The sequence below is a fragment of the Paenibacillus sp. EKM301P genome, from assembly GCF_011800295.1.
In the GTDB taxonomy this organism is placed as follows: Bacteria; Bacillota; Bacilli; order Paenibacillales; family Paenibacillaceae; genus Paenibacillus; species Paenibacillus polymyxa.
In genome coordinates this window covers 403,700-461,370 of sequence record NZ_JAALFM010000002.1, presented here as the reverse complement: position 1 = coordinate 461,370, position 57,671 = coordinate 403,700, and the positions used below count along the sequence as shown (strand labels likewise).

Sequence of the window (57,671 nt, the reverse complement as noted above, 5' to 3'; positions counted from 1 at the left end):
GGGTCTTGGTTATATGAAGCTGGGTCAGTCTGCAACGACATTATCTGGCGGGGAAGCCCAGCGTATTAAGCTGGTGGAGGAGCTAGGTCAGTTAAAAAAGGGGAGCAGCCAGTTATACATTCTGGATGAACCGACCACAGGCTTGCATCCTGACGACATCCAGCGTCTGCTAACCATCCTTCAACAGCTCGTAGATGAGGGTAATACCGTCCTCATCATTGAACATAATCTGCATTTGATCAAAACGGCAGATTATGTGTTAGATCTTGGTCCCGAGGGAGGGACCAGAGGTGGACAGCTGGTGGTGGCTGGAACCCCTGAGCAGGTTGCAGCCTGTGTGCATTCCCATACCGGCTCATTTTTACGTAATGTCGGAATGGATTTCAACGAGGACGAGGTGAGAGCATGAGTAACAGATTGGACCATTTACGAATTCTTCCGACAGGCCCCTTAAATTATTATTTGCAAAAGCGATACAACGATCTGCCATGGGTGCACAAGTTTGGCTTGGATCATATCAAGGTGAAAGGTGATTTTCTGCTCATTCATGCGTGGAAGCCTGGGTATGTGAAGCTAACACGGGAGCAGGCGAGTCACTTCAAAGCAGCCATTGAAAAAGGAGAGAATCCAGAGGACAAGCTTCCTAAGTTGCCGGAAGCCTGGTTAGTGGACGGGGAAGATGAGCCTGATGTAGAAGGACTCTTGGCTAAGGTTATCGTGCCCGAGTTGTTTGAACTTCTCTCCCCGGAAAATCTTAAAGAGGACGTAACCAGTCCGCAATCCATCCGGTTAAGAGCTATTTTGGAGCAGGTCGCTGAGCATGTACCTGTTTTTCCAGCCATTCAGAATCCCTATGAGCTGCGTCATTTTCTGGAGGTCGTGAAGCGCCAAAAGCCTAAAACAGTCGTTGAGATCGGGACAGCCAGCGGCGGCGTATTTTATTGCTTGAGCCAACTGGCCGATCCAGAAGCCCTGCTCGTCAGTATTGATTATCCGGGTGGACCGTATGGAGGTGGTCAGGATGACAATGAGGTGAAGCTTTACTCCAGTTTCGGCAGCGCGGAACAGCAGTTTTCTTTTATTCGCGATCGTTCATTTCACTGCTCGACCAAACAGGATTTAAAAAAGGTTCTGGGAAATCGCCAGATTGACCTTCTATTTATTGATGGAGATCATTCCTACGGTGGTGTGAGTTCGGATTTCCGCATGTATCAAGAGCTGGTGGCACCGGGCGGCATGATTGCTTTTCATGATATCAGCATGCGACCTGAGACGTGGGGAAGAGGTTACGATGTTGGCGTTTTTTGGGACGAAGTGAAACAAAGTTATCCGTCCTTTCAGGAATTTGTAGACCCAACAGGCTGTCGAGAACCGTTTATCCGTCACCCGCAAGAGGGACTATTCGCATATGGGATTGGCACTATCATTCAAATGTAAGGGGGAACAACCATGAGCCACCGTCCATTGAACAAAACACGTGTGGAGGATGTTATTGGTTTGACTCCCATGCAGGAAGGGATGCTCTACCACTATTTGCGGGACAAGGACACAGGAGCTTATTTTGAACAATACAGCTACACGCTACGTGGCCAGCTTGATCTGTCTGTCTGCTGTGAGGCGTGGAAATGGACGGTTCAACAGCATGAAGTGCTGAGAAGCGTATTCCGCTGGGAAAAGATCCAGAACCCGGTTCAGATTATCCTAAAAGGACGCGTACTATCTTTCGCTTTCCATGACCTCACAGAAATGGAGGAGATGGAGCAAGAGACGATAATACAGGAACTGCGCGCAGCGGACCGTGCTGTAGGATTTGACCTGTCCGAGGGTCCACTACTGCGGATTACAGTGTTTAGGCTGACGCACGACCGTCATATCATGATGGTCAGCAACCATCATATTGTGATGGATGGCTGGAGTAATGGCATTGTGCTGGGTGAGTTTATCCACGCATATCATACGCTGCGTGCAGGCCGAGAACCGGAACAGATAAGCAAGCCGTGTTTCCGAGAGTACGTGAAATGGCTTGGAAAGCAGGATAAGAGCGGAAGCAAGGCATTTTGGCAAGCTTATCTGGCTGGATATGAAGCTCAGCCCCTGTACCTGCTTGATACCACTTCTGCCCCAAAAATAAGCGATACGGCTTGCGAATCGTATATATTGCCGCCAGATCTGGTGAATGAGCTGGAAACTGTCGCGAAGGAAGAATCGGTAACGATAGGTACCCTTTTTACAGCGGCTTGGGGCGTTCTGCTACAAAGGGTTAGCGGTCGGCAAGACGTGCTTTTCGGCACAACAGTATCTGGCCGCTCCAGCAGCTTGCCTGGAATTGAACGAATGGTAGGTCTTCTGATGAACACGGTTCCTATGCGGTTGCAGTCTGGGAATAGCGATACGCTGCAACAAGCGCTGCTCGATGTTCAGCAAGCGAGTATAGCGAGGCAGCCTTACGAAACAACACCGCTTGTGGATATACAAACTTACGGAAATTTCAGAAGCACAGAGCCTCTATTTGATACATTGCTCGTGATTGAAAATTATCCGCTGGAGATCAATCGACAAAGTGAATTGACCTTGGAATCCTTTGCCGGGCATAGCGTAACGGATTATTCACTTCTAGTGAGTATTCATCAAATGGAGCAAACAGCCATCCAAATGTTGTATCAGCCTTCAACATATGAAACATCGACAATAGAACTCTTATGTGAACGTTATGTCGCTTTGCTCAGGCTGATGGTTACAGAAAGAGATTGTGCTATTCAGGATATTCACTCCTTGACGGAGATGGAAAAGGGACTGCAAGAGGTCTGGGCGATTGAATTTGATTATAGCCCGGATACTTTGAAAAGGGGTGTATGAAGATGAGAAAGCCGAAGGACTGGGAACAAATGGATTCCTACCAATGGATGACTACGAAGGAAACTGCCCACTATTACCGTCTCATTGCTAATTTAATGAAGGAAATTCACGCCAAAATTCCGGATGAACAGTATCATTTGGACAAAGTAGCGACAGAAACGGATATTCGTGAGGAAAACTTTCAAGGGAAAAACTACCAACGCGCAGTCATGTATTTAATGTCGAACGGATGCGAGTGGGCTCTGAAAAATGGAAACGGCTGCACCATGTGCGGTCATTTAGCCAAGCAAACGCGCAAAGACGGCCCTCTATCCGCCCATTATTATTTGGAGCAATTTCGGAAGGAGTTCAATCGGATTGATTTTACCAAATATCCTTTACTCAATCTGTATAATAACGGCTCCATTCTCAACGACAATGAAGTTCCAGCTGAAGCATTGTGGGAGATCATACGCATGGTTGGGGAAAAGCCCGAAATCAAAATGCTGGTTATTGAAACCAGACCCGAGTTTGTAACGAAGGAAAATATGGCGGAAATTAAGCGCCTTTTACCGGATAAGCATGTGGAAGTCGCCATGGGACTCGAAATGATTGATGATTTTTTGCGGTATGTATGCATAAACAAGGGCTTTTCATTAAAACAATTTGACAAGGCCGCCCGCTTGGTGACTCAGGAGCTAAATTTACGCAGCTATGTGTTGCTGAAGCCGCCTTTTATTACGGAACAAGAGGCTATCGAGCATGCCGTACAAACGATTGAACATGCTTTTGAGATCGGTACGACGACTGTTTCACTGGAAAGCTGTACCGTACAGGATTATACACTGGTGCAGTATTTAAGTGATCAAGAGGCCTATAAACCGGCATGGCTCTGGAGCATCGTTGAGGTGGTAAAACGGACGGCGCATTTGGGGAAGATCATCGTCGGATTGTTCCAATTTTATCCTTCTCCTGTCGGGGTGCCTTACAATTGCCCACAATGCAGTGATCGAGTGATGGAGGCGTTGAAGGAGTATAATCACACTCTTGATCCAAGCGTTCTGGAGCATCTGGATTGCAGCTGCAAGGCGGAATGGGAGAAAGAATTGAAGCACGTGCATCCTCCTTTTGAGGAGAGACTGAGTATTTTGAATAGTGAATTAATCAAGTAGTCCACCAATTAAAGATCATGTGGATTCGTCAGCTCATGAAGGCCGGGAACGGTTGACAGAGAGGGGAGTGTGTATGGACAAGAGTACGCATCTGAAAGACCGGATCATTGAAGAATATTGGATGAAAAAATGGTCTCAAGATCTGCCGCGGGAATTATTGCCTGTAAGCAAAAGCAAGTCTAACTATCAACCGGGAGCACGCAGAGAAACGCTAGAACGGGTTATTCCCAGGGAGACAATCCGCCAACTGGATCAAATGTCGAAAGGCTCGGAACTGGGACGTTTTATTTTGTTCTTGACGGCGCTGTCTGGGCTGCTTCATCGCTATTCGCAGTCAGAAGATATATGTATTGGCACGACGACGCTTGTACAGGCCCAATCCGAGCCAGGGAGTCTGCTTTTTCTCAAGCCTCGGGTTCAAGGAAGTCGAACGTGGCGTGAGCTAAACGAAGACATGAAGGCCGAGTTTTCCCGAACATTGAACCATCAGGCCAATTCTTTGTCCCTTCTCTATGACAAGTGGACATCTCTTCATGGGAGAGAGCTGCAAGAACTGTGGCAACTGGCATGTGTCGATGAGGGATTACAAACGGCGGTCGATGACCTGGATCGATTTGATCTGATAATCAAGCTTGTACCGAACGAAGAAGAAGGTCGGATACTGCAACTCGTTTATCGACCTGAGGTGTACTCGATGTCCTTGCTTGAATCCTTTGCTGCCAACTTGCTGTATGTTCTGGCTCAATGGCCTAAGAAATCAGCGGTTTCTCTGGAGGATGATGCGGCAAATATGCTGGCTCCACAGCAACGAGAGCTTCTAGTAAATGGCTTAAATCAGACGGCTGTAGAACTGACGGATGTGAATATGCTGCATCAGTTGTTCGAAGAACAGGTGGTACAAACGCCTGAGCAAGCTGCTGTAGTCGAAGCAGAATATTGCATTAGTTACAGAGAGCTAAATGCAAGAGCCAATCAACTTGCCCGTGCTTTACAACGTCATGGAGTGGGTCCAGATGATATTGTCGGCATCATGACTGAGCCGACGGTGGAAGTTATCGTGGTGATCCTGGCGGTACTAAAGGCAGGAGGGGCGTATTGTCCGATAGATCCGGCGTTTCCAGCAGAGCGGGTACAGCAACTTTTTACGGATAGTCGGATGGAGTTGCTGATCTCACCGCCACAGTATGTGGATGCCCATCCTTTTCAAGGAACAGTGCTTGATCTGTCCAATCCCGCCTTCTATACAGGCGAGACGTCCAATCTGCCAGTTCAAGGCAGACCTGATCATATGGCGTATGTCATATATACATCAGGCTCGACTGGAACGCCCAAAGGCGTGATGATAGAGCATCGACATATTGTTAATCAATTGGCTGGGCTGAAACACAGCTATGATTTCCATGAACAATTGAGACATATTTTGATGGCTCCATTCACATTCGATCCTTCTGTGCAGCAGATTTTTTTGCCTTTAGCTACCGGAGGGACACTGTATCTGGTTCCAAAAGAAGCCAAGACAGATCCAAGCGCCTTTTGGGGACTGGTACGGAAGGAACAGATTAATGTGTTAAATACCGTACCTTCACTAATGGAAGTGCTGTTGGAGCAGGTACCAGATATTGAGCATCCCTTTGCTTTTATCATCATGGCAGGTGAGGTTTGTAGCGGGCAGCTGGTACAGCATTTACGAGATAAGCTGAACATAGGCGAGCTGTTTAACATTTACGGTCCGACAGAAGCGGCTATTAATACGACTTTGTATGAATGCCAACCTGCAGAGCAACGGGCAACTCTACCCATAGGCAAGCCGCTATTAAATTATCAGGTGTATGTTCTAGATCCACAGCAACGCTTGCTGCCCTTTGGGGCGACTGGAGAGCTGTTCATCGCTGGAGCTGGATTGGCGCGAGGATACTTATACAATCCACGCTTGACGGACGAACGCTTTGTGCCGAACCCGTTTGGAACCCAAGCAGAGCGGATGTATAAAACAGGCGATCTGGTGAGATGGTTGCCAGACGGTAATCTGGAGTTTGTCGGCAGGTCGGATGACCAGGTTAAAATCCGAGGGATGCGTGTGGAACTGGGGGAGATTGAGACTATTCTCAGAAGTCATCCGTCCATCAAAGAGGCTGTGGTCATTCCGCATGGATCAGAGCACACCGAGGAGCTTGCAGCCTTTTATACATTGAAAAGGCTGAAGACCTCGAAAGCATCTCCGTTAGGAACCAATGACATCCAATTGTACCTGAAGCAATATGTACCGGACTATATGGTTCCGGCACATGTAGTTTGTCTGGAGTCCATGCCTGTCACGGCAAATGGCAAAGTGGATAAAAAGGCGCTGCCTTTGCATCGGATTGGAGTAGTCCATACTCGTGCATATGTGGCACCACGTAATGAGTTGGAGGAACAACTGGCGGATATCTGGAAGAAGTTGCTGTCCGTGCCTGCCGTTAGTGTGGAGGACAGTTTTTTTGAAGCAGGTGGCAACTCGTTGTCTATCGTGCGACTGCAAAGCAGAATCCACCATTTACTAAAGACTCAGCTGACCATTCCGCAGCTTTTTACACATCATACGATCGCGATGCAGGCCAAAATCATTCAGTCCGGCGGTGTGGAGAAACCTATCAAACCCCTTCGCGAAATGGATACAAGACGGCAACATATCCACAGGGCTGAGCTTGGGGCCAAGGGAAGACACGGTGATGTTGCTGTGATTGGCATGGCTTGCCGTTTTCCTATGGCGGACAGTTGCGATGCCTTCTGGGACAATCTGTGTCACGAGGTGGATGCTGTTCGCGACATTCCAACTCATCGGTTACAAGATATAATTCATGGTTCAGATAATGTAGCTGGACAGTTAGGCTCGTTGCCGCAAGGGGCATATCTGGAGCAAATTGATGGATTTGATGCATCGTTTTTCCATATAGTTCCTAATGAAGCACGAATGATGGACCCGCAGCAGCGCCTGCTGTTACAGGTTGTTTGGGAAGCAATGATGAATGCGGGATACTCGGAAAAAGAGGTGTACGGGTCGAAGACGGGAGTATTTGTAGGAACAGGTACACCGCAATATTTGGACCTGATGCCACAGATTGAGCCCTCTGCTATACCGGGGAATTTACAAGCTGTGATTGCCGGTAGGATTGCTTATGTCTTTAATTGGACAGGCCCGGCAGAGGTCATTAACACGGCCTGTTCCTCTTCACTCATGGCTGTGCATCATGCGGTACAGGAGATCACGTCTGGTGGCTGCGAAATGGCTGTGGCTGGCGGTGTCAATCTGTACCTGTCGATGGTAGATGAAAATCTCTTCAACATGGGAATCGCCGCGCCTGATGGCAAGACGAAAGCGTACGACGAATCGGCGGACGGTACAGGTGGTGGCGAAGGAGTAGGTGCTGTTGTACTCAAGTCACTGGAGCAGGCCGTGGCTGATGGTGATTATATTTACGCAGTGATCAAAGGAAGCGCAGCTAACTCGGATGGGCGATCCAACGGAATGACCGCTCCTAATGCCGCTGCGCAGGCTGATGTGATTGAGGAAGCCTGGAAGCGCGCGGGGATTGATCCAGAGACAATTTCATATATCGAGACACATGGAACAGGCACCAAGCTAGGCGATCCTATTGAAATGGAAGGCATTGCGCGGGCTTTTGGACGCTATACAAATCGTAAACAGTTCTGTGCGGTAGGATCGGTCAAGAGCAATATCGGGCATCTGGATTCAGCAGCAGGGATTGCCGGGTTTATGAAGGCAGTGCTGGCCATGACCAAACGTCAGATTCCAGCATCCCTTCATTTTAAAGTGCCTAACCCGCATATTGATTTTGTCAATTCTCCGGTTTATGTCGCTCCGTCACTTCAGGAATGGATGCCTGAATGCGGGATTCGTCGTGCAGGTGTAAGCTCATTTGGTCTGAGCGGAACGAACTGCCATGTTGTATTGGAGGAATATACGCTCCAAAGAGAAGCTCCGCCTCCGGGCGAAGAATATTTGTTCACTTTGTCTGCCCGGACCGAACAAGCGCTCTACGCTTATGCCGAGAGGTTTGCGGCTTATTTGGGAAATAACCACGAAGCTTTGGCAGATATTTGTTACTGCACCAATATCAGTCGTGGAAACGATGCTTATCGTTTGGCTACCGTCGTCAGCTCGCAGGAAGAATTACAGCGTAAACTCAAGCTGTTTGCAGAGCAGGGCGATCAAAATGCGGCTTCCATATTACTAGATCGCGAACGAATATACGTAAATACGATAGGCAAAACAGGGGGAAATCCAGCGCCGTACAGAGTCCAGCCTGCGGAATCACTGGAACGTTTGGTGGAGGCTTATATGCAGGGCAGTGAGCTGGAGTGGGATGACTATTATCGCGGACAGAACCGGGTGCGTGTCCCTCTTCCAGGCTACCCGTTTGAAGAGAAGCGCTACTGGGTTGAACCTAAAGTTCAGCAATCACCGGATGTACCAGCCAGTGCGGAATTGATCGCTGACACGCAGAAGGGAGCTCCTGATTTCTGGCAGGCTACCGAGATGGTTTTTCAATTCGGTGAACGGTTATTGGAGGAGAGCGGATTCGCGGTAGTCCAGGGATATAAAGAGGCGGTTGATGAATTTGCGGCCCAGCTTATCATCGAACTATTCAGGCAATGGGGGACGCTCACAGAACCTGGAAAAGTATACAAAGAGTCTGAAATGCTGCATACGATAGGGATCACCTCCACATATCAGCGTCTCTTCCGGTTCATGCTGCGTTTCGTAGAGAAGCAGGGCCACGTACGCTTGGACGGTGAAAATATAATGCTGACCGTTGATCAGTCAGTTCCCGATCTGTCGATGTTATGTACCCAATACATCGAGCAATATCCGGCATTTGCTGGAACCTTCAAGGTGTTGAAGTATTGTCTGGACGCCTATCCGGCTGTATTAACGGGGAAAAGATCGCCTTTGAGTGTACTGTTTCCCGATGGCACATCGCAATTTCTGGAGGGCTTTGCCAATCAGGGACGTACCCTGGGCGATCTGTGTGAGACGATGGCGCTGGACGCATTAAAGCAGCATATTTTAGCACAAGCGGGAAAACGGCTCCGCATTCTGGAAGTCGGGGCTGGCTCGGGAACGGTGGGTAAGGTGCTTTTTCCAGCCATAGCAGGTCTCCAAGTGGAGTATTACTATACCGATTTGGGACGGGGCATCATTTTGGAAGCACAAAAGCAGTTTGCAGCCTATCCGTTTGTTCAATATCAAACTTTTAATATTGAAGAAGATCCTTTGGCGCAAGGCTTTGTGCCGGAACAGTTTGATATCATTATTGGTCTGAATGTGATTCATGCCACGAGCCGTTTGCGAACCTCCTTGTCCCAGTTGAAAAAGGTACTTGCCCCTGGTGGAGCCCTGTTTATGATCGAAAAGGTGCAGAACGAGCCTGCGGAAAATCTCGTGTGGGGAATGACAGAGGGATGGTGGCTGTTCGAGGATCAGGATATACGAAAGGATTCTCCACTGGTTCCGACGGAAACATGGGAGCAGTTGTTGAAGGAAGAGCAATTCACGGAAGTACGGACCTTCCCTGTGCGTTTGCCAAACCGTACTAAGGCTGAGACCGCACTGATTATCGGTCGAATGAGTGAACAAACACAGGTGAGTACAATCGAAGATTTAATGTACCGTGTTCGCTGGACTCCAAAAGAACTGAAGAAGACAAGAGAAGGTGCACTAGCTCAGGGAAACTGGCTAATCTTTAAAGACAAGCTGGGGATTGGTGACGAGCTGGCGCTTCGCTTGACGCATTCTGACCATCAGGTGGTGACCGTAGAGACGGGGCAGATGTTTGAAAAACAGAGCCATCATCAATACACCATCCGGGCGGGTGTAGAAGCAGATTACCTTCAACTCATGAGTGAACTGAGACAACGGAATCAGCGCTTGAACGGTATCGTTCATTTCTGGACCTGCACAGATCCCCCTTCAACTCCAGTCAATATTGAAACTGTGGATGTTGCTTTGGAGTCAGGTGTTTATAGCCTTTATTTTCTGACAAAAGCATTACTGCATCAGGGCTTACATGAAACGCTCGATTTGCGAGTGGTTTCGAACTTTACACAGCGGATTTCGGATGAACAGTATATATCACCTGAAAAATCTGCGATTCACGGTTTAGTGAAGGTTATTTCTCAGGAGCATCCACAATTGCAATGTTTCGGACTGGATGTTGATACGATCCATCACACGAGGGAGCAAGTTGCGGATCTGATCATGACCGAGCTGCAAGAAAATAAAACAGACTCGTTCGTTGTCGTCCGTCAGGAACGATATATCCAAGGCATGGCCCGTCTGGAATCGGACTTGGTAAGCACCCCGGATACTCGGAATCATCCGAATATTCCAGATCGGCGTTCCGTCACCATTCGTCCGGGTGCGGTGTATATCGTGACTGGTGGTGCAGGAGGCTTGGGATTTGAGGTCTGCCGGTATTTGTCCCAGCAAGCCCCGATCCATCTGGTCATTCTGAATCGGACAGAGCTGCCGGAAAAAGAGCATTGGTCACAAATTATACATGATCCGGTGGAAAGACAAGCTGATGCTGCAACTTATCGTAAGTTGTCAGCCTTTGTAGATATGGAAAAATACGGATCGCAGGTCCATTACTACGCGGGGGATGTGTCTGATTTTAGGCAGATGAAGCTGGTTTTTGAAGATGTGCAAGCTCGTTTTGGCCCCGTTAAAGGAGTGGTTCATTGCGCAGCAGCTAGCGGCGATACCAGCCGTCCATTGGAAGTTCAGAATAGGGATGACTTTGGGAAGGTACTTTGCCCCAAAATTCATGGCACGTTAGTACTGGATAAGCTTCTTGCTGAGCAAGAGACAGATTTCTTCGTTCTCTTCTCTTCGGTAGCTTCGCTATGGGGCGGAGCTGGCGGTGGTGATTATGCGGCTGCCAACACTTTTATGGATGCCTTCAGCGCACAGCGGAACATGCGGGGGCAAACGACGTTGGCAATCAACTGGTACGCATGGGAGGGACTTACAGGACCAGGCTGTATGGATTATATGCCTGTACCGGATGCACTGGCTGCTTTCCACATGAGCTTGTCTTGTCCGCTGGATCAAGTGGCTATTGGCAAGTTTGATACACAGAAGCTCCGTGAATGGGCGCCGATGATGAAAATTCAGCTTGCACCGGATATGCTGACGGATCGACATCGAGCTGTACCGCAATCCACTAAGGAGGTAGGAGCTCCGTCATTCGTCAAGCCTAACCGTTTGGTGACAGATGTGAAGGTCAGTCTGAAAGGGAAACCGACAGAACCTTACACAGAATTGGAACAGCAGATTGCTCAAATTTGGGCCGAGGTGCTGGGATACGAGGAAATTGATGTGAGTCAACATTTTTTTGAAATTGGTGGGGATTCCCTGCTTATTTTAAAAGTGCTGAGTCTTCTGAATGAACGGGTTGATCCTGAAGTGGAGGCCGGAGACCTGTTCTCATACGGTACAGTTTCACAGCTGGCGCAATTTATAGAAGGCAGGCTTGCTGCCAGTACGAGAGAAGTGATAACCGAAGGCCCGCAATCATCGGTCAAAGCTTCTGACCTTGACCATGCGGATGAGGATTTGCGGAGTCTGATCAAGCGGGTAAAGGAGGACGCTATTTCAGTGGATGAGGCTATGAAAGGATATGAAAGCATATGAGGGATACGTTTGTTGAAGCCATTTTGCAGCTTGTAGCCAAACAGGAATTATCTGAAGAGCATGCGTATTCTCTGATCAAGCAATATCAAGTTCAGCTCAAAGCTGCGTCATCGTCTGCAGTCCACGAGGGGATAAACCGCAACAGGGATATAGCCATCATCGGCGTAGCTGGACGATTCCCGCAAGCAGATACCAAGGAGCAATATTGGAACAATCTGGTTCATGGTCTGAATGGGATACGAATGTTTCCAAGCTCACGTTTGGAGCAGATCCGACCTTTTTTGGATGAACACAATCAAGGGCCGTATATGCCAGCAGGTTATCTAGACGAAATAGATACGTTTGACGCTGCATTCTTTAATATCCTCCCAGGGGAAGCCAAATATATGGACCCGCAGCAGCGTATGTTTATGGAAACCGGTTATGAGGCCATTGAGGATGCAGGTTATGGCGGAGAACGTATCCGTGGCTCACGGGTGGGCGTATATGTCGGCTATAGTGAAGCGAGGTACAAGGAGCTGATCGAAAGTGATTCATCCACCGCTTTTGTCGGGAATTTTCCGCCCGTGATCGCAAGCCGTCTGGCTTATGCCTTGAATCTATCTGGGCCTGCACTCAGTGTAGCGACCGCCTGCTCTTCCTCTCTTGTCGCTTTGCATCTTGCATGTGAAGGATTGCTTGCTGGAGATTGCAGTATGGCTTTGGTGGGCGGAGTAGCCATTGGCGCTTTACCCACCAGATTGGAACCGGGTGGGCTTGGGATCACCTCGTCGCAAGGACAATCACGCAGCTTCGACGCTGATGCCGATGGTACGGGATGGGGTGAAGGTTGTGGCGTTGTTCTAATCAAGCCACTGGAACAAGCTGAGAAGGATCACGATTATATTTACTCGGTGATTAAAGCAAGTGCTATCAATCAGGATGGTGCTTCCAACGGATTGGCATCCCCGAATGCCCGAGCCCAGGAAGAAGTGATTGTAGAGGCTTGGAAGCGTGCAGGCATTGATCCGTCGACGATCTCTTACATTGAGGCTCATGGAACAGGGACCAAAATTGGAGATCCGATTGAAATCAAAGGGATTACAAATGCTTTTCGCAGGTATACGCAAAAAAGACAATTTTGTGGAATCGGCTCAGTCAAAAGCAATATCGGTCATCTGGATTCGGCCTCGGGCATGGCAGGGCTAATTAAAATGATTCTGGCTTTACAGCATAAAAAACTTCCGCCTACCCTGCATTTTGCGTATCCCAATCCGCTGATGAACTTGCATAGTTCTCCGGTCTATATTCATACAAAGCTAGCTGATTGGCGAAGTGAGGACGGGATTCCGCTGAGAGCGGGTATCAGTTCATGGGGATTAAGCGGTACAAATTGTCACGTGGTGCTGGAGGAGTATCAAGGCAGCAGGCCCTCACTATCATCGTCCTCCGATGTACCCTGCAGTGAGGAACGAGTATTTACGCTTTCGGCATATAGTGAGGATTCACTGCGAAGATTGACTGCTCGATATATTGATTTTTTGGAGAGTGACGATATTCCGTCTTTGGAAAATATCTGTTATGTCCTGAACACGGGCAGAGAGCATCATGCTTATCGATTGGCAATTCCAGTTTCGGATCGGATCAATCTTTGCTCAAAGCTGCGCCAGGCTTATAACGCATTGGTCTGTCAGGATGGAACAGGGCTGGAGCAACAGGGGATTTTTTGCACTATATATAGCGAGCCCCTGCCCCTGGCAGAAATGACGCTGGATACAGATGCACGAATGATTGCCCGGCGATATGTTAACGGAGAGAACAGACGCTGGTTGGAGGATTATTCGGCAGACGAGTGTGTCAAAGTTCCTTTGCCTACATACGCCTGGGACAAGCAGCGCTACTGGGTAGAGCCGCCGATCCAACGTCGAAGCCGTGGTCGTAACGAACAGTTGACAGCCTATAACGAAGTACGTGTTTCCTTTCGTGATGGGTATGTTCCGACGGAAACGGAAGACAGGCTGGCACGCATTTGGGGACGGATTTTGGGTGTTGACGAGCTCTCTATAGATGCTGATTTCTTCGAATTGGGTGGAGACTCACTGCTGGCTACGGATCTGATTACAGCCATCAGTCAGGTGTTCCACACGAGAATTACATTGGTTGATTTGTTTGGACACCCTTGTATTCGTGAGCTTGCCAAGCTTGTTTCAGGAGGAGAAACAACGGATTACCCGTCTATCGAACCAGTGTCTCCACAAGCATTTTACCCCGTATCCAACGCACAGCGGCGTCAGTTTATTCTGAAGCAGCTGGCAGAAGATAATTTGAGCTACAACATGCCTGGAGCGGCTATGATCACTGGGCGTTTGGACGTGGAGCGCTTAAAAGACGCATTTGCTGCGATCATTCATCGTCATGAATCCTTTCGGACAGTGTTTGATGTCGCAGAGGATGAAATTGTGCAAAGTGTTCTTCCGGAAGCTGAGCTTGCGATATCACTGGGAGTGGCTTCAGAAGAAGCCGATGTGCAAAAGCTGATGGAAGAATTTGTACAGCCGTTTTCCTTGGGAGAGGCGCCTTTACTTCGTGTATGCTTGCTGCGATTAACGGATCAGTGTGATGAAGAGGACAAGCATTTGCTAATGTTTGATATGCATCATATTGTTTCAGATGGTGTTTCCATGGAAATCCTCATTCGGGAATTTACCAGTCTTTATAGCGGGCAGAGCTTGCCACCGCTACGTATCCAGTATAAGGACTATGCAGTATGGCAAAATGCTTTTCTGCACAGCGAGCAGATGCTCCAACAGGAGAAATTTTGGCTGAAGACGTTAACGGAAGGGCGGGAGGCAGGACTACCGATTCTGAATCTGCCCAGTGATTATCCACGGCCGCTTGTGATGACTTTTGAAGGGGGCATGTATTCGTTCACGATTGACAAGGTGGCTGCTGACCGCTTGCGGGCCCTGGGACAAGAACATGGGGCTACACTATATATGACGCTTCTGGCTGTATACAATGTGCTGCTGTATCAATACACAGGGCAGGAGGATGTCATTGTAGGTTCTCTCATTGCTGGAAGACGTTATACGGGGGTAGAGCATACGATAGGTCTTTTTACGAACTATTTGCCTATTCGTAATACTCCGGCAGGAGAGCGCTGCTTTACAGACTTTTTAAAGGAGGTGGCTCATCGGACTATAGCTGCGTATGATCATCAGGATTATCCATTTGAAAAGATGGTGGAGCACCTGGATCAGAAACGTGATCTTTCGCGCAACCCTATTTTTGACACCATGCTTATTTTACATAATCAGGGGATGCAGAGGACCCAATTTACGATGGGAGATGTGACGCTGGACATGGTGGACTGGGCCAAACACAGCTCAACCATGGATTTGAAGCTCGACATTTTTCAAGGGATGCAGGGAGAGCTAAATTGCACCTTTGAGTATTATTCCCGGTTGTTTCACCAACAGACAATCACTACACTTGCAGGACACTTGCTCAGCCTGATCGACCAGATTCTGGACCAGCCTGAACAAGCTTTGGCGGAGTACCGGATTTTTTCACCTGAGGAAGCGGACAACATGAAGCGGAAACGACGAGCAAAGGACTCCACTTTTGCGATTCCTCCGATTTGCCCGGCACCAGAGATTGAGTGGCATCCTTTATCTTTTTACCAAAAGCAGTTATGGCGACATCGGGGATCAACTCCTCATATGATCGTTCGTGCAGCGTGGACAGGCAAGGTGGATCAGACGTTATTTGTCAGGGTGTTGGAAGAACTGCAAGCCGAACACAGTACGCTCAGAATAATCTTCAGGGAAGAGACCTCCGAGCCGACTCAGCAGGTGAAGACACATCTTCCGTTGGATTACACATTCACGGATGTCATAGAGGAGGATGCAGCTTCTTGGGCGGATTCTAGTGTGGCTGCCGAGTATCGTAACCCGTTTGAGCCACGACAAGGGCCGCTGTATCGGGTGCGCTTGGGGTGTGACAACAACGAACGGTGCCAATTGATCGTGGCTGTTCATCCATTACTAATGGAATGTCTGGACATGAAAGGTTGGCTGGAACGACTGTTTATCCGCTACTCCGCCGCTGTTACGGATTCGGTAGTGGATGCAGTCCACACATTTCAGTCAATCCCGCAGATTGACTTTACCTATTGGCAGCATCAGTTGTTGCAGGAAGGATATTTGGAGCCGCAAAAAGCGTACTGGACCGAAGCTTTACGAAATCCGCTTCCTCAAATCGGATTGCCGTTCAAACGAGGAGAAGATGCTTCTGCAACGTCTGAATGGGATTCCATTGAAGTGACTCTTGCCACAGAGGAGACTGAAGCTTTACACAGTTTTGCCTCCAGTCATGATAGTAGTGTTACGGACATTTTATTCGCATGTTATTTCTTGCTGCTGCGGCAATTGACGCAGGCGGAGGAGCTTTTGGTCCATGTCGTTCATCCCGAGGGACATCCGGTGCAGGGGAGTGGAATACCTTTACGTATCCAGCATCCTGTGCCAGTCAGAGTTTCAATGGAGGGGCTTTCGTCGTTTAACCCTTTGCTAGAAAAAGTGAAGGACAGGTATCAAGCCGCACTTCAAGCCGTTTTATATCCGTTTCATTTGCTGCTGGACCCTAATGTGTTGAAGAGCGGGGCGGAGTATTCAACCCGTTTTAACGTCATCTTTTGCGAAGAAGACTGCACGAGCTCTTTACCTGTGGTAGGGGAAGTGGGATTACGTGTATATCCCTCAGAACCAGCAGCACTGCAACTGTCTGTTGTGAGATTAACAACCGGACTGACCTGTTCCCTGAGGTGGAATACCGCTTTGCTGGAATCTTCTTATGTTCACTCTATGTTGGAGAGGTATCACAAAATAATCAAGACCATTGCTGGTAGTGTGTCTAGCCTGTCCAAAGTATCCCATTAACGTGCGTTTCATTCAAAGGAGGCAATTACAAATGGAATTGAGATCATCTATTGAATTTTACGACAATCGGTTTTTAATGTTCGTTCTGGATCAAATGGCTTATGAATTTGAGAAAAACGGCTCCAAGGAGGTCATTCGGATGACCTTGGGAAAATCCGAGCTACCTTTGCACGAGGATATTATTCAGTCGATGAAGGATGCATTAGATACCTTTGAAAAAAGCTCGCTTGTATTCCCACCGGGCTTGCCGGAATTAAAGGAAGCTTTGGCGGAGGAATACAAGAAAACCTACGATCTGGACATTAACCCTAACAATATCTTGATTAATGTGGGCACCAGTGCCTTGTTCCGGAATTTGTTTTATTTATTAGCGAAAGAAGGGGATGAGGTACTGCTGCCGCGTCCGTATTATTCCCTGTATCATTTCTGCGCTCAATTGGTGGGGGCGAACGTTCGCTACTATGATATTAATCTGGATACGTTGGCACTCGATCTGGATTCCTTCAGGGAAAACTTCACGGATAAAACCAAAATTGTGGTAATTAATTCGCCTGGCAATCCGTTAGGCAATATTTTAACGAAAGAAGAACTGTACGCCATTGATGAAATCATCGACGGACAGGCTGTAGTCATTAATGATGAGATTTATGCCAATGTTTGCTTTGATGAACGAAGCACCTCGGTACTGGAGCTGACGGATACCAAATCAGCTTTTATTACGACGAATGCTTTCTCCAAAGGATACCGGATGTACAGTCGGCGCGTTGGCTACTGTATCGTTCCTGACGAGCTGGTCACACCGCTTACGGTCATACAGCATCATACCTTGTTGACAGCTGACCCTGTCGTGCAGTTTGGCGCGCTCGAAGCATTGGCGCATCCCGAAGAGATTGAGCAACTGGTCAGCCTGTACAGAGCAAGACGGGATTATACGGTGGAGCGGTTCAATGAGGTTCCACTCGTACGTGCCATTCCTGCTCAAGGTAGCTTTTACTTCACACTTGATTGTGAGAAATACATGGACGAGCATGGTATTGAGACAAGTTTGGAGCTGGCGGAACAAATAATGAGAGCCAAACAAGTGGCGACAGTGCCGGGTTCTGATTTTGGATTACCGAAAATGCTGCGCCTGTCCTACTCTACAACGCGATACAACGAAGGCATAGACCGATTAGTGGACTTTTTCACAAATAGCTTGGTAGGTCAATCGGCTGGATCTGCTGCAATTCCGGTTCAGGAGTAGCTCCTATGGATCTTGATTTTGATGCATTTGAAATTCTATCGGCAGATGAGGAACGCGTCATTGCGGAGATGAATCAGACCAGCAAGGCTTATGAGGAACAGCTGACGATTCCTGATTTGTTTGTCCGTCAGGTCGCGAAAACCCCTCAGCATACTGCTATTGAAGAATATGGTTCTTCCATCACCTATGCCGAACTGGAGGAACAAGCGAACCGAATGGCCCGCCTACTGTACGCAGTAGGTGTACGGCCTAACCAGCGGGTAGCGGTGGTAGCGGAACGGGGAATTGAGCTTTTGGTGGCTGTTTTCGGTGTATTAAAAGCAGGGGCGGCCTATGTACCTATTGATCCGGATTATCCGAAAAAACGGATTCAATACATGCTGCGCGACAGTGCCTGCAGTGTGCTGATCACCGAGTCTGCCAAACTGCAGACGATGCTGGAAGATTTGCCGGAGAGTATGACGACCGCTGTCTGCCTCGACGAAACAAAGGTGCAAACAGATAAGCTGACTGTGTATCAACGATCGGATTGGGAGCACCAGGGAAAGGCTTCATGGCACTGTCCTGCCTGTGAAAATGATCTGGCATATCTGATTTACACCTCAGGCTCCACGGGAGATCCCAAAGGAGTCATGATGACGCATAAGGCTGTGCTGAACACGCTTTTTTGGTTGCAGGATACTTTCTGTCTGGCCGCAGCAGATGTGATTGCGCAGAAGACTTCCGCCAGCTTCACCGACTCGGTATGGGAGTTCTTCTGGCCCTTGATTTATGGAGCCAAGCTGTCCATTTTCAGTTCGGATACGGTCAAAGATCCACAAAGGCTCTATGAACAGCTGCGAGATGACAAGGTTACTATTACCCAGTTTGTTCCAGCTCAGATGAGTCTCTTTTTGGATGCGATTCCGACCGATGAGACAGACCATCCGCTGCCGGAACTAAAGTGGGTATTCAATGGAGGCGAAGCCTTGCTCGTCAATGGGGTGCGAGACTGGTACAGCACGTTCCGGGAAGCCAAGATTGCCAACATTTACGGCATGACCGAGTCGGCTATTTATGCAACCTGTTACCTGATTGACGCATCTCCGGCAAAAGGAGAGTTGAGTATTCCATTGGGCAGGCCGCTTGCGAATACGCATGTCTATATTTTGGACAAGGAGGGGCAGTTGTGCCCCTTTGAGGTCAAAGGCGAAATCTGTATCGGCGGCATTGGTCTGACGGCGGGGTACTGGAATAAGCCGGAAGCCACTGACAAGGCTTTTACCCAGCATCCCAAAACCGGCGAAAGATTATATCGTACGGGAGATCTGGGCTTGTTACGACCAGATGGCATCCTGGAGTACAGCGGACGTAAGGATGATCAGGTTCAGGTGCGAGGATATCGCGTAGAGCTGAAAGAAGTGGAACGGGCTGTATCTGTCTTTCCAGGGATTAAGGAAACGGCTGTAGTTGCCCAAACTGATGAGTTTGGTGTAACCAATCTTTTATGTTATTTTACATCGCTGGAAAAAGGGCTTGAAGTGGATGATCTGACAACTCACCTGCGTGAATTATTGCCTGAGTATATGATTCCAGGATTTTTTATGGAACTGCTGGAGATGCCGCTTACTCCTAACGGAAAGATTGATCGCAAAAATCTGCCACAGCCGGAGCGGCGAGTTCATCGTTCAACCGCATATGTGGCGCCCCGTAACGAGAGAGAACATATGCTGGCCAAAATCTGGGCCGGAATTTTAAATATAAGTCCGGAGGACGTCGGCATCCATGACAGCTTTTTTGAAATCGGCGGCAACTCCATCTCGATTGTTCGACTGCATCGTAAGATGCAACACGCGCTGGGCAGCAAGGCGACGGTCGCTGAGCTGTTCTCCTATCCTACGATTGCAGCGTATATGAATCATTTTGAAAATCAATCCAAGGATGACGAACAGCTGGATCAGGATCTCATGAGCCTGCTGGATCAAATTGAAGATGGCTCACTGGATGTAAGCCAGTCTATACGGGCGCTGGACCATCTGAAGGAGGGATAACATATGAAACGGGTTCAGAATTACTTGCTAGCTCAGGTGGCTGCAAAACATCTCTCCAAAACAGAAGCTCTGCCGATGCTAAAAGAGCTATTCGAAAATGAGGCCAAAACAGTAAAAGTCGATGATATTGCTGTTGTGGGGATGGCTTGCCGTTTTCCGGGGGCGAATGGAACGGATGAATTTTGGGATAATCTCGTAAACGGCATGGATGCCGTAAGAGAATTTCCGGAAAGTCGCAAGTCGGATGTAGATCGGCCTATTCGAGATTATTTTAAAGGCAAACGATATGCGCCTGAGATTAAGTATCGCAGAGGAGCGTATTTGGACCATATTGACCGTTTTGATGCAGAATATTTTAATATCACGCCAGCGGAAGCCCGTTGTATGGACCCTTTGCAGCGCATTTTCCTCGAAGTTACCTGGGAAGCACTGGAGGATGCTGGATACGCCGAAAAGGAATTGTATGGCTCACGTACCGGAGTGTACGTAGGGGATACGGATGCCGACTACTTGCAGCTGATTCAGAACATGGAGCCTTATGCTTTGCCCGGCAATACCATTTCAGTCGTAGCCAGTCGGGTGGCCTACCTGCTGAATCTCGCCAGCGGCAGTCATCTGATTGATACTGCTTGCTCGGCATCTTTGGCCGCTGTACATCATGCGGTTAAAGGGCTGATTACAGGAGACTGCGACATGGCTGTAGCTGGAGGACTAAACCTAACCCTGTTTCCTGTAGACGAGGGGCTGGTGGATATCGGCATTGCTTCTCCTGATTCTGTCGCTCGTACCTTCGATGCTGCAGCGAATGGAACTGTCTGGGGCGAGGGATTTGGAGTCATTGTACTGAAGACGCTGGAAAAGGCCAAGAAGGATCGGGATCATATCTACGCCGTTATTAAAGGGAGTTCCATGAATTCAGATGGAAAGTCCAACGGTATTACCGCCCCAAGTGCCTTGGCTCAGACGGAGCTGATGAAGGAAGCTTGGCGCAATGCGGGCATACCCCCTGAAACAGTAACCTACATCGAGGCTCACGGTACAGGAACTCGTCTAGGTGATCCGATTGAGATCGAAGGCATTACCAATGCCTTCCGTAGCTACACGGACAAGCGGCATTTTTGTGCTCTGGGTGCGGTAAAAACAAACATCGGTCATTTGGACACCGCAGCTGGTATTGCGGGTCTAATCAAAACGGTGCTGTTGTTGCAACAGAAGGAGATTCCGGCAACCCTACATTTTAACGAGCCGAATCCGCACATTAATTTCATCGAATCGCCTGTATATGTGAATACAGAGCTGGTTCCATGGGAGACGGAGGCAGGAGTACCACGGCGGGCGGGGGTCAGTGCTTTTGGTCTGGCAGGGACCAACTGCCATGTCATATTAGAAGAATATGAGCAGGATGAGCGGAGCCTGTCCGCCAGTGTAGAAGACGTGCCGTACGTATTTACGTTGTCTGCCAAGAGCAAAGCTTCCTTCAATGCTTTGGTTGACCGTTACCGTACATTTTTGGACCGTACAACTCATACACTGCCAGATATTTGTTTCACAAGCAATCAGGGACGCGGGCACTATGCTTATCGGCTTGCAATTGTAGCTACAAGCCTTGATGAGCTTAGGGAAGGGATAGAGCGTTTTGCAAACGCAGATGAAGCTGTGCGTCCAGCTTTGGCGGGAGAGAGAATTTATTATACCCGTCTGACAACCCGTGAAGAGAAAAGCTTTAAGGTGCAGCCCGACACCAGTCTGGAGAAGGTTGTAGATGAATATATGCAAGGTAGCGAGATCAATTGGGCTGCCCTGCATGATTTGGAGCAAAGGCGCCGTGTTCCTTTGCCTGTATATCCATTCTCAGGCAAGCGGCATTGGGTGGAGTATATTCCCGAGCATGCGCTAGAGCACGAAGTGACTTCTCCAGCCATGAAATCTGAACCGGAGAAACAGGTGGATCATTGGTTTTATGAACTGAATTGGATAGCCAGTCCTCTCCCGGCTGCTGCCCTCCCAGAACGCCCTAGTACTGGAGAGTTATGGCTTATTCTAGCGGATGAAGAAGGGATAGCTGATTCACTTGGCGAGTTCATGAAGGCCCAGGGAGAAACGCCGATCTTTGTAGAGGCTGCATCTGATTTTGCAGTCGTAGACCCGGAACATTACCGGATTCGTCCCGGCTTTGCGGAGGATTATACCAAGCTGCTTGCAGCCGTGGCAGAGTCCAAAACGCAAGGTGGAGCAGAGCTTACCGGAATCGTGCATCTGTGGACATGTACCGAAATTCGCAGTCGCATGCGGAAACTTGATGATTTGAATGAAAGTCAGGAGCAAGGAGCTTTAAGTCTTTTTTATTTAATGAAGGCAGTGCAAGCAAGTTCGATTCATCGCTCGTTGGAAATCAAAGTCGTCTCAAACTACGCACAGTTGGTCGTAGCGGAGGATACATATGTGTTCCCGGAAAAAGCGCCTCTGTGGGGATTGATGAAGGTCATTTCACAGGAATATAGCCAGCACCGTTGTAGCTGTATGGATGTAGAAACAATCGGACGGGAGAATTCCGACATCGCTCGGGAAATCATGTTGGAATTGAATCGGGATGAAGCAGATCAAGGTTCAGCATGGCGTGGCGGTCAGCGGTATACACAACAGCTGGAACGGATGCGGCTTGCAGCCCTTCCACGTCGCAAAATTACGCTGCGCGAGGGCGGTGTCTATTTGATAGCCGGGGGAGCCGGCTCGGTAGGACTGGAGACTTGCCGCTATTTTGCCCGCCAGGCCAATGTAAAGCTAGTGCTGGTCAATCGGACAGAGCTTCCAGACCGGGGAACTTGGCAGGAACGAGCTGTGGGACCGGACACTTCTGCGATTGCGAAGAAAATCCGCCGACTGTTGGAGATTGAAAGCCTTGGCTCCGAAGTTAGCTACTACGCAGCAGATATCACGAACCTGGCTTCCATGAAGAAGGTCGTTGAGGATATACATGCACGTTACGGTCCAATTCATGGGGTTATTAATGCCGCGATGCATTTGGAGGAAATTCGTCTGGAGCAGATGGATACCGCCGCATTTCAGCGAACCATGGAAGCCAAGGTGACCGGAACATGGGTGTTGAACGAGGTGACCAAGGAGCAGACGCTGGACTTTTACATTCTGTTCTCGTCAGTGGCTTCGCAACTGGGAGGCGCAGGTTTGGGCAGCTATGCTGCTGCGAATGCATTTCTGGATCAGTATGCCCACTATCAGAGCCGTCGCGGCATGGAAGTGATGGCGATCAACTGGTCGGATCTGGAGATGGGGGATACACCGAACGAACTGATGGATCAACGGATGTTATCTCAGCCGATTTCGTCCGAGGACTATGGAAAGCTGCTTGATCGGCTTTTGCAATATAAGCTGACCCAAGCGGTCATCGCCAACATTCACAGCCAGAAGCTGGCTCAAGTGCTGACGCTGCTCAAGGTTCACTTTTCCCCAGACTTAACAAAGGAAATTACAGAGCAAGCACAGGGACATAACGAGCAAGAGTCAGAAGTCTACAGCCATCTGCTGGAGTCCTATCAGGAGCTGAAGCAGTTTATTACTTCAAATGAGGCTCTGAACGATATGATTCAGCGAAATGTGAAGCTGGGTGCTAAATTTGTCTCCTTTGAGGAAGAGCTATTTCATACACTACAGCCGAACTCAAAGCTTGCCAACACTGGAGTGCATATGCGGCCTCACATCCAAGTGACCTTGATCGGTCGTGACGGAGAGGTCTATTCGGAAACGGAACGGCAGCTCGGTCAGATTTGGGGCGAGGTGCTAGGACATGAGGAAATTAGCATACACCAGGACTTTTTTGAAAATGGAGATTCCCTGATGCTGATGAGTGTCATTGCTAAAATCAAAGACCAGCTGGCCATAGATGTGCCGATTCAGGTCTTTTTTCAGGAGCCGACAGTGGCCGGGCTGGGAACTTGGATCGATGAATCCAATCGCAGCGGTTCTGAAGAGGAAGATATCATTCCGGTATTACCACGTCATTTTGCTGAGGCTGAACAATAAAACGGGTTTGTGTTGGGCTAACAGGTGAGGAGTGAAAGGAACATGTTATTCTGCGGACTGAAATTAACGCATGATGGTAGTGTAGCCTTGATTGAGGATAACAAGCTTATTTTCAGCTATGAAGTTGAAAAATTCAATAACAACAAACGCTACAGCGAAATTCCTGATTTAGATTTTGTTGAAGAAGCACTTAACCTGCATGGCTATACCTCGGCAGATGTGGATCGGTTTGTTATTGACGGCTGGGCCGGATTGAAGGAAAGCAGGGTGGATACGCGTTCTCATGGGCAGGAGTTGTCCCTTTCGGTTGCGCCTTACCGCGAAGTATCGCTTTCAGCGGACGCACTCCAAGCCTATTCGGGCAGTGGACTTGTTATTGGAGAGAAATCCTTCGATTATACCAGCTATATGCATTCAACCACACATATCGCCAGCACCTATTGTGCGAGCCCTTATGCGGTAAACAAGGAGCCGTCTTACGCGCTTGTATACGATGGAGGTATGTACCCGCGTTTTTATTACTTTGATCCAGCGAACGAAAGATTAGAAAACCTGGGCCCTCTCTTCATGTACATCGGCAACATTTATTCACTGTTTTCGCTGCACTTTGAGCCTTTCCTTCGCGGAGGACAAGGACCACGTGTGGATGATCTTTCGGTAGCGGGCAAGGTTATGGCCTATATAGCCAAGGGGCGGGTACGTTCAGAGCTGCTCGAACAGTTTGAGTTGACGTATGCGCGGCATTTTTCACCCTCCATGGAGTTTAACTGGACCTTTTCCCAGGAAATCAAGCGATATGTAGATGAGCATCATATTCCGCATGCAGACGCTTTGGCGTCTTTCCATCAGTATTTGGAGCAGCTTCTTGTAACCTCGCTGGAGGCGAGTGTGACCAAGCATGGGCGCAAAACAAAGAACTTTTGCTTTATAGGAGGCTGCTCTCTGAATATTAAATGGAACAGTGCGATTCGAGAAAGCGGGTTATTTGATGATGTGTTTGTTTCTCCATTTACGAATGACACAGGCTCGGCCATTGGAGCTGCTTGTTGTGAGATGATTCATCAGACAGGTCATCCCCATTTGAATTGGTCTGTATACAGCGGGCCGATGGTCATTCAAAATGATCCGGCAGAAGGCTGGGAATCACGTGCTTGTACGGTGGCACAGCTCGCGGAGCTGCTGCATGCGACAGATGAGCCAGTTGTCGTGCTGAATGATCGGGCGGAACTGGGACCACGTGCGCTGGGGAATCGCAGTATACTGGCAGCTGCCGTTCGACCGGATATGAAAGACCGCCTGAATGCCATTAAGCAACGGGAGGACTATCGTCCGGTCTCACCGATCTGCATAGAGGAGCATGCGCCTGCTATTTTTTCGCCAGGAACCCGCGATCCGTATATGCTGTTTGACCATATGCTGCGTGACGAATGGGTGGAACGCATTCCGGCAATCCGTCATCTGGATGGCACAGCACGCTTGCAAACAGTAAGTCGGCAGGACAATCCGCTAATTTATGATTTGCTGCATGCGTACGAGAAATTAAGCGGTATTCCAGTCCTGTGCAATACCAGTGCCAATCTGCTTGGCAGCGGCTTTTTCCCGGATGTGCGTTCTGCAACCGAGTGGAACGGAACCCGATATGTCTGGTGCAATGAAACGTTATACGAAAAGCAGTAGCCTATCCTCGAATAATGTACAAGATGGAGGTTTAGACATGGGAGAGAAGCAGACCTATGATCTGTCTCATGGGCAGAAGCGGTTCTGGGTTCAGTCTCAACTGGACGCTCAGAGCAGCGCCTTTAACCAATCGGTAGCCGTTCGGATCAGACAAGCCGTGAATACCGCGTATTTACAGCAGGCCCTCCATATCATCGTTGAAAGGCATTTTATCCTTCGTACAGTGATTACAGTGGTCGAGGGTGTGCCGAAGCAAGTGGTGCTGGAGCAAATGACCTTAAACGTGCCTGTCTCGGATGTGTCGGACAGAGGGGAAGAAACAGCGTGGGCAGAGGTGCAAAAAGAAATACAGACCATGATGGATCAGCCTTTTGATCTGGAGCAAAGTCCGTTATGGCGGGCACAGATCTATAAACTGGCGGAAGATGACTATATTTTTCATATTTGTATGCATCACATGATTGAAGACGGTTGGTCTATGGATCTGTTTTTCCAGGAACTATTCCATATTTATCAGGCGTTGGAGCAAGGAACAAGCCTCCGTTTGCCAGATTTGCCAATTCAGTATATTGATTATGCACACTGGCAAAATCAGCAGGTGCTTACCGGAAAATTAAACTCACAGGAGCAATACTGGAAATCCCGATTGAATGGCGAATTACCAAGTCTTCAATTACCACTGGATTTCCCGCGTCCAACCGTCCGGAATGCTCCGGCAGCAGTAGAAAAGGTCACTCTGGATGCGGAATTATGCGCGGGCTTGGAGCAGTTGAATCGTAGGTACGGAACCACCATGTTTATGTCGATCGTGGCCAGTCTGAATGTGTTATTGGCTCGACTAACTCAGCAGGAGGACATTATTATCGGTACTCCTGTGGCGGGGCGGAATCAAAAGCAGGTGCGCAATCTGATCGGTTTTTTTGTAAACACGCTTGTGCTTCGGAATCGACTTTCACGTGACATTTCTTTTTCCCAATTGTTACAGCAAGTCAAAGATGAATGCGCAGGAGCATATGCCCATCAGGACTATCCTTTTGATCAGCTATTGCAGGTATTGAACCGTCCGCGGCGCTTGAATCGTGCTCCGCTGTTTGACGTTCTGATTAATTTTGCAGCTGGGTCTAAAAGTGAAGAGAACTTCGGGGGAATCCCGATGGAGCGAATCAAGCTAGGGAATGGTGCGGAAGCGAATGAATTTGACTGGACTGTGATTGTCGAGTCGGTGAACGACGAAATGGTCATCTCACTCAGCTATGGAACGGATCTATTTACACCTTCAACGATGCGCAGGATTGGAGCATACTTCCGTAATATTATTGCAGGTGCCATTCAGGAGCCGGAGCAGCCCGTTTGGAAAATGGACTATATCGGGGTAGAGGAACGGACCGAAATGAACCGCATTAATGATACACAGAAGACGTATCCGGCTGGAGTCACGATTACATCCTGTATCCAGGAGCAGGTTGCTCGTGCCCCTCATGCAGTTGGTGTCGTGGACGGTAGCAAAGCGGTGACCTATGAGGAAGTGAACCTTCGTTCCAACCAATTGGGCCAATTGTTTAGCCGTTATGGAGTTCGTCCCAACTCGCTGGTTGCCATAATGGGAGATCGGGATGTACCATTGCTCACCGCTATTTTGGGGATTATGAAGGCAGGCGGGGCCTATGTGCCCATTGATCCCGATTATCCCCAATCACGAATAGAGTATATGCTCAACGACAGCTCGTGCCGCGTGCTTGTTACGGATACACGCTATTTCGGGCGGATGTTAAACCATTTGCCTGCCAGCATTGAAACCGTCATTTGTCTGGATGAAACGGTATGGGGAGAATCGGAGTGGATCGTTAGGCTGCGTGAGGTGCGAGGACATGAAGCTTCATTTATTCCTGTTAAGGTGCAAGACATCCCCGTTCATGATCTAGGTTTGGAAAACATTCCAGGCGAGGATGATCTCGCTTATATCATGTACACATCCGGCTCGACGGGACAGCCCAAAGGGGTGATGATGACCCATAAGGCTGTGCTGAATACATTATTTTGGCTGCAGGATACCTTTGCTCTGGGGGCAGACGATGTCATTGCGCAGAAGACGTCTACCAGCTTCACAGACTCGGTGTGGGAATGGTTCTGGCCGCTGATGGTGGGAGCCAAATTAACCATTGTACCCACCGATATCGTCAAGGACCCTGCACAGCTATATCCATTTATGAAGCGGGAAAAGGTAACAGTCACTCAATTTGTTCCTGCGCTTATGAGTGTTTTCTTAAGTGCTGTACGCAGTGCGGGAGAAGCTCATCCATTGCCCAATTTAAAGTGGATTTTTAACGGGGGCGAAGCGCTTCCGGTGAACGTCGTGCAGGAATGGTATTCCCTTTTTTGTACAGCTAAAATCGCCAATCTGTACGGCATGACGGAATCGGCTATCTATGCGACCCAGCATATCATTCAGCGCAAGCCAGATGAAGGTACATTACGTATTCCGCTGGGATTCCCGATTGCGAATACTCGTGTGTATGTGCTGGATCAGGACGGACAGCTTGCTGGGTACCATGTTCAGGGCGAGATTTGTATTGGCGGGACAGGACTCGCGAGCGGATATTGGGGCAAGCCGGATTTGACAGCCAGGGCTTTCACTACGCATCCGTTGACTGGAGAACGGCTCTATCGGACAGGAGACTTGGGCTGTCAGACGCCGGACGGACAATTCCAGTATTTTGGGCGTAAGGACGACCAGGTTCAGGTACGTGGATTTCGCGTCGAAATGAAAGAGGTTGAGCAGGCGCTGGTCAGTCTTCCATGTATTCGTGAGGCAGCAGTGATTGCGCATATTGAGGAAACCGGAACCGGATTGATTGGATACTACACATTGCAGTCGTCCGAAATAACGGCAGAAGAGGTGCGCGAATATCTAAAGGAACGGCTTCCAGACTATATGGTTCCCGGTTTGTTGGTCCCGCTCGAAGCTATGCCTTTGACCCCTCACGGTAAAATCGACCGTAAGCATATGCCGGAGCCTGAGGGAAGAAGTCTCGCTGGAACAGAATATGTACCCCCAAGAGACGATATGGAGCAAGAATTGTCCGCCATTTGGGGAGAAATTTTGGATATGGCGCAAGTGGGTGTGCAGGACCCCTTTTTTGCATTGGGTGGACATTCGCTCAAGATGGCAAAAATGATTTACCGGATTCAGGAGCGCTTGCAAGTGAATGTGACGTTCAAAGAACTTTTTGACCATCAAACGATTCGTGAGCTGGCAGATTTACTTCGTCAGAAGACCTCTGTTCATGCGGCTTCTATCGAACCGTTGCCTGAGCAGGAATATTACCCCGTTTCTGCCGCTCAAAGACGATTATATGTACTGCATCAGCTGGAAGGAGAAAGCTTGAGTAATCACGTGTTCACTGGCTGGCAATTGGAGGGTGTGATCCAACGAGAGCAGCTTGAGCGTATTTTTCATACATTATTACTCCGCCATGAGGTGTTTCGGACGGAGTTTACCTTGCTGGAGGGTGAGGTAGTACAACGGGTTCACTCAGACGTGGCTTGGAAAATGGAATATACCGAAGGATCGGCGGCTGATATGCCGCGAATTCAGCAATCGTTTTTGCGTCCGTTTGATTTGCAACAGCCCCCGCTTTTACGAGTAATGCTCGTTCGACTAGCGGAGCAGAGCCACGTGCTGCTGCTGGATGTACATCATATTATTTTTGATGGTATATCTGCGACAGTGCTTATTGATGAGTTCATCTCCCTAATGGAAGGAAGCCATCTGGAGGTACCGCGCATTCAGTATAAAGATTTTACTGCATGGCAGCATACACAGCTCAGCGGGGAACATCTGAAAGAACAGGAAGCATACTGGGTGGGATTGTTCGATGAGCAGCACACTGGACAGGAAGTCCCGCTTCTGAATCTGCCAGGAGATTATCCAAGACCAAAACAGCGGAGCTTTGCTGGAGGCTCGTTAGAATTTAGCCTTCCTTCAGCAAGTGCAACAAGCTTGCGAGAGCTGGCCATGGAGAGTGGCGCCACGTTATTTATGGTTTTGCTTGCAGCATACAATGTATTTTTGTCCCGCTACAGTGGACAGAAGGACATCGTGGTGGGTACGCCAGTAGCCGGGAGATCACATGTTCAGCTGGAACGGATGCTCGGTATGTTTGTGAATACACTTGCGTTACGAAATGCTCCCGTACAGGAGAAGACCTTCCGGCAGTTTTTGAACGAGGTTAAAGACAATGCATTGAATGCGTTTGAACATCAGGACTATCCCTTTGATATGCTTGTCAATCGCTTGCATCTTCAGCGGGATTTAAGCAGAAATCCGCTGTTTGACACCATGTTTCGGCTGCAAAACTTTATGGATGTCAGCAGGGAGATACCAGGGCTACAAGTAAAGCCTTATCCGCTGGAAAGCTCTTTTGCTTCATTTGATTTGATGCTGACCGTCGTGGAGCCAATCGCCCAGAATGAAGGCAATGATGGACAGGCTGGTCTACATTGTACCTTTGAATACAGCTCGGAACTGTTCAGCGAGCAGACTGTTCGCCAGATGGCGCAGCATTTCATTGAATTGGCGGCTCAACTGGCTTCACAGCCAGACCGTCCTCTATATGCTGCCAGCCTGCTGACTTCTGCGGAGCAATCGCATATTCTTGTCGCTCGCAATGCGACTGAGTTTGCGCTTCCGGCTGACAAGCTGATGCATCATCTGTTTGAAGAGCAGGCTGCACGGATACCGGATGCCATAGCGGTAGAATGTGGGGACCGCCGTATAACCTATGGTGAGCTCGATATGCTGTCCAATCAGATGGCGAGAACCTTGCGTAGCAAAGGAGCGGGCGTGAATACGGTGGTTGCCTTGCTGCTAGAACGATCAGTAGATTTGCTGATAGGGATGCTCGGGATCTTAAAGGCAGGAGCTGCCTATTTGCCGATCGACCCCGATTATCCTGCGGCCCGCATTGCCTACATGCTGGAAGAGAGCGGAGCGAAATGGCTTATAAGTCGGGACACGTTACTGAAAGGACTTGATTTTAGAGGCGAAGTCATTTCATTGAATGATGAGAATATATATCGACAGGATGGAAAAAGGCTGGAGATTACACAACCGGGACCCAATGACTTGGCGTATATGATTTTCACCTCAGGCTCGACTGGAAACCCGAAAGGCGTGATGATCCGTCAGGAAGCTATCGTTAACTTGATCTATGGGATTACCGAGCGTATTCCGTTTGCTGAAGGACAGACCTTCTTTTCGGTAACGACAGCCGCGTTTGATATTTTTGTATTGGAAACGTTGCTGCCTTTGGCGAAGGGGCTACGGGTGGTGTTATCTACGGGAGAAGAGCAGGCTAATGCTGAACTGCTCCTGGAAGCTATTCGCCGAACAGGCCCGCATTTGCTGCAAATGACACCTTCGCGGCTCCAGCTTTTGCTTATGCACCCGGCAGCCCAAGAGGGTCTGCACACATTGCAGATCATGATGGTGGGAGGCGAGGCTTTACCACAGTCGCTGCTACGTCAGGCACAGGATATGACGACTGCACGCATATTTAACATGTACGGCCCAACTGAAACTACAGTCTGGTCAACTGTGCAGGAGCTTACCCAGCAGGAGCGAGTGACCGTGGGTACGCCGATAACGAACACACAAGTATATATCCTGGATGGTCAGCTTCAGCCTGTACCTGATCTTGTAGCGGGTGATCTCTGGATTGGAGGCAAAGGGCTGTCAGCCGGTTATGACAAGCGTCCTGAACTGACAGCGGAGAAGTTCAAAGCTAATCCGTTCCGATTCGGTGAGCGAATGTTTAAGACTGGAGATCTGGCGCGATGGCTGCATCACGGCGAGCTTGAAGTATTGGGCCGGATGGATGATCAGGTCAAAGTCCGCGGCTACCGGGTAGAGCTAGGGGAAATTGAACAAGCGCTGCTGGCTCATCCCAGCGTTCGGGAAGCTGCAGTCATTCAGGACAAATCGGATGAACAGGGGAGCAGCCCTCTTTGTGCCTATTGGATAGGCGAACAGACTTTATCGGTGAGTGAGCTGCGTAATCATTTGCTTGCCCGACTGCCGGAATATATGATTCCGTCGCATTTTATTATGTTGTCGGAGATGCCTTTAACGCCGAATGGAAAAATAAACCGTCGAATGCTGCCTAAGCCGGATCATAACCGCCCTCTTCTCGAAGTGGAATATGCGTCACCTGCTACAGAGGTGGAATTGCAGGTCAGCCGGATTTGGGAAGAAGTATTGCACAGAAGCGAACTTGGCATCCACGATAATTTCTTTGAGCTGGGGGGCAATTCGGTTTTGCTCATTCAAATGAATGTTCGTCTCCAGCAAATCTATCCAGGGAAAATCAATGTGGCGGACTGCTTCGCCTATCCGACGATTGCGAGACTTTCCGATTTTCTGGAACAACAGCAAAAAGAACAAGTATGGACAGATGCAGAACAAGAACGCTATGAGCGTCAGGAGCGCTACTGGCGTCGTTATTTGGTCGAACCGTTACCTTCTATTCCGTGGAATGAAGCGATGCGAGCAGCTGGAGGGGCAGATGGTCAGGCTACGTTCACTTTTACCTTACCTACTGACCTGCTGACCGTGTTGCAGAAAGCCGTTTGGAGTCAGGATTTTGCCCTATCAGACTTGCTACTGGCTGTTTATACGTATGTATTGTCACAAATGACAGGTCAGCCTGAGCTTATAGTGCTTATCGGGGAAGGACACCTATATCCCAATAAACCATCAATGCAACGTGAACCTTCTGTTTATCCGGCTGTACAGCATACCGGGGAGAGCTTGTATCCACTGCGTGTACGATTGATGGAAAATGATGATTTTAGCGTCCTGTGCAAAGAGGTTGCGAGTCATCGCCAAAAAGCGAAAGAGACAGATCTTTACCCAATCCCCGTCATGTTGCCGAATGGGGGAGGAAACGCCGATCCATCTGCTTTTCACACTTGTGTGTTTTTGAATCACACGCCATCGGGACATGAAGTGACCCGACAATTGGACTGGGTGATTTATATGGATGTGCGTGCAGAGCAGGTACGGTTCCTGTGCGAATATCAAGCTGGAAAACTAAACAAGACTTGGGCAGAACAATTGATGAAAGCCTATGTCCACGTCCTGCACAAGATTGCTGACCTACTATAAGGAGGATGGAACGATGAAAAAATTAGGTTTTTTATTCCCGGGACAAGGCTCCCAATATGTAGGCATGGGTCAAAGCTTATACGATGAATATTCAGTAGCGAGAGAGACCTTTGAAGAGGCCGAAGATGCATTAGGCTTTGATCTGAAGTCCCTATGTTTCACAGGTTCCATGGATGAGTTGACTCAGACCGCTAATGCGCAGCCCGCCATTTTGACTGTGAGCATTGCTGCTTATCGTGTACTGATGCAGGAATTGAAGCTTGCGCCATCCCTGGTAGCGGGTCACAGTCTGGGAGAATTTTCGGCATTGGTCAGTACAGGGGCGCTTGCTTTTTCGGATGCGGTGAAAATAGTACGTCAGCGAGGTATTCTGATGCAGGAAGCCGTCGCTCCCGGCGCAGGAGCGATGCTGGCGGTAGTCGGGAGTCATGAGCGTGAGGTGGAGGAGGTGTGCCAGCAAGCCTCTTCAGGTGGTGTGTCGGTCGGCATTGCAAATTATAATTCCTCCGAGCAGCTTGTAATTTCAGGCCATACTCCCGCGCTGGAAAAGGCCGAAGAGGAATTAAACCGTAGAGGAATCAAAACGGTTCGTCTTAAGGTGGGCTTTCCGTTCCATACGAATTTAATGCGGAGCGCTGCGGGCAAGTTTCGGGATGAGCTGGAGAGATATGATTATGGCCGTTTTCAATGGCCTGTTCTCTCTAATGTTACAGCGACACCCTATACGGATCGTCGTTATATCATATCTAACCTAACGTCGCAGATGGCCCAGCCTGTGCAATGGTATAAAAGCGTTCAATACATGTTGAATCAGGGCGTGAATCATTTTATAGAAATCGGTCCCAAAACTGTGCTGAGAAATTTAATGACAGGTATCACTTCCACAGCTCAATCCTTTGCCTTTGAGCATCCCTCCGGTCTGGAATTACTACGGAATGCTGATATGGAGTGCAAGCCGGATGGGTTGGGGCTGGTGACCTCCTGCATCGCGATTGCTGTTTCAACCCAAAATCGGAACTGGAACAATGATGAATATGAGCAGGGTGTAGTTGTTCCATATAAAGAATTGCAAAACATGCGCGAACAATTGATCGCGACCGGGACCGAGCCGACGATTGAACAAATGCAGCAAGCTCTGGACAAGCTAAAGTCCATTTTTGAAACTAAATTAACGCCTGCGGAACAACGGGCTGAGCGGTTTGAGCAAATTTTCAGCAATACGCATACACGCGAATTATTTCCCGCGTTTCAGGTCAGCTAATTGCAGCGAACATGAGGAACGGAAGGGGGTACGATGATGACCAAAACAGGATTCAATCTGGCGGCTCTTCAATTTAGTGAACAAGATTTTCTGGATGCAGGTCCGATCGCGGTCAATGAGCTGCGAGATTCGGATATTGCAGTCATCGGAATGAGCTGCAAAATTGCCGAAAGTGAAAATGTAGCTCAGTTTTGGGAGCTTCTACGGGCGGGGCAGGACGCTATACGTCCTTTTCCTGCCAGTCGCAAAAAGGAGCTGGAGAGTCTCTTCCAAGTCGGACTGTTGAATGAACAAACGGCACTAAATGAAGGTGGGTTTTTGGAGGAGATCGACAAGTTTGATTATCCCTTTTTTCAACTTTCTCCAGCAGAAGCACGGTTAATGGACCCGAACCAGCGGTTATTTTTGGAGTCTGCTTGGACTGCGATCGAAGATGCGGGATACGGGGGCAACAAGCTCTCTGGTAGCCGGACGGGAGTCTATGTGGGCTACAGTAGTGATTTTGGCGAGGAGTACAAGCGTTTTGTAGCAGAAATGGCGCCTTCCTTAGCTTCCTCAGCGATTCCAGGCAATATCCATTCTATGATTGCCAGTCGAATTGCCTATCTATTGGACTTAAAAGGACCCAGTCTGTTGGTGGATACAGCATGTTCTTCTTCTCTGGTAGCTATTCACCTAGCCTGTCGGGATTTGCGGCACGGGGATTGCGATACGGCGATTGCTGGGGGAGTAAAAGTTACACTCGTGCCTGTAAAAGAGGGAAAAGGCGGGGGGCTGGGGGTAGGCTCCTCGGATGACCGGACGAGAACATTCGATAGCATTTCGGATGGCACAGGCGGGGGAGAAGGTGTAGCTGCTGTTCTGCTCAAGCCCTTGAAGCGGGCCATTCAGGATCACGATCATATTTATGCTGTCATTAAAGGAAGTGCTGTGAACAATGACGGGACTTCCGCCGGGATTACGGCGCCCAATTCGCTGGCCGGAGAGGATGTCATTGTACGGGCCTGGAAGGATGCTGGGATTGACCCGGATACCATTACATATATCGAAGCTCACGGAACAGGCACCAAGCTGGGTGATCCAGTAGAGATTGATGGTATACGGAGAGCCTTTCGGCAGTATACCGACCGGAAGCAATTTTGTGCTATAGGCTCAGTCAAAACTAATGTGGGTCACTTGGATAACAGTGCGGGAATCACGGGCTTTTTAAAGGCAGTGCTTGCTTTGAAGCATGCAGAAATCCCGGCGAGCCTACATTTCACCTGTCCGAACCCGGACATCAGCTTTATTGATTCACCTGTATATGTGAACGATAAGCTGCAATCTTGGCCTAAGGAGAATTTTCCGCGACGCTGCGGAGTAAGCTCGTTCGGTCTGAGTGGTACGAACTGTCATGTCGTTCTGGAGGAAGCCCCGGCTTGGGCTGATATGCAGGACGGTGGTCAGTTGGGACAGGGAACCGCAGAGACGATTCAGCTTTTTACGTTGTCCGCCAAAAATGAAACAGTGCTTGCAGCCTATGTGAAGCAATATCAGCAATATGTCACAGAACCCCAAGCCTATCCGTTACGCGATCTTTGTTACACCGCCAATACGGGACGGGGGCACCATAGCTATCGTTTGGCGATTTTGTGCCAAGACTGGGCTGATCTGGGGGCAAAACTGGCCCAGATTCAGACCTCTGCCTTCGGCTTCAGCGGACAAGCACAACAAGGAGAGCTTATACCGGGCGTATATTTTGGACGTCATAAGGTGGTATCTGCCCAAAAGGAAAAAGAAGCGGGTGAGCTTACGCTGGAGGAAGCCAGAAATCTGACAGCTTCAGCCCAAGAGAAACTGACCCAGTCTCCAATCGAATTTCACACCCTGAATTCTCTGTGCCGTATGTATGTTGAGGGGGCAGATGTGGAATGGGAGAGGTTATATGAAGGCAAAGCTTGCCACAGACGAAGCATTCCCACCTATCCTTTTGAACCTAAGCGATGCTGGGTGGAAGTAGAGGAAAAGGCTATAGCCTCGCAAGCTTCCCAAGTTCGTAAATTCACAGAGTTGGAAAAAATGCACCCGCTTTTGGATCGTTGTTTGGCAGAAACCGAGGGACAGGATATTTATCTGACACGCTTCTCTGTGGGGAGTCATTGGGTACTAAGCGAGCACAAGATAATGGAAAGCTGTATTGTACCGGGAACCACTTATCTGGAAATGGTTAGAGCAGGGCTGGAAAAATACAAGCGTCCAGGCAAGGTGCTGGAACTGTATGACGTTCAGTTTATTTCTCCGCTCATTTTGGAAGTAGAGGAAGAAAGAGAAGTACACACCATTTTGCAGCAGGAAGGTGAGACGTTTTCGTTTAAGGTGATAAGCCGAACGGGACTCTCAACTCAGCCGTGGGAACAGAATTGGGTAAGACTTGCACAGGGGCGGGCGATGTTTGTACAGGCTAGCCACCCTGTTATGAGTCTGGACGATATTCGAACTGAATGTAACGACCAGGAAGTAGTAGTGGGCGAAAATCACGCTGAAGCAGCCGCCGCCTTTTCATTCGGTCCGCGATGGGAGACATTGCGGACGATTGCAATTGGAACGGACCAAGTGCTGGCTGGACTGGAGCTGCCCGCAGCCTATCATATGGACTTGAGCCATTACGTGCTTCATCCGGCTTTGTTGGATGTGGCAGTCGGGGTAGCAAGCCAGAGCTTGGGAAATGGTCTGTTCTTGCCATTTTCATATCAAAAGCTGCGTATTTACGACTCACTCCCACAGCACTTTTACAGCTATCTGCGTAAAAAAAGCAAGGTTAGAGAAAGTGGAGAAATTTTAACGGTAGATGTGCTCATACTGGATGCTGAAGGTCAGGTACTGGTGGAAATTGAAGACTATGCTGTCAAACGTGTGCACGAGGCGGATTTCAAACGAAATCGGTACACAGAACATCATAAATACCATCAGCTTGTATGGAAAAAGGAGGAGCAAGCATATGCCGAGCATGAAGCAGACACAGCAACCCGGACCACAAATAATTCGGTATTCTCCGCACTGCTGGAAACGATTTTATTATTCACAGATAACCGTCCGATCGGTGTAACGCTGCGTGGACAGTTGGCCCAAGAAGGGTATGATGTGGTCGAAGTAAAGCGGGGAGCCAGCTTTGCTAAACTGTCAGACCATGCTTACTTTTCTAATGGTACCGAGGAAGATCATATACACCTGTTGACAGAGGTGCGATGCCGGAACGCTAAGAAACTGATATACCTGTGGAGCGGGCAGTCTATGGTTCAGCTATTTCATCTGGCCAAGGCAATCACACAGACCAAGCCTGCTGTTCAGGAACTGACAGTGATCGCTGAGCAGGCTTATCAAGTGAACGGATTGGAAAATGAATTAAAGCCAGAACATGCGGGCTTGTTTGGACTGGCCCGGGTCATCGGTCAGGAATATCCCGATTTGACTTGCCGTTGTCTTGATATAGATACGAACACCCGGATTTCCGACATCATTCACTCCTTATGGCACGGAAATGATGATACATTTCTGACCGCTTGGCGTAACGGAGAACGTTATATAGAGCAAGTTGAGCCCGTGGATTTGATGGAAAGTAAGGCTGACCCGATTACGATCAGACCGCAGGGAGTCTATGTTATTACTGGTGGTACTGGCGGGCTGGGGTTGGCAGTCGGCCAATGGCTTGCTACGAAAGGGAAGGTCACGCTGGGATTACTGGGTCGCACACCATTGCCACCCAAAGAGCAATGGGAAACCATTGCATACGCAGATTCGAACATCAGTCCAAACTTTAGGCAGAGTTCAAAGCCAAATATGAATACAAGAATGCTGAATACGATTACCGCCTTGCTGGAATTGGAGCGGCAGGGAGCTCAGGTAGAATATTATGCTGTCGATGTAGCTGACGAGGCGGCTATGAAGCAAGCCATGAATGAATTTCGCCACAAGTATGGGGCTATTCACGGCATCATCCATGCTGCGGGTGTGGCAGGAGACGGTTATATGGCGCTCAAGAGTCAGGACCGCTTCAACGAGGTATTGGCTCCCAAGATAACAGGCACACATGTGCTTGACCGAATTACAGCTTCGGATACACTGGACTTTTTTATTCTTTTTTCATCCGTCACTTCGCTGACGGGTGGACCAGGACAAAGCGACTATACGGCGGCCAATGCTTATCTGGATGCCTTTGCCGAGTGGCGGAATCAATCCGGCCATCGCACACTTTCCATCAACTGGGCTCCTTGGCAGGAAACCGGGATGGCTTTTGAGCACAAGGTTGATTTCCAGGAGAGCTTATTCCATGCTCTGTCCACACAAGAAGGACTGGCCGCTTTTGAACAATTATTGCTTCATCCCGTTTCGCGTGTCATTGTGGGCGGATTGCACTACGCTCAGGTGGCCGCGCTCGATTCTACTGCCATTCCTTTCGGCTTATCTCATGAAATGCGCGCTATTTTGGAACGTCATCGTCGGCTTCTACATAATCATGCGGTCATGTCATCCGATGCTGTGCGTCGTCCTGTACAGCTGCATGGTCGAGGGACAGGAGAATACAGCTCATCGGAAAAGGTGATCGCGAGCATATGGGCGGATGTGCTGGGGCTTGATGAGCTGAACATCTATGACAGCTTTTATGAGCTGGGAGGAGACTCCCTGATTGCCAGTAAAATGGTGGGACAGATGAATCAGAGCTTGTCTACAAAAGTGGATATCAGCGATATTTTCAATTATATGACGGTCCACGAATTAGCCCTGTATACGGATGGAGAAGCGAAGCAGCCCCTTCTGGCAGAAACGGAGCTGCCTTCACCCCGATCAGCCGGCTCAAATCTGATTATTCGTCCGCCGCAACAACGCGAGGTGTATCCTGCTTCATCGACACAGCGTCGATTTTATATGATGCGTCAGATGGCAGGGCACAGTACTTTGAACAACCTATGCAGTGCGATGACCATCACGGGTGATCTGGATCATCATCGGTTGGAGGAAGCCATATATGCGGTGATTCAGCGTCACAGTTCTCTGCGCACCGCTTATGAACTGCGGGATAACGAACTGGTACAGATCGTGTATCCAGAGGTAGATTTTTCGCTGGAATATAGTGAAGGGGATGGGCGCGAGTTGGAGGCGTATGTGGACGAATTTATCCGTCCCTTTGATCTGAATTGCGCGCCGCTTTTAAAGGCAAAGCTGGTCCAGCTGGAGGAGAATGTTCACCTCTTTCTGTGTGATGTTGACCATATTGCAGCCGATGGAGCCTCAATTGGTATTTTATTAAGTGAAATGATACAGGGCTATTCGGGATATGATCTATCGCAACTGCCTATGCAATATACCGATTTTATACTTTGGCAAAATCAGCGTCTGGACAGTGCCGAGATGAAAAAGCAGGAGGAATACTGGCTGGACGTATTTAAGGGAACGCTGCCTGTACTTGATTTGCCTACAGATGAGCCGCGGGCCGCGCAAATGAGCAATGCCGGGGATGTTTATACATTTGAGCTAAGCGAGGAACTAACAGCTTTGGCAAAAGAAACAGCGGTACAGCACGGGGTTACGCTTTTTATGCTTCTGTACGCTGTTTATAGTACATTATTGGCAAAATATGCGAATCAGGAAGATATCATCATTGGCACGCCAAGCGCAGGCCGTCAATCCGAAGAGACTCAGCACATGATTGGGCTGTTCATCAATACACTGGCCCTGCGGACTGTACCATCCGAAGATAAGCCGTTCTCGACCTATTTGCAGGAGGTTAAGAAACACGCGCTTGAAGCATATAAGCATGAGGATTATCCCTTTGAAATGCTGCTGAATCAGCTTGACGTGCCGCGAGACCGGAGCCGAAATCCGTTATTTGATGTTCAGTTTATTTCCCAGAACTTTAAGGGGGAACCGATGAGCATCGACGGGCTTTGCTTTACTCCGTTGGAAGCTAAAATGGAGGCTGTACAAGTTGATCTAACGGTCATATGGCTTGAAAATGAAGGCAGGCTGCGTTTTCACTTTGAATATGCGACCCAATTGTTCAAGGAAGAGACCATACGTCGACTTGCCACTTATTACGAAAATCTTTTACAAGAAGTCGTTGCGGATGCTACACGCCCGATTGGCCTCATTTCCATGAATCATGCGGAAGAAAAGCAGCGATCCCTGTACGAGTGGAATCAAACCCAGGTGGATTATCCGCAGGAAAAGCTGGTTCACCAGTGGTTTGAAGAACAGGCTGAACAGCACCCTGATCGGATTGCTGCCGTTTATGGGCAGCATTCACTGACATACAGACAATTGAATACTAGAGCGAATCAGCTAGCGCGGCACTTGCTTGCCTATCAGTTGGCACCAGACCAAGCTGTTGGTATTTTGGTCCCCCGTTCGCTGGATATGCTGACCAGCATGCTTGCTGTACTTAAAGCAGGAGCAGCCTATGTCCCTATGGACCCGGAACATCCGACGGAGCGGGTGGCCTACATGATGGAGGACAGTGGCGCAACTGTGCTCCTAACTTCTGTGGAAAGTGTCAGCATAACCTCACTTTGTTTTACAGGGGCTGTCGTTGATGTAAGTGATCCGGCCTTGTACAGCGGAGATGCGGATAATATAGCTTTGGCGGGCAAGGAGCTTCGGGCCTCTCACCATCTGGCGTATATTTTGTACACGTCGGGATCATCCGGTAAGCCCAAAGGTGTGATGGTAGAGCACAGAAATGTAACGAATTATATCACGGCTTTTCAGCATGAGTTCCACTTAACGGCTGAAGACGTGGTGCTCCAGCAGGCAGCCATTACCTTTGATGCATCCGTGGAGGAAATATACCCTACATTGGCAGCAGGTGGAACGCTGGCTATGGTTTCTCGGGATGAACTGAAGGACATCCAATTGCTCAATCAATTCATTCGCCGGCAGCAAGTGACAGTGGTCAGTGCCTCGCCATTTATTTTGAATGAGCTGAATCAACTGCCCCCTTTCCCGCATATTCGTGTTTATATTAGCGGTGGGGATGTGCTGAAAAGTGAATATGTTACCCAGTTGTTGCGCTCCGCAAAGGTCTACAATACGTACGGACCGACAGAAGCGACCGTCTGTGCGACCTATTATCGTGTGCCGGATACTCCAGATGTTCATCCGCTGCCTATCGGACGACCTGTTGCCAATGCTGCGGTATACATCATGAATCGCAGGGGGACGGATGTTATGCCTATCGGGGTACCCGGTGAAATCTGTATTTCAGGTCGAGGGGTTGCACGCGGCTACATGAACCGCCCCGAACTGACGGAACAGCAGTTTGTAGCAAACCCATGGATACCAGGCGAGCGTATGTACAAAACGGGTGATCTGGGCAGATACCTCGAAGATGGGCAAATTCAATTTTTAGGAAGAAAAGATCAACAGGTTAAAGTGCGGGGCTACCGTATCGAACCGGGCGAGATTGAAAAATTGTTGCTCCAGCACCCGCATATACAGGATGGGGTTGTGCTGGTGCAGGAAGTTCTACCAAGTATGCAAGAGCTATGCGCCTACATCGTGACGGATCAGGAGTTATCGGTGGCAGAGCTGAAGACCCATCTGTCGGCAATCTTGCCTGATTATATGATTCCGTCTTACTTTGTTCGAGTCGATGCAATCCCGTTAACACATCATGGAAAAATCAATCGTCATGCTTTACCGCAGGTAAATGAAAGCATCAAGGTCGGCACGACCTATGTACAGCCAGCTACACTTTTAGAAGAGCGCCTGGTTGAGCTTTGGTCGGAAATCCTGCACCGGGAGCAGATTGGTACACAGGATGATTTTTTCCTGCTGGGTGGACAATCCTTGCTGGCAACCAAGCTGGTCTATCTTATTAATCAAGAATGGAATGTAAATCTGTCGCTGCGTGATTTCTTCCGGGCAGGCACGGTTCAAGGATTAGCGAAACGGATAGAAGAAATTCAATCAGGCCGTGAACATGGAGTATTAGTGGAACAAGACGGATTAATTAAGCCCTTTGATCTCCGGCAAAAGCCGTTGTTCCGCATTCAGGTTATTCATCAGCCCGCAAACCGTCATTTGCTGTTCATTGATATGCATCATATTATTACGGACGGTCTTTCTCAGGAGATTATCGTCGAGGAATTCGCCCGTTTATACGGTGGCATGAACTTGCCGGAATTGATGATCCAGTATAAAGACTACGCTGTGTGGCAACGTGAGTTTATGAACAGTACCGAATTCCGGCAGCAGGAGCAGTTTTGGCTAGAGCTTTTTCAAGGGGAAATTACAGAACTGCAATTGCCTACGGATTATTCACGCCCCGATGTGAGAAGAGGTGAAGGACGAGCCGTTCATTTTGAGCTGGATCAGGAATGGACGTGGAGATTAAAACGCTTTGCCCTGCAACAAAATGCCACAGTATTTATGGTTTTATTGGCGGTCTACAACCTATTGCTGACCAAAGCCAGCGGGCAGGAAGATATTATCGTCGGTATTCCGGTATCCGGCAGAACCCATGCGAGTCTGAGTCCCCTGGTGGGTATGTTCGTCAATACGTTAGCCCTTCGCAACACGCCGAAGAAGGACATGACGGTGCAGGATTTTTTAGTGCAAGTCAAGGAACATTCTCTTCAGGCTTTTGAGCATCAGGACTATCCATTTGAGCAACTGGTTGAGAAGCTGAATTTGGCTGGTCGAACAAGCCGTAATCCGCTGTTCGATACCATGTTTGCAATATTGAACGAGTCTTCCCGTACCATCGTGGAATTACCTGGCCTGAAATTGACCCCATGTGATGAGGTGGAATATACAGGAGCACAATTTGATTTAACATTTACCGCAGCCATGACCGACCAGCATATCGAATGTATCCTTCAATACGATGTAGATCTCTTTACTGAGGAGACGGTTGAACGCTTGAGCCGGGAATATCTTCAAATTTTACGTTCGATCCTTATCAATCCACAGCAAAAGATTGGAGAGCTTCGAATAGAAGAGGTGGCTGTTAACCCGAATGAGCATTACCAAGAGAAAGAGCTTGAGCCCGCAGATATCCATAAGGAAGAGGGCTGGACGAATGAGCTTGCGGTTGCACTTTCGGATTCGGTGAGTGAGGCAGAATGGAAGACGCTCGTCCACGATTTCAACCAGACAGAGATGGATATGGGATCTATAAAGCTATTGCATCAATACTTTGAGGATCAAGCAAGTCGTAACCCTGAACAGATCGCTCTTATTTCCGGTCAACAGCAGATCAGCTACCAGGAAATGAATCGGCGGGCGAATCTGGTCGCACATACTTTACTAGACTCCGGCACCCAGCCAGAGCAAGTAGTAGCTATAGTTATGGAGCGCTCACCGGAAATGATTGTTGCTTTGTTAGGCGTGTTAAAAGCAGGGGCGGCATATCTTCCCATCCATCCAGCCGATCCGAAGGAACGGATTCGCTATATCCTGGCAGACGCTGGTGCCGAGTGGATTCTGACCCATCAGCGCTGCCATGACAACTGGATGGATGAAGAAATTCAGCGGGTCATCGACGTTGATTTATTGTGTCAGGATCAGCAAGAACGCGGTAATCCAGAGCTTGCCATTCAGCCTGATCATCTGGCCTATGTCATCTTTACCTCCGGCTCAACCGGGCAGCCCAAAGGGGTAATGGTGGAACACCACGCCTTTAGTTCACGAGTGGTATGGCTAGTACAACAGCTTGAATTAAGTGAGCAGGACACAGTGCTGCAAAAAGCATCCTATACCTTTGATGGTTCCATCGTCGAACTGTTCAGCTGGTTTATGGGCGCAGGACGATTGGTATTACTGGAGGCTGGTGCAGAAACGGATACCCGTCAAATGCTGGATACCATTCACCTGCATCAGGTTACGGTGGCTTTCTTCATTCCTACTGTGCTGCAGATGTTTTTGTCAGAGCTTTCAGTCGAGGATACGCTTCAGGCAGCCACTTTGCGTTGGGTCATGTCAGGGGGCGAACCGTTAGGCCAGGAGCAAGTGCGAAACTTTAATCTAAAGTTCCCGGAGGCAAAATTACTAAATCTGTATGGACCTACGGAAGCCAGTGTGTTTGCAACAGCCTATACGTGTACATCCGTATCCCCGGAAGGTCCGATTTCCATCGGACGACCCGTGGGCAATACTCGGGCCTATATCCTAAACCAGAAGCTGGCATTGGTAGGTTTGGGACAGGTAGGAGAGCTTTGTCTGGGTGGTTGCCATCTGGCACGCGGGTATGTACATCTGGATGAACTTACGGCAGAGCGTTTTATCCCCAATCCTTTTGTACCTGGTGAGCGAATCTATCGTACAGGCGATCTTGCCCGTATGCTGCCTAGCGGCGAGATTGTTTACTTGGGACGGTCGGATCAAATGGTGAAAATCGGGGGCTACCGAATTGAGACGGGCGAGATTGAAACAGCTCTTTTGCAAAATCCGGCGATTCAACAGGCAGCCGTGCTGGATTGGATAGATGAGCAGAGCAACAAGTATTTGTGCGCTTATCTGGTTGTGCAAAGCGACTGTACCGTTCGAGATTTAAGGGCATTTTTGCTGGAACGATTGCCGGAATATATGATCCCTTTACGTTTTATGAGGGTCGAGAACATGCCCCTTGGTTCAAGCGGAAAGCTGGACCGTAAGGCGTTAGATGCCTTGGGGATAGAGCTGCCTTCCGGCAAAGAGCTTACACCGCCACGTAACGAAATGGAACGGAAGCTGGTCCTGTTGTGGGCGGACATTTTCAAAACAGGTGCAGTAGGTATAGATGATCATTTCTTTGAGTTCGGTGGAGACTCGTTGCTGGCTCACCAGTTTATTTTGCGTGTGCGTCAAACGTTGGCCATTGAGATGACTTTAAAAGATCTTTTTGCAGCTCCGACCATTCGACAACTTTCGGATCTCATAAGCTCCAGAAGAATTGAATACCATCACGAGGTTGAAGAGACGGTCTGTTCCTTGATTCCTGCCGCCGCTCCGAGTGCCTATTATCCAGCCTCATCTGCTCAAATGCGTCTTTTTATGATGCACGAGCTGAATCCAGAGGATCTGAGTTACAACCTACCAGGCGCTATTATGCTGGAAGGAGAGCTGGACATCGCCAAACTTCAAGAAGCCTTCCAAGCGCTTATTCAGCGTCATGAAGCTTTTAGGACAACATTTGATGTGATCAACGGTGAAATTATCCAGCAGATTCATGAATCTGTTCCATTAAATATTGAATTTTTTAAAACAGAGGAAACGGAGATTAGCAACATACTTCGGGGCGCTGGAAAGCTAATAAAGGAAGTCGTCCCTGTACAGCAGCATGCACTGTCATCGGTAAAAGTAGAGAAAAAAGAACGCCGACGGAGGGAGATTTAGCATCATGCATTATGAAGGATATGAAACATCTTCGGCGCAAAAGCGGCTATATCTGATAGATGATCTTCTCGGACCTAACATCATCTATAACATGCCCAGCATTCGAATGATTAAAGGCCCGCTGAAGCAGGAGCGATTGTACAGGGCATGGTGTAGGCTGACAGAACGTCATGAGGGCTTGCGAACATCGTTCCTACAAAAGGACGGTGAGGTTTTGCAACTCGTCCATGAATCCATTGACGTATCCATCCCTTATAGAGAACATTCGGGTCAGAGTACGGATAAGCTTGTTAACGAGTTTATCCGTCCATTCAGCCTGCATGAAGTCCCTCTATGGCGGGCTGAGCTAGTACCCTTGGCTGATGAGGAGCTCCTGTTCCTGTTTGATATCCACCATATCATTGCAGACGCGGTAACCATCAACATTATATTTGAAGAGCTGATGGCTCTGTATCACGGGCAGGAGCTTGCTCCATTGGAGTTTCAGTATGTTGATTATACGATCTGGCAAAACGATCAATTAAGCGACATTCATATTCAGAAGCAGGGTGAATTTTGGTTGAACCAATTTACAGAAGATGTCCCGCTGCTGTCGTTGCCTACGGATGGAAAAGGGCTAAGATCCGATTACAGCGGCGGGGTTGTACCGTTTTCTATTAAAGCTGATACAGCTCACTCCTTGCGGGCATTATGCTTGCAGCACAATGTTACGTTGTATATGGTTCTACTCGCCGCATACAGCATCCTTCTATCCAAATATGCCGGGCAGGAGGATTTGGTCATCGGAACACCTGTCGCTGGAAGAACTCATTCAGAGTTTGAAGGGATTGTGGGCATGTTCGTGAACACGCTCGCCTTGCGCCAGAAGCCGCTGGGAAGCAAGCAGTTCTCTGCTTTTCTGGAAGAAGTGGCAGACCGAACCTTCGCTGCTTTTGATCATCAGGACTATCCCTTTGATATGCTGGTGGAGCAGGTCAATCCTGAACGAATCAGCGGCCGCAATCCCTTATTTGATGCATGCTTTGTATTGGAAAATGTACCGCAGCCTGTCGTGCCTGCAACAGAGGTCACGTTTTCTCCTTATAGCTTTGAGCATAAAATCTCAAAATTTGATATCACCTTGTATGCATACGAAATGCAGGAGGGTATAGGGCTGGAATTGGAATATCGCAAAGCGTTGTTTAAGGAGGAAAGCGCCAGCCGCATGCTGCGGCATTTTGCCAGAATTGTCGAGATCATTGGCGAACAACCCGATATTCGGATTGAAGATATTGATATGGTTACAGAAGAGGAACGCACTGTTCTCCTTCATACTTTTAATCAGACCAGCAGCAAAAATGCATATGAAAAAAAATTGCATGGAGTACCCATCCATCGTCTATTCGAACAGCAAGTGATACGGACGCCTGACCATCCAGCTGTGAACTGGAAAGAAAAGCAACTGACGTATGAGGAATTAAATGAACGTGCTAATCAATTAGCTCGGGTTTTACGGCAAAAGGGGGTTCAGGCTGAGGATGTAGTTGGAATTTTAGCTACGCCTGCGCTGGAAATGATTGTCGGTATATTGGCTATTTTGAAGGCGGGGGCTGCTTATTTGCCGATTGATCCGCTCTACCCGGATGAACGAATTCAATACCTTTTACAGGATAGCCAGGCGAAAATATGCCTTCTACCAACTGCCAGCACCAGACGTTTTCCTCAGGCGGAAACGCTGCTGCTCACAGACCCGAGTCTATATACGGGAGAGTCCTGTAATCTGGAGGACAACAATCAGGCGCGCAATGTGATGTACATTATTTATACTTCAGGGTCAACAGGACAACCGAAAGGCGTAATGATTGAACATCAATCCTTTGCCCGCCTGGTACTGGAGCCGGGACCGCTGAAGATTACGCCAGAGGATCGAATATTGCAGACGTGTTCCCTGGCCTTTGATGTGTCGGTTTATGAATTGTGGGGAACGCTGCTGAGTGGAGCAACCTTGTATCTCATTGAAAAAGAAGAGCTTTTATCTGCCGACATACTCGGAATGAGGATGGCACAGTATCAAATCACCATGGCATGGTTTACAGCCCCGCTTCTAAATCAGCTGATTGATGATAAACCATCCATCTTCACCGGACTTCGTCTGATCATGACTGGAGGAGATGCCTTGTCTCCCCAGCATATGAAGCTCCTTCGTGCCGCACAGCCGGATTTAACGATTGTGAATGCGTACGGCCCTTCGGAGAATACAATTTTTACGTCGTTTCATACGATTCAAGAAGACTATGACCATAACGTGCCGATTGGCAAGCCTGTCGCCAACACGCAGGTCTATATCTTGAACGCGTCCAATCAACTACAGCCCATTGGTGTGCCGGGTGAGCTGTGTATTGGCGGTGAAGGACTAGCACGTGGCTATTTGGCTCGTGAGGAATTAACGGCATCCAAATTTGTTACTCATCCCTGGTTGCCGGAAGAGCGAATGTACCGTTCCGGAGATTGCGCCCGCTGGCTGGCTGACGGAACGCTTGAATTTTTGGGTCGCATGGACCACCAGGTCAAAATTCGGGGCTTCCGTATTGAAACTGGCGAGATTGAGGCTCGGCTTGCGCACATCGAGGGGATTCAGGAAGCAGTCGTTCTTGTTCGCCAACACAACGATGGGATCAAATACCTCTGTGCTTACTTTGTCTCTGATGTAGAAATGTCACAGGCGGAAGTTCGACTGGAGCTCGCTACGTATTTGCCGGATTACATGATTCCTGCCTGTTTGATTCGGCTTTCTCGTTTGCCACTGAATGTGAATGGCAAAGTGGATCGGAATGCTCTGCCGGAGCCTGATCTTGAAGCACTGCGGGAAAATGAATATGTCCCTCCTTGCAACGAACTGGAACAGGAGCTGGTTCGCATCTGGTCGATGGTTCTGCCCTCGAACCTACCCATGGATCGCATCGGGGTAATGGACAATTTCTTCACCCTGGGAGGGAGCTCGCTCAAGGCTACCAAGCTGGTTTCATTGGTTTTGCGTGAGCTGGGAATCGACCTGCCGCTTACCAAATTATTTACTTACCCTACCATCCGCCAACTGGCAGATGTATTGAATGGAAGGGCGAAAAGTGAGTTTCCGGCCAGAGCAGACACACTAGTCCTTTTAAAGCCAGGTACATCGCAGGATAAGCACCTTTTTTTCATTCATGATGGGAGCTTGGATGTCAGTTGCTACATGGAATTGGTAAACGAACTTACGGCTACATGGAATTATTGGGGCATAAAAATGGATGCTTCGATTCTTGCTGGAAATAAAACAGCTGGAATGAAGGAAGCCGCACATCGGTATGTAGATCAAATCAAAAGTATTCAAGAGAAAGGTCCCTATTATGTTGCCGGGTGGAGTATGGGGGGGACGATTGCTTTTGAAATGACCCGCCAATTGGAAGAGCAGGAAGAACGTGTTGAGCTCTTGGCAATTCTAGACACACTGCCGCCTTTGAAGTACGGCAAGGAAGATCACTGGGACCGTCATATCCAAGAGCTGGAAAGAATGGAAGAGACTTTGGATTTATCGCTGTGGAAGCGAGCATTTCCAGCCAGTGTACTGCCCTTGCTGCCTGAATTCCATGAGTTGGGACGGAATGAATTACTAGAACGCTTTAAAAGCGTAAATCATTGGGTAAAAATGCAGCATGTTTACCGGCCAGATCGAGTTGTAACAGCCCCTGTATGTTTGTTTATTTCAGAACATACCTGGGAATTAGGATATAAAGGATGGGAAATGTATTGTAGGGGGAAAATGTATACCCATAAAGTGCCTGGCGATCATTTTTCCATCGTAAAAGGCGCTCAAGCCGTATCTGTAGGTTTGGTACTGAATACATTTTTGAGGTAAAAACATGCTCCTGCCTGAAGGTTGAAGACCACAAGCAGGAGCTTTTGTTTAATATGAACATGTGAGTTGATTTGTAATATTAATTAACATGGTGTATAAAAACATATGGCAATGTATGAAAAACCCCCTTGTCTGCTTCCAAAATTTATAGTAAAGTATCCAATAATCAACTTTGTATGAAACTAATATTTACTATCTGTGAGTATTTATCACACATTCTCCATGACCTAACACAATCCTCTTCCCTTTTATGACATTACATCTATTCCATTACCCTACTGCATCTCTAACACCACTAGATTATGAATGCTTTCTGTGCCTGTATTCTTCAAAAAAAGCCTGTCCAGAACCTCCATACCTTCCCTACTACACACCTATTTGATGAACTCGGAACTTGGGACTACAGCTTGAGGACAAGCTTGTCATGCCAATCCAAAGGAATTGGTATTCATCCGGTATCAACGAATTAACAATATATAAGGTGTGAAAGGGGTTCGCTGCATGAGCAAAAAGTACGTAAAACACAAGATCTGGACCGTACTGCTGGTACTTGCGCTAGGAACGGTTTTGGTGCTTTCCGGTTGTGGGGGATCAGGTGAAGGAGCAAAACCAGAAGCAGGACAACCGCCAGGTGGAGCGGGAGAAGGCGCGCAAGACACGTTGATCTATGGGCGTGGCGGAGATTCCGTGGCATTAGATCCTGCCATTGTGACTGAAAGCGAGTCGTTAAAAATCGGAATACAGGTGTTCGATACACTACTGGAATACAAGGAAAGTACCACGGAGATTCAGCCGGGGCTCGCAGAGAGCTGGGAAGTATCACCGGACGGACTTGTCTATACGTTCAAGCTGCGTCAGGGCGTAAAATTCCATGACGGAAGTGACTTTAACGCAGAAGCAGTTGTATTTAACTTTGACCGCTGGGTTGATCCAAAAAGTCCATACAAATTTGAGGGTGACTCGTTTGACTATTATGATTCTATGTTTGGGCCTGATGGAAGCAGAGTGATTAAGGAGGTTAAAGCGGTGGATGCGAATACCGTCCAGTTTACACTGAACAAGCCGCAGGCTCCTTTTTTACAAAATATCGCTATGCCATCCTTTAGTATTGCAAGTCCCAAGGCTATTAAGGAGAAAAAGGCTGATTTTAAAAATAATCCGGTCGGCACAGGGCCGTTTGTATTTAAGGAATGGAAACGTAACGATACGATCACCTTGGAAAAGAATCCTACTTATTGGAAAGAAGGACAGCCAAAGTTGGCTAAGGTCATCGTTCGTTCCATTCCAGACAACACTGCGCGATTTAATGCTTTGCAAAACGGGGAAATTGACCTGATGGAAGATTTGAATCCGGATGATGCGAAGCAGTTAGAAGGTAACAGCGAGCTGGTAAAAATCGAACGTCCCTCCTTTAATGTGGCATACATTGGATTTAATTTAAAGAAAAAGACATTTAGTAATCCCAAGGTACGGCAAGCACTGAATCACGCAGTGAACAAACAGGCCATTATTGATGCATTGTTTGCGGGCGAGGCCAAGCCTGCAGTCAATCCGATGCCGCCTACGTTATGGGGATATGACGAAAGCATTCAGGACTACACTTATGATCTAAATAAGGCTAAATCTTTGCTAGCGGAAGCGGGTTTCCCTAACGGACTTCCAGAGCCGCTAACCTTCTATGCAATGCCTGTATCTCGTCCATACATGCCTGACGGCAAAAAGGTAGCAGAGGCCATTCAAGCTGATTTTGAAAAAATAGGAGTCAAAGTCAATATCCAATCTCCAGAATGGGCTACGTATCTGGATGATCTTAAAGCTGGAGAGAAGGATGATCTGTATATGTTGGGATGGAACGGGGACAATGGCGACCCGGATAATTTCCTTTACACATTGCTGGACAAGGACACGATCCCAGGCAATAACCGCAGTTTTTATGTGAATGAGGAACTTCACAAAATACTGGTAAAGGCGCAGGTTGAGGTTGATCAAGATAAGCGTGCGGAATTGTATAAACAAGCACAAGTCATTATTAAACAAGATGCACCTTGGATTCCCTTGGTTCACAGCACGCCGTTAATGGCAGGCAAAGCCAATCTTAAGGGTTTTGTACCTTGTCCGGCAGGTATTGAAGCGTACGGTAATATTTATTTTGAATAGCCCAAACGCAAGCAGGCGGTGAATAGCATATGAACTCATATATTGTAAAAAGGCTGGCCATATTGATTCCCGTATTGCTGGGCATGACGCTTATCGTGTTTTCGATTATTCATGCTATTCCCGGTGATCCGGCGGAAACAATACTGGGGGACAAGGCCACGGAGCAGTCCAAACAGGCGCTGCGTGAGCAATTAGGGCTGAATAAGCCGTGGTTACAGCAATATGGGACCTATCTAAGTGAGCTGGCACGAGGGGACTTGGGCGATTCGATTCGCACCCGGCAGCCGATTGCCCGGGAAATGGTCCCTTATCTGGCGGCTACGCTAGAGTTGACGGTAGCAAGCATGTTTTTTGCCGTTGTCGTGGGTATGAATGCAGGCATCGTAAGTGCCTGGAAGCGTAACTCTTGGTTTGACTATGTCAGCATGGTCATTGCCCTGGTCGGAGTATCGATGCCGATTTTTTGGCTGGGCTTGATGGAGCAGTGGATCTTTGCTAATAAGCTGCATTGGCTCCCTTCCATTGGACGTATGAATTCTCGTGATCCGGTGGAAGCTGTGACACATTTAGCCGTGATTGATGCGGTCATAGGTGGACGTATGGATCAGGTATGGACCGTCATCAAGCATTTGATCCTGCCCAGTATCGCACTGGGAACGATTCCAATGGCGGTCATAGCGCGTATTACCCGTTCCAGCATGCTGGAGGTGATGGATGCGGACTATATCCGCACGGCTCGGGCGAAGGGGCTGGCATCTTTTCAAGTCGTGTACAAACATGCGCTTAAAAATGCTGCGATCCCTGTGCTTACTGTCATCGGTCTTCAGACCGGATCGTTACTGGGAGGCGCCGTAATGACAGAGACCATATTTGCCTGGCCCGGCATCGGACGGTACATTTTTGAAGCGATCAGCTCGCGTGACTATCCGGTTATCCAAAGCGGAATTCTAATCATTGCGTTCCTGTTCGTCATCATTAATCTGATTGTCGATTTGCTGTACGCTGTTCTCGACCGGCGTATTCGTTATCAGTAATCAAGTCGTCAATTGGTCAAGGGGGAGCATGTCCGATGTCACAATTTTCAATCGAACCCAATAACATACCGACAACACGCAATACATTGGCGCATTTGCCTGTGGTGTCGGGCCCTTGGAGAGACGCGTGGAGAGCTTTCCGTCACAATAAAATGGCGTTCGTCGGTCTCAGCATTATTATCTTCTTTGTCATCATTGCTTTGATCGCGCCCTGGATTGCTCCTTTTGACTATAAAGAGCAAAATTTGGTGAGCCGCTTGCAGCCTCCTTCCGCAGAGCATTGGTTCGGTACCGATGATCTTGGCCGAGATTTGCTGACTCGTACGCTGTATGGCGCCAGAATCTCGTTATGGGTCGGTTTCTTGTCCGTTATTGGTTCCATGATTGTAGGAACTGCCTTAGGATTAATTGCTGGATTTTATGGAAAATGGGCTGATATGATCATCTCACGCCTATTCGACATTTTACTGGCATTTCCGGGGATTTTGCTGGCAATTGCTATTGTGGCCATTCTGGGGCCTTCGTTGGAAAATGCGTTATACGCCATTGCCATTGTCAATGTGCCAACGTATGGACGATTGGTTCGCTCCAAGGTGCTGAGTGTCAAAACGGAGGAGTATATTACGTCTGCCAGAGCGCTTGGAGCTAATAATCGGCGAATCATACTCCGTTATATTTTGCCTAATAGCCTGACGCCGATCATCGTACAAGGAACATTGGGGATCGGAACGGCCATTATTGAAGCAGCAGCGCTCGGATTTCTGGGCTTGGGTGCACAACCTCCTGAGCCCGAGTGGGGCAAAATGTTGTCCGATTCGCGGCAATATATCCAAAATGCGCCGTGGACAGTTATTTTTCCGGGGATATCTATCATGCTGACCGTATTGGGCTTTAATCTGATGGGTGATGGCCTGCGGGATGTTTTGGACCCAAGAGCGAAGCGTTAGGGTAAAAATAGCGAGGTATATAAACAGCATCATTCCGTCTACACCGTTTTCCATGCACATTTTTTAGTTTTACTTATATACTTCTATTTAAATTGAAGAAAAGAGGTGTTCCCTGAATCTGGTAGCTGGGGAACACCTTTTTATATGACTTTGTTTACGTTTAGTGTACTTCGATTCATCCCGCTATGGTTTGCAATCTTCTCCGTAAGTCATGTGAACTTTCCTGAGGCGTGAAAAAAATGTATAATCACTCCAATTGAGTACGTAGGGAGTGGGCTTTATGACATGGCAAAATAAGAGAGAGCATCGACAATTTGCGGAGCAGACACGGAGCGACGCTTCACGGGCAGCATATGAACGAGATTATTCTCGATTGATCCATTCACCGACCTTCCGCCGGTTGCAGGGTAAATCACAAGTATTTGGCGCAGGCACAGGAGATTATTATCGCACACGGCTAACGCATTCTTTGGAGGTAGCGCAAATTGCGCGTGAGGCAGCACGAAGCTTGCTGCGCCGTCATCCAGGGGTAGAGTTGGAACAGGCGGATAACGCAGGACTGATCATTGACCCTGAGGTGGTGGAGTGTGCGTCGATCGCACATGACTTTGGGCATCCACCGTTCGGACACAAGGGAGAAGAGGTGCTGGACGGGATTTTGGATCAACTGATTGAGACGAAGGTAGAAAAGATATCCGCTGCTGGTGGCTTTACGCCAGAGTCCAAGCGTGGGCTTGAGGCCTATGCACGCGAGCGACGAATTTATGAGCATTTTGAAGGGAATGCGCACAATTTTCGGCTGATTATGTTTTTGGAGAAGCGGGAGAATGTAGATGGTTTGAATTTGTCGGACGCTGTGTTGCTCGGAATCAACAAATACCCGTATCCAGGGATTCTGAACAAAAAAGGGTTGTACCTGCATGAGTGGGAATATATACGTTCGATCCGCGAGGATTGGGGCATCCCTGACGGTAAAAAAACGCTGGAGGCCCAGCTCATGGATCTGTGCGACGATATTGCTTATTCCGCGCATGATTTGGAGGATGGGATTAAGGCAGGGAAAATTGAGGTGCACGAGCATTTCTTATATGACCCATATTTAATTCGTCTGATCACGGAAAAAATCACTACGTTGGAGGATAGCTTCTGGCAAGGCTGGCAACTGGCTGAGATTGAGCAGAAGGTCGCAGCGGTACTAAGCGAATTTTTGAAGGTGTGGAATGGGAAGATGCCGATATGTGAACACGATTATTCTCGCACCCGCCGGGAGGTCAAAGCATACTGGGTCAGCCTGTTTGTCAGCAGCTTAGGTGTAATTGATGATGGAAACTGGAAAAAGGTAACCTTCGTACGGGATGGAAGCGAGGATTTGGATATGCTGCGCACGGTGAGTGTATTAAAAAGCTTTGCTTGGGTCACCATGATCCGCGATCTGCGCGTACAGCGTCTGCAAAAACGCAGTGAATGGATGCTTAGACGGTTATGGTTGGCTTTTCTGGACCCCGAAACATCCAAGTCCATTATTCCGACCGATTGGCTCCAGCGCTACGAACGAGACCAGGCCAAGGCCAAACCAATCTGGACATGGGAGCATATGGTCATTGACTATATTGCAGGCATGACTGATGCTTTTGCTGAAAAAATTTATAATGAGTTATATGGCCTGAAGGTAGGTTCCATTTATGACCTGGACTAACGTTTTTATTTAACCCTATATAGTAGAAGAAACTTGTTTAGAACGGATAGAAGGGAGAGGAGAAGGCGTATATGCAACCTCAGTCTTTAGCTACTAACTCGTTGAATCTCGGTGTGCTTGATATGGTACCGCTGCTGCCCGGCAATCGTCCGGAGCAAGCAGTTCAATGGGCGGCAAAGCTAGCGAAACAGGCGGAAGCATGGGGATATACACGCTACTGGACCTCCGAGCATCACGATATGGAGGGGCTGGCTTCCTCCAGTCCGGAAGTGCTGTTGTCTCATATCGGGGCGGTGACGACGACTATCCAACTGGGGGCGGGGGCTATATTGCTCCCGCATTATAGTCCAGTCAAGGTCGCCGAATGGTTTCATCTGCTGGCTGCTCTATATCCAGGCAGAGTCGAATTGGGTCTGGGGAGGGCCCCTGGCGGGGGGCCTCATGCTTCGATGGCACTAAGCGGCAATTTTCTTCAACATGTGACTGAGCTGCCACAGAAGATGGAAGCTCTATTGGCTTTGTTGGAAGGCACATATGAATATGAACAGACCCCCGTGTGTGCCCGTCCAATGCCAGAACAGCCGCCAGCGCTGTGGATGCTGGGTACCAACCGAAAAAGTGCCGAATATGCTGCGCAGTATTCAACGGGCTATGTATTCGGCCAATTTATGAGTGAACAGCAAACGGAAGAAATGCTAAGCATTTACCGCTCTAGCTTTCAACCGTCCACACGGATGGACAAGCCCCGTACTATGGTTGCTGTAGGAGCAGTATGTGCGTCGACAGATGAGTTGGCGCAGCAATGGGCTGCTCAGATTTCATTAGGCGATCCAGCGATCCGAGCCAGTTGGCTGGTGGGAACACCATCGGTTATTGCCGAACGGTTGCGTAGCTTGCAGATCAAATATAATAATGATGAGTTTCTGTTGGTCACGCCCATTCCCGATTATGAGCAGCGGCTTCATTCCTACCGACTAATAGCGGAGGCTGTGAATGGTAGTCTTGATTCCAAATGAAAAGATGAAAAGAGAACTGACATGAATAAATATAAAATCGATACAGATAAAATGAAACCTCGCTACATATATACCTATGCGTGTCATGAGACCGAGCGTGAATTGTGTCTTTTGGAACTAAAGTGCTTGTTCGGTCAACAGCCTGTGCATAGTTCCATGCTGTCGTCCCATATTCGGCTGGAGCCGGGGATCAGCCCGTTTATCCATCTTCGTCTGGATATCATCATAGAGGCGGACACGCTGGAGGAGCTATGCGAGGCAGCTTCCATGTTACAGCTTGAGGAAGGAAAGACCTTTAAGGTGCTGTGCCTTAAAGAAGGGGACAATGAGGCTGATTATGACGAGCGGCGCGGGATAGAACGCCGGATTGGTGCACGTATTCAGGGGCAGGCGCAAATGAAGACACCGGATGTCACCCTAGGGGTCATACGGGTAGGAGAACGGTGGCTGATGGGCATGTGCGAGTATAGCGACAGATCGTGGCAGGAGCGTCGTCAGAAGCCGCAAAACTATTCTACTGGACTACCCGTTCTGGTAGCTAGAGCACTTGTGAATTTAGCAGCAACGGATATAACTGCATCTAAGGGAAAGTCAGACTCCTTGAAACTGCTGGACCCGTGTTGTGGTATGGGCAATGTAATGATTGAGGCATTGAGTATGGGCAAGGATATTCGCGGCTGTGATATCAACCCGTTGACGGTGCGTGGGGCACGAGTGAATTTACGCCATTTTGGATATGAAGAAGATCTGGTGAAACTGGGGGATATGAACATGCTCACAGGTAATTATGATGCAGCTATATTGGATATGCCTTATAACCTGTGCTCCGTGCTCCCTGCTGACGAACAAAAAAAGATGCTGTGCAGTCTGAGACGCCTGGCCGCGCGGGCAGTGATTGTGAGCACGGAGCCGATGGCAACATTGCTATCCGAGTCAGGCTGGACCGTTATGGAGCAATGCCGTATCTATAAGACAGGTATGAGTCGGGAAATCTGGATCTGTAAGTAGCTTGTTAATACTGAGTTTTGTAGTTAACCAAATTCAGCGGCAGCTTCTGACCAGTAGCATAGGCTTTCAAATTAGTGAGAAAAATATCTACCGCTCGTTCAGCATATCGGTCTGTATCCCCTGCAATATGCGGCGTAATCAGGACATGCTCTAGGCCCCATATTGGATGTGACGCAGGTAGAGGTTCTTCCTCGAATACATCCAGTCCGGCAAAGGCAATATGTTTTTGTTCCAGCGAGCGTACCAGCGCATCTGTATGAACAGTCTTGCCGCGACCGACATTAATGAAGAAGGCGCCTTTACGCATCGCTGCAAATGCTTTTTCGTCAAAGAAGTGATGGGTCTCTTCAGTGAATGGCAAAATATTAACCACAATATCCGCAACGCCCAATGCTTCATGTAGTTGTTCGTTTGTGTACATGTGTTCTACATGGGGAGCTTCCTTGCCGGAACGGCGAACCCCGATCACTCGCATGCCAAAGGCTTCTGCAATCCGAGCTGTTTCACGGCCAATTTCGCCAACGCCTGTAATCAACAGCGTTTTGCCACGTAAT

The 57,671-nt window shown here is 48.6% G+C and carries 21 protein-coding genes (2 of these 21 running past the window's edge); 20 read left to right on the top strand and 1 reads right to left on the bottom strand.

Annotated features, from left to right (window positions below; all coding sequences use genetic code 11):
- The 20 genes from uvrA to HFD99_RS07330 all read left to right on the top strand — a co-directional run.
- Window positions 1-409: the final stretch of an excinuclease ABC subunit UvrA gene (uvrA, locus tag HFD99_RS07425; RefSeq protein WP_123796862.1), read on the top strand. Its footprint begins 2,507 nt before the window's first position; only the last 409 of its 2,916 coding nucleotides appear in the window; its start codon lies off the left edge, out of view; the stop codon is at window positions 407-409.
- Window positions 406-1,437 (top strand): class I SAM-dependent methyltransferase, encoded by a 1,032-nt coding sequence (locus tag HFD99_RS07420; RefSeq protein ID WP_044786469.1) that lies wholly within the window; start codon window positions 406-408, stop codon window positions 1,435-1,437. The genes uvrA and HFD99_RS07420 overlap by 4 nt, the downstream gene beginning before the upstream one ends.
- A gap of 12 nt (window positions 1,438-1,449) precedes the next feature.
- Window positions 1,450-2,856 carry a condensation domain-containing protein gene (locus tag HFD99_RS07415; protein ID WP_123796863.1) on the top strand — a complete coding sequence of 469 codons (1,407 nt, stop codon included), beginning with the start codon at window positions 1,450-1,452 and terminating at the stop codon, window positions 2,854-2,856.
- Window positions 2,857-2,858: 2 nt separating this feature from the next.
- On the top strand, window positions 2,859-4,007 hold the full coding sequence (locus tag HFD99_RS07410) for an archaeosine biosynthesis radical SAM protein RaSEA (protein WP_016821281.1): 1,149 nt from the start codon (window positions 2,859-2,861) through the stop codon (window positions 4,005-4,007).
- A gap of 73 nt (window positions 4,008-4,080) precedes the next feature.
- Complete coding sequence (locus tag HFD99_RS07405) at window positions 4,081-11,703, top strand: amino acid adenylation domain-containing protein (RefSeq protein WP_167440847.1); 7,623 nt, start codon at window positions 4,081-4,083, stop codon at window positions 11,701-11,703.
- Entirely contained in the window at window positions 11,700-16,622 is a 4,923-nt protein-coding gene (locus tag HFD99_RS07400) for a condensation domain-containing protein (RefSeq protein ID WP_123796865.1), read from the top strand. The genes HFD99_RS07405 and HFD99_RS07400 overlap by 4 nt, the downstream gene beginning before the upstream one ends.
- 31 nt (window positions 16,623-16,653) lie before the next feature.
- Window positions 16,654-17,865, top strand: coding sequence for a pyridoxal phosphate-dependent aminotransferase (locus HFD99_RS07395; protein WP_017426436.1), 1,212 nt, complete (start codon window positions 16,654-16,656; stop codon window positions 17,863-17,865).
- A 5-nt stretch (window positions 17,866-17,870) separates the two neighbouring features.
- On the top strand, window positions 17,871-19,895 hold the full coding sequence (locus HFD99_RS07390; protein ID WP_123796866.1) for a non-ribosomal peptide synthetase: 2,025 nt from the start codon (window positions 17,871-17,873) through the stop codon (window positions 19,893-19,895).
- 3 nt (window positions 19,896-19,898) lie between these two features.
- On the top strand, window positions 19,899-23,933 hold the full coding sequence (locus HFD99_RS07385; protein ID WP_123796867.1) for a type I polyketide synthase: 4,035 nt from the start codon (window positions 19,899-19,901) through the stop codon (window positions 23,931-23,933).
- A gap of 42 nt (window positions 23,934-23,975) precedes the next feature.
- Window positions 23,976-25,610 (top strand): carbamoyltransferase N-terminal domain-containing protein, encoded by a 1,635-nt coding sequence (locus HFD99_RS07380; RefSeq protein WP_045244093.1) that lies wholly within the window; start codon window positions 23,976-23,978, stop codon window positions 25,608-25,610.
- Window positions 25,611-25,647: 37 nt separating this feature from the next.
- Window positions 25,648-32,775 carry a non-ribosomal peptide synthetase gene (locus tag HFD99_RS07375; RefSeq protein ID WP_123796868.1) on the top strand — a complete coding sequence of 2,376 codons (7,128 nt, stop codon included), beginning with the start codon at window positions 25,648-25,650 and terminating at the stop codon, window positions 32,773-32,775.
- Window positions 32,776-32,788: 13 nt separating this feature from the next.
- Complete coding sequence (gene fabD / locus HFD99_RS07370) at window positions 32,789-34,036, top strand: ACP S-malonyltransferase (protein ID WP_123796869.1); 1,248 nt, start codon at window positions 32,789-32,791, stop codon at window positions 34,034-34,036.
- 33 nt (window positions 34,037-34,069) lie between these two features.
- Window positions 34,070-45,385, top strand: coding sequence for a non-ribosomal peptide synthetase (locus tag HFD99_RS07365; RefSeq protein WP_225164854.1), 11,316 nt, complete (start codon window positions 34,070-34,072; stop codon window positions 45,383-45,385).
- Between the two features lie 4 nt (window positions 45,386-45,389).
- Complete coding sequence (locus tag HFD99_RS07360) at window positions 45,390-49,259, top strand: non-ribosomal peptide synthetase (RefSeq protein ID WP_049828258.1); 3,870 nt, start codon at window positions 45,390-45,392, stop codon at window positions 49,257-49,259.
- Window positions 49,260-49,760: 501 nt separating this feature from the next.
- On the top strand, window positions 49,761-51,416 hold the full coding sequence (locus tag HFD99_RS07355; protein ID WP_016821272.1) for an ABC transporter substrate-binding protein: 1,656 nt from the start codon (window positions 49,761-49,763) through the stop codon (window positions 51,414-51,416).
- Window positions 51,417-51,445: 29 nt separating this feature from the next.
- Entirely contained in the window at window positions 51,446-52,450 is a 1,005-nt protein-coding gene (locus tag HFD99_RS07350; protein ID WP_123796872.1) for an ABC transporter permease, read from the top strand.
- 35 nt (window positions 52,451-52,485) lie between these two features.
- The gene (nikC, locus tag HFD99_RS07345) at window positions 52,486-53,397 is read left to right on the top strand and encodes a nickel transporter permease (protein WP_019686396.1); all 912 of its coding nucleotides are present in this window, start codon (window positions 52,486-52,488) and stop codon (window positions 53,395-53,397) included.
- Between the two features lie 280 nt (window positions 53,398-53,677).
- The gene (locus HFD99_RS07340; protein WP_031463061.1) at window positions 53,678-55,093 is read left to right on the top strand and encodes a deoxyguanosinetriphosphate triphosphohydrolase family protein; all 1,416 of its coding nucleotides are present in this window, start codon (window positions 53,678-53,680) and stop codon (window positions 55,091-55,093) included.
- A gap of 71 nt (window positions 55,094-55,164) precedes the next feature.
- The gene (locus tag HFD99_RS07335; protein WP_123796873.1) at window positions 55,165-56,109 is read left to right on the top strand and encodes an MsnO8 family LLM class oxidoreductase; all 945 of its coding nucleotides are present in this window, start codon (window positions 55,165-55,167) and stop codon (window positions 56,107-56,109) included.
- A 21-nt stretch (window positions 56,110-56,130) separates the two neighbouring features.
- Entirely contained in the window at window positions 56,131-57,117 is a 987-nt protein-coding gene (locus HFD99_RS07330) for an RNA methyltransferase (protein ID WP_123796874.1), read from the top strand.
- 4 nt (window positions 57,118-57,121) lie between these two features.
- Here the strand turns inward: HFD99_RS07330 and HFD99_RS07325 are convergent, their stop codons facing one another.
- Window positions 57,122-57,671 carry the 3' portion of a D-2-hydroxyacid dehydrogenase gene (locus tag HFD99_RS07325; RefSeq protein WP_123796875.1) on the bottom strand. 407 nt of this gene lie beyond the right edge of the window, so only the last 550 of its 957 coding nucleotides appear in the window; its start codon lies beyond the right edge, outside the window — the gene reads right to left on this strand; its stop codon occupies window positions 57,122-57,124.

What these genes read in the sequence shown, in the direction of transcription:
- HFD99_RS07420 (WP_044786469.1), top strand. Translation starts at nt 406, where the DNA reads ATGAGTAACAGATTGGACCATTTACGAATTCTTCCGACAGGCCCCTTA.
- HFD99_RS07415 (WP_123796863.1), top strand. Translation starts at nt 1,450, where the DNA reads ATGAGCCACCGTCCATTGAACAAAACACGTGTGGAGGATGTTATTGGT.
- HFD99_RS07410 (WP_016821281.1), top strand. Translation starts at nt 2,859, where the DNA reads ATGAGAAAGCCGAAGGACTGGGAACAAATGGATTCCTACCAATGGATG.
- HFD99_RS07405 (WP_167440847.1), top strand. Translation starts at nt 4,081, where the DNA reads ATGGACAAGAGTACGCATCTGAAAGACCGGATCATTGAAGAATATTGG.
- HFD99_RS07400 (WP_123796865.1), top strand. Translation starts at nt 11,700, where the DNA reads ATGAGGGATACGTTTGTTGAAGCCATTTTGCAGCTTGTAGCCAAACAG.
- HFD99_RS07395 (WP_017426436.1), top strand. Translation starts at nt 16,654, where the DNA reads ATGGAATTGAGATCATCTATTGAATTTTACGACAATCGGTTTTTAATG.
- HFD99_RS07390 (WP_123796866.1), top strand. Translation starts at nt 17,871, where the DNA reads ATGGATCTTGATTTTGATGCATTTGAAATTCTATCGGCAGATGAGGAA.
- HFD99_RS07385 (WP_123796867.1), top strand. Translation starts at nt 19,899, where the DNA reads ATGAAACGGGTTCAGAATTACTTGCTAGCTCAGGTGGCTGCAAAACAT.
- HFD99_RS07380 (WP_045244093.1), top strand. Translation starts at nt 23,976, where the DNA reads ATGTTATTCTGCGGACTGAAATTAACGCATGATGGTAGTGTAGCCTTG.
- HFD99_RS07375 (WP_123796868.1), top strand. Translation starts at nt 25,648, where the DNA reads ATGGGAGAGAAGCAGACCTATGATCTGTCTCATGGGCAGAAGCGGTTC.
- fabD (WP_123796869.1), top strand. Translation starts at nt 32,789, where the DNA reads ATGAAAAAATTAGGTTTTTTATTCCCGGGACAAGGCTCCCAATATGTA.
- HFD99_RS07365 (WP_225164854.1), top strand. Translation starts at nt 34,070, where the DNA reads ATGATGACCAAAACAGGATTCAATCTGGCGGCTCTTCAATTTAGTGAA.
- HFD99_RS07360 (WP_049828258.1), top strand. Translation starts at nt 45,390, where the DNA reads ATGCATTATGAAGGATATGAAACATCTTCGGCGCAAAAGCGGCTATAT.
- HFD99_RS07355 (WP_016821272.1), top strand. Translation starts at nt 49,761, where the DNA reads ATGAGCAAAAAGTACGTAAAACACAAGATCTGGACCGTACTGCTGGTA.
- HFD99_RS07350 (WP_123796872.1), top strand. Translation starts at nt 51,446, where the DNA reads ATGAACTCATATATTGTAAAAAGGCTGGCCATATTGATTCCCGTATTG.
- nikC (WP_019686396.1), top strand. Translation starts at nt 52,486, where the DNA reads ATGTCACAATTTTCAATCGAACCCAATAACATACCGACAACACGCAAT.
- HFD99_RS07340 (WP_031463061.1), top strand. Translation starts at nt 53,678, where the DNA reads ATGACATGGCAAAATAAGAGAGAGCATCGACAATTTGCGGAGCAGACA.
- HFD99_RS07335 (WP_123796873.1), top strand. Translation starts at nt 55,165, where the DNA reads ATGCAACCTCAGTCTTTAGCTACTAACTCGTTGAATCTCGGTGTGCTT.
- HFD99_RS07330 (WP_123796874.1), top strand. Translation starts at nt 56,131, where the DNA reads ATGAATAAATATAAAATCGATACAGATAAAATGAAACCTCGCTACATA.